Genomic DNA, 57,671 nt, shown 5'->3' with positions numbered 1-57,671 from the left:
CCCAATGGCCGCACACTCCTGCTCCGTCCGATCCGTCCCGAGGACGGTCCGCCGCTGCAGGGTGCTTTCAGCCTGTTGGGGCCGGAGGAAATCCGCGCGCGCTTCGTGCGTTCCTCCGCCGAAATCACCCCGGAGATGGTGCAGCGCCTGACCCATCCCAACCCCAAGAGCGAAATCGTGCTGGTGGCCGCCGAACAGCTGCCCCCGGGCGAAGCCCTGGTAGGTGCGGTGGCGCGCGCGGCGCTGGTGCCGGGCACCCGCCAGGCCGAGTACACCATCCTGGTCAGCAGCTTCGTCGCCGGCCAGGGCCTGGGACGGCAGCTGATGCGCAAGCTGGTCAAGTGGGCACGGCGCAAATACCTGGATTGCCTGTTCGGCGACGTGCTGCAAAGCAATGTGCCGATGCTGCAGCTGGCCGAGTCGCTGGGCTTCAAGCCACAGCCGCATCCGGAGTCGCCGGAGTTGGTGCGGATGGTTCTCGAGCTGGATGCCTGAGGGGCTGGGATTCGGGATTCGGGATTGGGAGGGCCGCCGCGCCCTTGACTCACCTGGCTTTGGTTGTTGATCTGTCGCTTGGCTGCAGGGCCCTTGCCCGCCCACCATCGCAGGACACGCCGCAAGTACGTCCTTGTAGGCTCTGGCGCGGCATCCATGCCGCTCAAGGTCCCGCGACGGTGAGCGGGCAAGGACCTGTCGCGATGGTCGGTCCGCATAGTGCAAGCAGCACGGTCTCAGGCAAGAACGCGTCCGCTCGTTTTCGCAAGAAAGCCAGTGCAGCGGACCAGCTTTTCAAACAACCGACCAACTGTCTGGGGCGGTGTCCTCGCCGATTGCGGGACCGTGTGGCGGCATGGATGCTGCCACCGAGCCTCCACGGACGGATTCACGGCGTGTCCCGCGAGCGGTGAGGGCGCCGCACCCCCGACTCACCTGGCTTTGGTTGTTGATCTGTCGGGATGGTCGGTATGTAGATGCCGAGAGCGCCGCACGTCCGACCAAGGCGGCGCAGGTGGCCCGACGCCGGCTTTCACGCCGGATGGACCGGCCGTGGTGGGTGCTCTGATAAAATTGCCGGCTGATGCCGTCGCCAACCACCTTCCCCTCTCCGCCGCTGCCCAAGTCCGGCCAGCTCCGCGCATATTGGCGCGCTCCGTCTTCGCCGACTGCGCTGGCCTGGTCGATCGCCCGCGCCGCCGAGGCGCATGCCGGCCCGCTGCTGGTGATCGCCCGCGACAACCAGAGTGCGCATCAGATCGAGGCGGATCTGCATGCCTTGCTCGGCGAGCATGCGACGCTGCCGGTGGTGCCGTTTCCCGATTGGGAAACCCTGCCCTACGACCAGTTCAGCCCGCACCCGGAGATCATCAGCCAACGCCTGGCCGCACTGCATCGGCTGCCCGCACTGACCCGTGGCGTGGTGATCGTGCCGGTGCAGACGCTGATGCAGCAGCTGGCACCGCTGAGCTACATCGTCGGCGGTAGTTTCGATCTCAAGGTCGGCCAGCGGCTGGATCTAGATGCGGAAAAACGCCGTCTGGAAAGCGCCGGCTACCGCAACGTGCCGCAGGTGATGGACCCGGGCGATTTTGCAGTGCGCGGCGGCCTGCTCGACGTGTTCCCGATGGGCGAAGCCACGCCGTTGCGGATCGAGTTGCTGGACGAGGATATCGACTCGATCCGCGCCTTCGACCCGGAATCGCAGCGCTCGCTGGACAAGGTCGAGGCCGTCAAGCTGCTGCCCGGCCGCGAAGTGCCGATGGACGATGCTAGCGTCGAACGTGTGCTGGCCTGCCTGCGCGAGCGTTTCGACGTGGATACCCGGCGCAGCGCGCTGTACCAGGATCTGAAGTCGGGGCTGGCGCCGTCGGGGGTGGAGTATTACCTACCGATGTTCTTCAGCAAGACCGCCACCTTGTTCGATTATCTGGACAAGCGCGTGCTGCCGCTGGTCGCCACCGGCGTTTCCAATGCGGCGGACACGTTCTGGGCGCAGGCGCAGGACCGCTACGAGCAACGCCGCCACGATGTGGAGCGCCCGCTGCTGACACCGGACGAGTTGTATCAGTCGCCGGATGCACTGCGCGAGCGGCTCAACAAGCTGGCGCGCATCGAAGTCTGGGCCAGCGACCATCCGCGCATCGACGAGGCCGCCGCCCTGGGCGACCAGCCGTTGCCGCCGCTGCCGGTGGCGGCAAAAGACGCCCCGGCCGGTCAGGCGCTGGCCTCGTTCCTGAGCCATTACCCCGGCCGCGTGCTGGTGGCCGCCGATACCGCGGGCCGGCGCGAAGCCTTGATGGAAGTGCTGGCCGCCGCGCAGCTGAAGCCGGAGGTGGTCGCCGACCTGCCCGCCTTCCTGGCCGCGCCCAAGCTGCGCTTCGGTATCACCGTGGCGCCGCTGGAAGACGGCTTTGCGCTGGACGCCCCGCAGATTGCGGTGCTGACCGAGCGCCAGCTGTTTCCCGAGCGCGCCAACCAGCCGCGCCGCAGCCGCCGGGTCGGGCGTGAGCCGGAAGCGATCATCCGCGATCTGGGCGAGCTGTCCGAAGGCGCGCCGATCGTGCACGAGGACCACGGTGTGGGCCGCTACCGCGGTCTGATCGTGCTCGACGCCGGCGGCATGCCCGGCGAGTTCCTGGAAATCGAATATGCCAAGGGCGACCGGCTGTATGTGCCGGTGGCGCAGTTGCATCTGATCAGCCGCTATTCCGGCGCCTCGGCCGAGACCGCGCCGCTGCATTCGCTGGGCGGCGAGCAATGGACCAAGGCCAAGCGCAAGGCGGCCGAAAAGGTCCGCGACGTGGCGGCCGAACTGCTGGAAATCCAGGCCCGCCGACGTGCGCGTGCCGGCCTGGCGCTGCAGGTGGACCGGGCGATGTACGAACCGTTCGCGGCCGGCTTTCCGTTCGAGGAAACCGGCGACCAGCTGGCGGCCATCGATGCGACGCTGCGCGATCTGGGCAGCAGCCAGCCGATGGATCGCGTGGTCTGCGGCGACGTCGGCTTCGGCAAGACCGAGGTGGCCGTGCGCGCCGCATTTGCCGCCGCCAGCGCCGGCAAGCAGGTCGCCGTGCTGGTGCCGACCACGCTGCTGGCCGAGCAGCATTACCGCAACTTCCGCGACCGCTTCGCCGATTACCCGATGAAGGTGGAAGTGCTGTCGCGCTTCAAGAGCACCAAGGAGATCAAGGCCGAGCTGGAGAAGGTCGCCAGCGGCGAGATCGACGTCATCATCGGCACGCACCGGCTGCTGCAGCCGGACGTCAAGTTCAAGGACCTGGGCCTGGTCGTGGTCGACGAAGAGCAGCGCTTCGGCGTGCGGCAGAAGGAAGCGCTCAAGGCGATGCGCGCCAACGTGCATCTGCTCACGCTCACCGCGACCCCCATCCCGCGCACGCTCAACATGGCCATGGCCGGGCTGCGCGACCTGTCGATCATCGCCACCCCGCCGCCGAACCGGCTGGCGGTGCAGACCTTCATCACCGCCTGGGACAACGCGCTGCTGCGCGAGGCCTTCCAGCGCGAGCTCAGTCGCGGCGGGCAGCTGTACTTCCTGCACAACGATGTGGAAAGCATCGTGCGCATGCAGCGCGAGCTGTCCGAACTGGTGCCGGAGGCGCGCATCGGTATCGCGCATGGGCAGATGCCCGAGCGCGAGCTGGAGCGGGTGATGCTCGACTTCCAGAAGCAGCGCTTCAATGTGCTGCTGTCGACCACGATCATCGAATCGGGCATCGACATCCCCAATGCCAACACCATCATCATCAACCGCGCCGACCGCTTCGGCCTGGCGCAGTTGCACCAGCTGCGCGGCCGCGTCGGCCGCTCGCATCACCGCGCCTATGCGTACCTGGTGGTGCCGGATCGTCGCTCGATGACCGCCGATGCGGAAAAGCGCCTGGAGGCGATCGCCTCCATGGACGAGCTCGGCGCCGGCTTCACCCTGGCCACCCACGATCTGGAAATCCGCGGTGCCGGCGAGCTGCTGGGCGAAGACCAGAGCGGGCAGATGGCCGAGGTCGGTTTCAGCCTGTATACCGAGCTGCTGGAACGCGCGGTGCGCAGCATCCGCCAGGGCAAGCTGCCGGACCTGGATGCCGGCGAGGAGGTCCGCGGCGCCGAGGTCGAGCTGCATGTGGCCGCGCTGATTCCCGAGGATTACCTGCCCGACGTGCACACGCGCCTGACGCTGTACAAGCGCATCTCCAGCGCACGCGATGCCGATGCGCTGCGCGAATTGCAGGTGGAGATGATCGACCGCTTCGGCCTGCTGCCGGACCCGGTCAAGCACCTGTTCGCGATTGCCGAGCTCAAGCTGCAGGCCAACGCGCTGGGTGTGCGCAAGCTGGACCTGGGCGAGAACGGCGGCCGGCTGGTCTTCGAGGCAAAACCGGCGATCGACCCGGTCGCGGTGATCCAGATGATCCAGAAGCAGCCCAAGATCTACACCATGGACGGCCCGGACAAACTGCGCATCAAGCTGCCGCTGCCGGAAGGCGCGGACCGTTTCAACGCCGCACGCGGCCTGCTGACGATGCTCGCACCCAGGTAGAAACGCGCGCCGGGCGGTTGCGCCTGCTTTACGCAGCGTGCTGGACCGTGCAGGACGCAAGGATGCGTCGAGCGCGTCGCAGGCAGGGGCCGCTGCGAATCCAAGCCGATGCGGCATTTTCACTAACGCCCAACGCCGCAGACGATGCCGGCGCGGTCCCATGTTGCCTGTTTCATGCGTGTTCCCCGCTGCGGTCACGCACATGCGCCCGACGCAGCGAGTGAAGAAGTCGGCTGAAAGGTAGCGCGGTGTCCTGCACGATTGTCCGGGACACCGGCTTCCTGAGTCTGCTTGCGACAAAGCTGAGCAGTTAATACGCGGGAAGTGATGGATTTCGCAAATCCGTCACCGCGGTGAATTTGGCCTAAATATTCCTGCCGCGCGCCGATACCTGCATGGACCGACGTGATCGCCGTGTGCAGAGCTGCCCATGCGACCCCGCGCCGGAGCGACCTTTTCCGCGTCAGGCACGCATCCGTGCGCCACCGCATCGCTTGAGGCATCCATGAACACGCCACTGTCCGATCTACCCGCGCCGCTGACGCTCGCCCTGGAAGGCGAGATGACCATCCGTCGCGCTGCCGAACTCAAGCCGCTGCTGCAGCCGGCCTTGCTGCATCCGGGCGGGTTGCACCTGGACCTGGGCGCGGTCAGCGAGATCGACACCACCGGCCTGCAGTTGCTGCTGGCGACCAAGCAGGCGATCCAGGCCGACGGCCGGCCGTTTTCGCTGACCGATTCCAGCCGCGCGGTGGTCGATGTGATCGAACTGCTCGGCCTGCTCGAAGCCTTGTACCCACATGCGGTTGCGGGTATCGGCGAACGCATTCACTAAGGGACCGGCAACGCGTATGGATATGAACCAGCTGATGCAGACCTTCCTGGCCGAGAGCCGGGACCTGCTCGAAGACATGGAACGTCACCTGCTCGAAGCCGAGCGTGGCGAGTCCTCGCCGGATGCGGTCAACGCGATCTTCCGTGCGGCGCACACCATCAAGGGCTCGGGCGGCCTGTTCGATCTGCCGCAGCTGGTCGGCTTCACCCATGTCGTGGAAAGCGTGCTGGACCTGGTGCGCGACGACGCGCTGACGCTGAGTTCGGAACTGATCGCGCTGCTGCTGGTGTGCTGCGACCATATCCATGCCCTGGTGGAAACCGCCGCCGACCCCGCTCACGCCGATGCCGACGCACTGGCGGCAGAGGCCGCCCCCCTGCTGGCACAACTGCAGACCTACCTGCAGGCCAGCGCATGCGGTGTCACCGCCTCCGCCATCCAGCACAGCACCCCGGAAAAACAGAGCGGTTACTGGCGCATCACGCTGAAACTGTTCGCCGACGCGCTGCGCTACGGCAACTCGCCGCTCAAGCTGATCCGCAACCTGCGCGGGCTGGGCTCGGTCGAGTCGATCAGCACCGACGTCAGCCAGCTGCCGAGCTTCGAAGCGCTCGATCCGGAAGCCAATTACCTGGGCTTCCAGATCCTGCTGCGCAGCGATGCCGACCGTGCCGCGATCGAGGACGTGTTCGAGTTCGTGCGCGAAGACTGCGACCTGGAGATCCTTTCGGTGCCGGCACCGATGGACGCCAGCGCCGTGCCTGCCAGCGAGCCGGTCGTGGCTGCCGCGCCGGTCGTCGGCGCGCTGGCTGCCGTGCCGGCCGCAACGCCGGCACGCGCGCCGCAGGACACCGGCGCACGCAACCCCGACGCGCGCTCGATCCGCGTCGACGCCGACAAGCTCGATCGCATGATCGATCTGGTCGGCGAACTCATCATCGCGGTGGCCGGCACCAATGCCAACGCACAGCGCACCGGCGACGCGCAGTTGCTGGAATCGGCCTCGATCCTGGCCGGCCTGGTGGAAGAGGTGCGTGAAAGCGCTCTGCAACTGCGTATGGTCAAGATCGGCGGCACCTTCAGCCGCTTCCAGCGCGTGGTGCACGATGTGGCGCGCGAACTCGGTAAGGACATCGCGCTGGTGGTGGCCGGCGAGGACACCGAGCTGGACAAGTCGGTGGTGGAAAAGATCGGCGACCCGCTCACCCATCTGGTGCGCAACGCCATGGACCACGGCATCGAGCCGGCGGACGTGCGCGTGGCGCGCGGCAAGCCCGCACGCGGCACCGTTGGCCTCAATGCGTATCACGACTCCGGCAGCATCGTCATCCAGATCACCGACGACGGCGGCGGCCTGAACCGCGACCGCATCCTGGCCAAGGCGCTGGAACGCGGTCTGATCGAGCCGGGCCGCCAGCTCAGCGACCGCGAGGTGTTCGCGATGATCTTCGAGCCGGGGTTCTCCACCGCCGAAAAGGTCACCAACCTGTCCGGGCGCGGCGTCGGCATGGATGTGGTCAAGCGCAACATCACCGCGCTGCGCGGCACCGTGGAAATCGACAGCAGCGCCGGCGTGGGTACCACCATCTCGGTGCGGCTGCCGCTGACGCTGGCCATCATCAACGGCTTCCAGGTCGGCGTCGGCAAGTCGGTGTTCGTGGTGCCGCTGGACGTGGTGGAGGAATGCGTGGAATTCACCCCTGACTACGCCAGCGACTACATCGACCTACGTGGCAGCGTGCTGCCGTATGTGCGCCTGCGCGAACTGTTCGCGCTTGGCGGCAGGACGCCGGCGCGCGAAAGCATCGTGGTGATCCGCCAGGGCGCCCAGCGCTTCGGCCTGGTCGTGGACACCTTGCTGGGCGAATGGCAGACCGTGATCAAGCCGTTGTCCAAGGTCTTCGCGCAGGTCAAGGGCATCAGTGGCTCGAGCATCCTGGGCAGCGGCGATGTCGCGCTGATTCTCGATGTGCCCAGCCTGCTGCAGCAATTGCATCCAAATCAGGACGCCCTGGCGGCCTGAGTCACCACACCAGCACTCCCCACATCACCGCGTCATTCGTTGTTCCCTGAGCCCAGGAAGCTGCCGCCATGTCACACCGTCTCCCGATCGCCACGCAGTTGTGGTTCACCGCCGCCCTCGCCCTCGCCTTGCCCGTCGCGGTGGTGGTCGCCGGCTTTGCGCTGACGCTGTCGCACGGCGCCCTGCTCGCCGCCAGCGTCCTGGCCGCGCTCGTCAGCGGCGCGTTGCTGTTCCATGCGATCCGCAGCGCGACCGGCTCGCTGCAGCTTGCCACCACTACGCTGGATGCCTTCGCGCGCGGCAACTTCGCCGTCGCCTTGCCGCAGCTGCGCGATGAGCAGGCCTGCGAGGTGCTGCGTGCGCTGCGCAAGGTGCAAGGCAACATCGCCCACGTCAATGAGGAGATCAATCGCGTCTCGCAGGAACACGATGCCGGCGAGATCGATGCACGCATCGACGTGGCGCGTTTCGACGGCGACTTCCGCACCATGGGCGAAGGCATCAACCGCATGGTCGCCAGCCACATCGCGGTCAAGAAGCAGGCAATGGCGTGCGTGGCCGAGTTCGGCCGCGGCAACTTCTCCGCCGAGCTGGAACGCCTGCCGGGCAAGAAGGCCTTCATCAACGAGATCGTCGAGCAGATCCGCGGCAACCTCACCGGCATGGTCGCCGAGGTCAACCGCATGGCGGCCGAGCACGACGCCGGCGATATCGACGTGGTCATCGACACCCAGCGTTTCAGCGGCGATTTCCGCCGCATGGCCGAAGGCATCAATGCGATGGTGGCCAGCCACATCGCGGTCAAGAAGCAGGCCATCGCCTGCGTGGCCGAATTCGGCCGCGGCAACTTCACCGCGCAGCTGCCGTTGCTGCCGGGCAAGAAGCGCTTCATCAACGAAACCCTGGAACAGGTGCGCGGCAACCTCACCGGCCTGATCGCCGAGATCAACCACATGTCGGCCGAGCACGAGGCCGGCGACATCGACGTGGTGATCGACAGCAGTCGCTTCGACGGCGATTTCCGCAGCATGGCCACCGGCATCAACCAGATGGTGGGCGCGCATATCGCAGTCAAGAAACTGGCGATGGGCGTGGTGGCCGAGTTCGGCCGCGGCAACTTCGAGGCACCGCTGGCGCAGCTGCCGGGCAAGAAGGCCTTCATCAACGACACCGTGGAGCGTGCGCGCGGCAACCTGCGCAGCATTTCCGAAGTGATCCAGGTGATGGGCGCAATGGCCGACGGCGACCTCACCCACACCGTGGAAGGCCGCTACGAAGGCGCGTTCGCCGACATGCAGCGCTACGTCAACACCACCATGAGCCGGCTGACCGAGATCGTCGATGAGGTCAACCGCAACGCCGAGAACCTGGCCAGCGCCTCCGAACAGGTCAGCGCTACCGCGCAGGCGCTGGCCCAGGCCGCCAGCGAACAGGCTGCCGGCGTGGAAGAGACCAGCGCCTCGCTGGAACAGATGACCGCCTCCATCGCGCAGAACACCGAGAACGCGCGCGTCACCGACAGCATGGCCGCCAAGGCCGCCAGCGAAGCCGCCGACGGCGGCGACACCGTGCGCGCCACCGTGGTGGCGATGAAGGACATCGCCAAGAAGATCGGCATCATCGACGACATCGCCTACCAGACCAATCTGCTGGCGCTCAATGCCGCCATCGAGGCCGCGCGTGCCGGCGAACACGGCAAGGGCTTTGCGGTGGTGGCGGCGGAAGTGCGCAAGCTGGCCGAGCGCAGCCAGATCGCCGCGCAGGAGATCGGCGAGGTGGCCGGCTCCAGCGTGGACCTGGCCGAAAGCGCCGGCCGCGTGCTCGGCGAGATGGTGCCCTCGATCCGCCGCACCTCCGACCTGGTGCAGGAAATCGCCGCCGCCTCCGAGGAACAGACCGCCGGCGTCAGCCAGATCAACACCGCCGTCGGCCAGTTGAACCAGACCACGCAGTCGGCCGCGGCCAATGCCGAAGAGCTGGCCGCCACCTCGGAGGAAATGAGCGCACAGGCCGAACAGCTGCAGCAGTTGATGGGCTTCTTCCGGCTCGGCAACGGCTCGCGTGCGGCGGCGTCGACCAGCAGCAAGCCTGGCCCGCGCCGGATCGCAACGCATGGCAGCAGCACCGCGGTCAGCGCACCGCCGCGTCGCAGCAACGTGCGCCAGATCAGCGCGGTGGCGACCACCGCCGATGCGATCGACGAATCGCAGTTCGCCAGCTTCTGAGGAAACGACGATGCAACCGCACAGCGCAGCCATCACCACCACACGCACCGTTGCGCCGTCATCGACGGCTCCGCAGCAATACCTGACCTTTCTGCTGGGCACGGAGATGTTCGGCCTGGGCATCCTCGGCATCAAGGAAATCATCGAATACCGCGCGCCCACCGATGTGCCGATGATGCCGCCGGCCCTGCGCGGCGTGATCAACCTGCGCGGCGCGGTGGTGCCGGTGGTGGATCTGCAGCAACGCTTCGGCCGCAATGCCAGCGCGATCACCAAGCGCAGTTGCATCGTGATCGTGGAGATTGCCCATGGCCAGACGCATCAGGTGCTCGGCCTGCTGGTGGACGCGGTGAGCGAAGTGCTGGAGATCGCGCCCGACGCCATCGCCGGCGCCCCCAGTTTTGGCGCCGGCATCGCACGCGACTGCATCCATGCGATGGCCAGGATCGGCGAGCGCTTCGTGATCCTGCTCGACGCCGACGCGGTGCTGGCCGACGACGCACTCGCCCAGCTGCCTGTCGCCGAGCTGGCAGCCTGACATGTCCAGCATGCACGCAAGGACTCCCATGCGCCCCACCCTTCTCTCCTGCAGCTGCGCGCTGGACGGCCCCGTGTTGGTCGTCGACGACAGCGTGGTCCAGCGCGAACACGCGATGGCGCTGTGCCGCCAGCTCGGCGCCGTCGCGGTCGACGGCGCGGTCGACGGCCACGCCGCGCTGGCCTGGCTGGGCAGTGCGATTTCACCATCGCTGCTGCTGATCGATCTGGAAATGCCGGGCATGGACGGCGTGCAGCTGCTCGATGCACTGGCACGCGGCAAGTACAGCGTGCCGGTGGTGGTGGTCTCGCAGCGCGGCGGCGCCCTGATCGATGCGGTGATGCAGCTCAGCCGCAGCGCCGGGGTGCGCGTGCTCGGCGGCATCGAAAAGCCGATGCATCTGCAGGACCTGGCCAATGTGCTGGAGTGCGAACCGGGGCTGGCCACGAACGCGCCTGCGTTTGCACAGCCGGCGATATCGCCGCTGATGTCCAGCGGTGGCGCGGCGGCATCGCGGCTGGACCGGGCCATGCGCCGCGGCGAAATCCGCGTGGCCTACCAACCCAAACTCGATCTCAGGGATGGCCGCCTGCGCGGTGTGGAAGCACTCGCGCGCTGGCGCCGCCCGCAAGGCGACATGATCGGGCCGGAGCGCTTCATTCCGCTGGCCGAACGCGAAGGCCTGATCCATGCCTTGACCCAGCAGGTGATCGACCTGGCGGTTGCGCAACTGGTGGACTGGCGCGCAGAAGGCTTCGAGCTGAGCCTGGCCTTGAACCTGTCGCCCAACCTGCTCAGCGAGCAGGGCTTTCTCGAACAGCTATGCGGCAAGCTGAGCGACAACGGCCTGAGCCCTGCCGATCTGGTGCTGGAACTCACCGAAAGCGCCATCGTCGAGCCAGCCAATGCCCTGAGCATGCTGGCGCGCCTGCGCCTGCATGGTTTCGGCCTGTCGATCGACGACTACGGCACGGGGTTTTCCTCGCTGCAGCGCCTGGCCAGCATTCCCTTCACCGAACTCAAGCTCGATCGCAGCTTCGTGCATGCCGCCCATCGCAGCCGCAGCCAGCGCACCGTGCTCGAATCCACGCTGGAACTGGCGCACCGGCTCGACCTCACCGCCGTGGCCGAAGGGGTGGAGACCCCGGACGACTGGCGCCTGCTGCGCGAGCTGGGCTGCGACCTGGCGCAAGGCTATCTGATGGGCTCGCCGATGCCCGGGCCGATGCTGTCGGAATGGTGGCGCGAACACGCCGTGCGCATCGCCCGCCTGTGCGGCAACGCACTGCCCAGCGATGCGGATGTCGCCTGACATGAGCACGGCCACCGCCATCACCGAACAGGAATTCGGCCGCTTCCAGCGCTTCATCTTCGAAGCGGCCGGCATCAGCATTTCCTCCGGCAAGAAGGCCATGTTGTGCGGCCGCCTGGGCAAGCGCCTGCGCGAACACCAGTTCAGCAATTACACGCAGTACCTGCAGTTGCTGGAAAGCCGCCAGGACCGCGCCGAGATCCAGACCGCGATCGATCTGCTGACCACCAACGAGACCTACTTCTTCCGCGAGCCCAAGCACTTCGAGCTGCTGCGCAAGCTGGCCGGCGAACATCGCGGCGGCCTGCCGTTCCGCTGCTGGAGCGCGGCCAGCTCCAGCGGCGAAGAGGCCTACAGCATGGCAATGGTGCTGGACGACGCCTTGCAGGGGCGGCCGTTCGAAGTGGTCGGCAGCGACATCAGTACCCGCGTGCTGGCCAAGGCGCGCACCGGGCACTACGCGCTGCAACGTATCGACGGCATTCCGCAGGCGTATCTGAAGCGCTATTGCCTGCGTGGTCAGGGCGAGTACGACGGTACCTTGCTGGTGGAGCGCCGCCTGCGCGACCGGGTCAAGTTCGTGCATGCCAACCTCAACACGGCCCTGCCGATGCTGGGCAGCTTCGATGCGATCTTCCTGCGCAATGTGATGATCTATTTCAACGGTCAGACCAAGCGCGAGGTCATCCTGCGCGTGCTGTCCAACCTCAAGTCGGGCGGATATTTCTGCATCGGTCATTCGGAAAGCCTGAGCGAACTCGACATCGATCTGGTCCAGGTGGCACCCTCGATCTTCCGCAAGGCCTGAGCCAAGGATCCGCCGTGTCGATAGCCCTCAACCGCCCTGCCGCCAGCCCCAGTCCCATCAAGGCCATGGTCGTCGACGACTCGGCGGTGGTGCGCCAGGTGCTGGTGGGCGTGCTCAACGACGCGGCCGACATCGAGGTCATCGCCACCGCGGCCGACCCGTTGCTGGCGATCGAGAAGATGCGCAAGCAATGGCCGGACGTGATCGTGCTGGATGTGGAAATGCCGCGCATGGACGGCATCACCTTCCTGCGCAAGATCATGAGCGAGCGCCCCACCCCGGTGGTGATCTGTTCGACGCTCACCGAAAAAGGCGCACGCGTCACCATGGATGCCCTGGCCGCCGGCGCGGTGGCCGTGGTGACCAAGCCGCGGCTGGGGCTCAAGCAGTTCCTCACCGACTCGGCCGAGGAACTGGTCAATACGGTGCGCAGCGCCGCACGCGCCAACGTCAAACGGCTGGCCGCGCGGGTTGCCGCAGCGCCGCTGGAAGCGGAGGTCAAGCACACCGCCGATGTGATCCTGCCGGCGCAAAGCGGGCGCGCGCTGGCGCAGACCACCGAGCGCATTGTCGCCATCGGCACCTCCACCGGCGGTACCCAGGCGCTGGAAGAAGTGCTGACCGCCTTGCCGCGCGTCTGCCCCGGCATCGTGATCGTGCAGCACATGCCGGAGAAATTCACCGCCGCCTTCGCCGCGCGCCTCAACGGCCTGTGCCAGATCGCAGTGAAGGAAGCGGCCAACAACGACCGGGTGATGCCGGGCCGCGCACTGATCGCGCCCGGCGGCAAGCATCTGCTGCTGCGCCGCAGTGGCGCGCAGTACTTTGTCGAAGTGATGGAAGGCCCGCCGGTCAACCGGCATCGTCCGTCGGTGGATGTGCTGTTCCGCTCGGCCGCACGTGCGGCCGGCAGCAATGCGCTGGGCATCATCATGACCGGCATGGGCGACGACGGTGCCGCCGGGCTGCTGGAAATGCGTCAGGCCGGCGCGCGCACGGTGGCGCAGGACGAGCACACCAGCATCGTATTCGGCATGCCCAAGGAAGCGATCAAACGCGGCGGCGCCGACCGCATCCTGCCGCTGGGCGCGATGGCGCGCGAGATCGTGACACAGCTGCAGTAGCGCGCTGCACGCGCGCGCAGCGGAACTACAACTGCGACTCCAGCGGCAACCAGCCCATCACCGTCGCCGCGCCACGCCGCCACACGCTGGCTGCCGGCTCCTGCGACCACACCTCGGGCGGTTGCGCCGCATCGTCGTGCCAGCGCAACTCGCCCTGCTCCAGGGTCACGCGGTAACTCACCGGCGCACCGATCTTGCGGTTGTAGACCTGTTCCAGTTGCGCGGCCACTGCGCGATCGTTGAACAGCAGGCCCATCTCGGTATTGAGGTTCATCGAGCGCGGATCCAGATTGAACGAGCCGATGAAGCCGCTGCTGTCGTCCACCACGAAGGCCTTGGTGTGCAGGCTGGCCCCGCTGGACCCGAACAGGCTGCCGTCCGGCTTGCCCATCGGCTTGAGCTCGTACAGGCGCACGCCCTGGGTGAGCAAGGGCACGCGGTAACCGGCGTAGCCGCTGTGGACGGCAACCACGTCGTTTGCCGCCAGCGAATTGGTCAACACGCTGACGCGCACATTGCGCCGGCGCAACTGGCCGATCCAGCGCATGCCTTCCTCGCCCGGCACGAAGTACGGCGAGATCACCTTCAGCTCGCGCTGCGCACGCGCCATCTCGCCGATCAGGATTGGCGTCATCCAGTCCGCCTGCGGTGGTGCGCCTTCGGCCTTTTCCGGCGGGTCGGAGACGATGCGCGCCTGCTCCAGCCAGTGCACCTGGCGCTGGCCCTGCGTCAGGGCCTGCACGCTCGGCGACTGGCGCAGCCGCTCCACGTAGGGATGCGCGCGTGCCGATGCCAGGCCGGCGTCCAGACTGCCGCGCAACGCATCCAGTGCCTGCGGCCGTGCGGTCACCAGCGCGTCCAGCGGCAAGGCGTTGGGGCTGTTCCAGTACGCATCGAAGACCTGCTCGGCCTGGCCCACGGCCGGCCCCATCAATGCCGCATCCATGTCCATGAAGTTGGTGTCGCGCGCCGCATCGAAATACTCGTCGCCGACATTGCGGCCACCCACCACCGCCATCCGGCCATCGGCAATCCAGGCCTTGTTGTGCATGCGCCGATTGATGCTGAACATGCGCAGCACCATCTCCACGCCGCGCATCAGCGTGCCTTCGCGCGCACGGGTGGGATTGAACAGCCGGATCTCGATCAGCGGGTGGCTGTCCAGCGCCGCCAGCACCGAATCGCTGCCGTGGATGTTCATGTCGTCCAGCAGCAGGCGCACGCGTACGCCGCGATCGGCCGCATGCAGCAGCTCGTTGTGCAGCAGGTTGCCGGTGAAGTCCGCATGCCAGATGTAGTACTGCAGATCCAGGCTACGCCCGGCCGCACGCGCGGTCAGCGCGCGCACCGCAAACGCGTCGACGTTGTCGGGCAGGATCACCATGCCGGTCTGGCCGGCATGTGCCTGCTGCAGCGGCGCGACGACCCGATCGATCGGCGTGGCGATCGCCGTGGCAGGCAGCGCATGGCTCACCGCACCGCGCTGACGATCGGCAAAGCGCCCGTAGCCGTACAACGACAGCACGCTGCCCAGCACCAGGATCAGCACACCGATCCCGATCGCCTTGAAGATCTTTCGCCTTGTCACTGCCGCTCCCCGCCGGTCGAAGCGCGGCAGTCTAGACGTTACGCAGGCAGCCCGATGTGCAGACGCAGCCGCAAGCAGGCTCTACAAAGCCGCCAAAACAAGGCATTTGCAGCACGCGCGGTCGCAACCGCACGTGCTGCAGTTGCGCCGATCACCAGATCGCAACGCGTTGCTTGTCCCCACGCACCATCGCATCGCCGGGCTTGCACTGGAATGCCTGCGCGAATGCCGGCATGTTCGACGGCGCGCCATTGGCGCGGAAATTGGCCGGCGCATGCGGATCGGTGTTCAGGCGCACGCGCAGTTCGCCGTCGGTGAAGTTGCGGCGCCACACCGTGGCCCAGTTCATGAAGAAGCGCTGGTCCTGGGTATAACCGTCGATATCCTTGCCGGCGTCGGGTTGTTCCTGCAACGCCATCTGCAGCGCGTCGTAGGCCACGGTGAGACCGCCCAGGTCGCCGATGTTCTCGCCCAGGGTCAGCTTGCCTTTGACATGTACGCCGGGAATCGCCTCATAGCCGTCGAACTGCGCCACCAGCTGATCGGTGCGCTGGGTGAACAGCTTGCGGTCCGCATCGGTCCACCAGGTATCGAAGTTGCCCTTGGCATCGAACTGGCTGCCCGAGTCATCGTAGCCATGCATCATCTCGTGCCCGATCACCGCGCCGATACCGCCGTAGTTCAACGCCGGGTCGGCCTTGGGATCGAAGAATGGCGGCTGCAGGATCGCCGCCGGAAACACGATCTCGTTGCGCGTGGCGTTGTAGTACGCATTGACCGTCTGCGGGGTCATATGCCACTCGCGCTTGTCGACCGGCTTGCCGATCTTGTCCAGCATGTAGCGGTAGTTGAACGCCTGCGCGGCCTGCATGTTGGCCAGGAAGCCATCGCCACGGGTTTCCAGGCCCGACCAGTCGCGCCATTGATCCGGGTAGCCGATCTTGGGCGTGAAGCTGGCCCACTTCTCCAGCGCGCGCTGCCTGGTTTCCGCGCTCATCCAGTCGAGTTTTTCCAGCCGCGCCTTGAGCGCCGCCGAGAGGTTCTGCACCAGTTGCTGCATCTGCTGCTTGGACTCGGCCGGGAACGCGGACTGCACGTACAACTGGCCCAGGGCCTCGCCCATCGCCTCGTTGACCGCGTTCAAGGTGCGCTTCCAGCGCGGCAGCATGTCCTGCTGGCCACGCAGCGTCTTGGCATAGAAATCGAAATTGGCCTGCTCGAACGGTTTGGCCAGATACGGCGCTGCCTCATCCACGCTGTGGAAACGCAGGTAGGCCTTCCAGGTGTCCACCGGCGTGTCGGCCAGCATCGCATCGAGCTCGGCGAAGTAACCCGGCTGGCTCAGCGAGAAGGTCCCGGCCGGCACCTTGAGCGCGCTGAAGAACGCCTGCCAGTCGAAATGCGGCGTGACCGCATTGGCGCCGGCCACATCGACCGGGTTGTAGCGCTTGGCCGGGTCGCGCAGTTCGATGCGCGACAGCGAGGCATTGGCCAGGCGCGTTTCGAACGCCATCACCGCCTTGGCCTGGGTTGCCGCCTGCGCTGGCGCGACGCCGGACAATTCCAGCACGCGCGCGATGTAGGCCACGTACTGCTCACGGATCTTGGCCTGCGCCGGATCGGTGTAATAGCCCTTTTCCGGCAGTCCCAGACCGCCCTGGCCCGCGTAGGCGATCATCTGTTCGGAATTCTTGTAGTCGGCATTGGCGCCGAACGAGAACACGAAGCCCTGGCCCTTGGCATAGCTGTCGCGCAACCACGCGGCGATGGACGGCGCATCGGTCAGCGCATCGATCGCCTTCAGCTGCGGCTGCAGCGGCGTGATGCCGGCCTTGTCGATCGCCGCTTCGTCCGAGCCGGTGCGCCACAGGTCGGCGATCTTGGCATCCACCGAGCCGGCCGACAGGTTGCCGCGCGCCAGTTGCTCCACCAGCGCGTGCTGGATGGTCAGCGAACGCTCGGCCAGCACTTCGAAACTGCCCCAGCTGGTGCGGTCCGATGGCACCGGATTGGCCTTGAGCCACTTGGCGTTGACGAAGCCGTTGAGGTCCTGGCACGCGTTGATGGCCGGATCCAGATCGTTGATGCCGAAGGCCACGATCGGTGCATCGAGCTTGGACACATCCACCCTGGTCGGTGCGGCCGGCGTTGCGGCCGGTGCCGGCTTGGCGCTGTCGTCGGAACTGCCACACGCCGAGAGCGTCACCGCGATGGCCACCGCAAGCGACAGTGGCGCGAATTTGCTCAACATCTTTCCATTCTCCAAGGCAGACGACCGCGTCGGACGCAGTCAAAAAGTAGGCAATCAGCGCAGACACACCAACCACACCATCATCGCAACGGCACCGCAACGCCCTGACGTCCGGTGCCGCGCCTTATCGAAGAACGCACAACGACCGACAAGACACTGCGCGTCAGCTGGGCACGCGCGTGCCAGCGCCATCTACCGCCGCGGAAACCACCCAGCAGTCCGGCGCAGCAGCGCGCCATCGACTGCCATCATTTGCGTGCGTACACCGGCGCCATCAACAGATACACCGGATACGCCAGCGCCATCAGCACCAGCGCGACCTCATGCCCGGACGCTGCCTCCGCCCAGGATTCCATCTGCCGCGACGGCCCCAGGAAACCGAACATCAGCAGCGCCACACCCATGACGCAGATCAGCAGCGCCACGCCGATCGCCGAAGCGGACACGCTGCCCCAGGCCAGCACCGCGAACGCAGCGCTGCCACCGGCCAACCCAACGTGACCAAATATGCGCGGCAGTAGGTGGCACTCATCTGTTGCCTATTACGCTTGCTGGACATCATGTCTCCCCTGCAAGAACACACGCATGCTGCCCTGCGGTACCCGTTCGATCCGCGAACAGGCGCCGCCTGCGTGTCAAACCCGCACGCCTCGTTCAAACGCGCGTTGCGAAACCCACGCCACGCTGCGCGCCATGCACGCAGCGCAGCCGGCGGATGCGGCGATTACTTCGCCTTGCCCTGGTTGGCCACCGCTTCGGCGGCACGTTTGGCCGCTTCCGGGTCGCCCAGATAGCGGAAGCTTTGCACCTGCAGGTTGTCGTCCAGCTCGAACAGCAACGGGATGCCGGTCGGGATGTTGAGCTCCAGGATCTGCTCGTTGGAGACATCGTTGAGGTATTTGTACAGCGCACGCAGCGAGTTGCCGTGCGCAGTCACCAGCACGGTCTGCCCGGCCTTCAACTGCGGTGCGATCGCGTCGTGCCAGTACGGCAGCACGCGCACCAGCGTGGTCGCCAGCGACTCGGTACCCGGCAACGCATTGCGGTCCAGCGTGGCGTAGCGACGGTCGTGACACGGATGCCCCGGATCGTTGACGTCCATCGCCGGCGGCGGGATGTCGTAGGAACGGCGCCAGATCTTGACCTGTTCTTCGCCGTGCTTGGCTGCCGTCTCGGCCTTGTCCAGCCCCTGCAGGCCGCCGTAGTGGCGCTCGTTGAGGCGCCAGCTCTTGGACACCGGCAACCAGTCCTGGTCGAGTTCCTTCAACGCGCCCTGTAGCGTGTGGATGGCGCGCTTGAGCACCGAGGTGTGCGCCACATCGAACTGCAGGCCTTCGTCCTTCATCAGCTTGCCGGCCGCAGCGGCTTCCTGGCGGCCTTGCTCGGTGAGTTCCACATCCACCCAGCCGGTGAAACGGTTGTCCAGGTTCCATTGGCTCTGGCCATGGCGCAGCAGTACGAGTTTGCGGGTCACTACGGTTCTCCGATTGGGGGCCGATCAGCCTGCGATTGTAACGGCAGCCAGCGCATCGCAGGCGTGCACGACACCGCCACGCCCGGCGCGCGATGCTGCAGCCATGCAAACGATCGATCCCGTCTTTGCCGGTTGGGATGGCAGCGTCATCCAGGCGCGACAGTTGCAACAGCAACTGGCACACCGCGTGGTGCTGCAGGACCAGGCCGGCGCAACACCGCAGCTGCTCGCCGGCTTCGACGTCGGCTTCGAAGACGACGGCCAGACCACGCGTGCGGCCGCGGTGCTGCTGGATGCAGACACGCTGCTGCCGCTGGAAACGCATGTCGCGCGCGTGCCCACCTCGATGCCGTACGTACCGGGGCTGCTCAGCTTTCGCGAGCTGCCGGCCTTGCTGCAGGCGCTGGCACTGCTCTCGCGCCCGCCCGATCTGGTCTTCATCGACGGCCAGGGCATCGCGCATCCGCGCAAGCTCGGCATCGCTGCGCACTTTGGCGTGGTGACCGGCTTGCCCAGCATCGGCGTGGCCAAGCAACGCCTGGCAGGCAGCTTCGTCGAGCCGGGACCCGAGCGCGGCGACCACAGCCCGATCCTGCTGGGCGGCACGCAGATCGGCTGGGCGCTGCGCAGCAAGCTGCGCTGCAATCCGCTGATCGTCTCGCCGGGCCATCGCGTCTCGATGCAGGGCGCGCTTGACTGGACGCTGCGTACCCTGCGCGCCTATCGCCTGCCCGAGCCCACGCGCCTGGCCGATCGGCTGGCCTCGCGGCGCGGCGAGATCGCCCTGGACACCACGGCGCCCGCACAACTGTTCTAGCGCGCGACGGTCAATCGCGATCGACCTGCTGCGTGCCTGCAGCCGTCGTCCGCGACGAACGAGCTCGGCGCGCCCGCGCTGGCCGCCAGCGCGCCATGCAACGACGTTCCAACGCGCGGCATTCAGGCACGGCGCGCATCGGCGCTAGCGATACCGGCGCGAACTCTTTCGCAATCGAGCGATGATGCTTGCTGCGACAAGGCACGTCATCGTCGCGAAAGATTTCATTCCTCCCATCAATGCAGCACATCGCTGCACGCGGCTCGACTGCCATCGCGCGGCATGCGCCGCTCGCCCTTGAAAACACGTCGCCCGCCTCGTACGTGACACTGCCTCCGGGACGATCTGTCTTGGTGGAGCGCTCGCCCGGCCACGTGCGCGCATGCAAAGCTGGCGACCACTCCAGCCACCGCGAGCCGCCGCCATGACCACCTTGATCGCTCCCCGCGTGCACGACATCGGCGGGCTGGAAGTCCGCCGCGCCGTGCCCACGCTGCAGGCGCGCAGCGTCGGCCCGTTCGTGTTCGTCGACCATATGGGCCCGGCGGTGCTGGAGCCGGATCACGGCATCGACGTGCGTCCGCATCCGCATATCGGCCTGGCCACGGTCACCTTCCTGTGGTCCGGCGAGATCGGCCACCGCGACACCTTGGGCTCGGACCAGGTGATCCGCCCCGGCGACGTCAACTGGATGACTGCCGGCCGCGGTATCGCCCACTCCGAACGCACGCCCGGCCCCGAGCGCGCCCGCACGCATGCGCTGCACGGCATGCAGACCTGGATCGCACTGCCGCGCTCGGCCGAAGAAACTGCGCCCGCCTTCCATCACCACGCCGCCGCCAGCCTGCCGCAGCAACGCCGCGATGGCGTCTGGCTACGCGTGATCGCCGGCCGTGCGTACGGCGAGGAATCGCCGGTGCAGGTGTTCAGCGGCACGCTCAATGTCGCGCTGGATCTGCAGCCGGATGCGGAGATCGACCTGGACACCGGCCATGCCGAACGTGCGCTCTACATCCTGGAAGGCGAGGCGCAGCTGGATGGCGCCGACGTGCCCGCGCGCCACCTGATCGTGCCCTCGCCCGGCAGCCGCGGACGCCTGCGCGCCAGGACGCCGCTCAAGGCGATGCTGCTCGGCGGCGAGCCGCTGGATGGCCCGCGCCACCTGTGGTGGAACTTCGTCTCCAGCTCCAAGGAGCGCATCGAGCAGGCCAAGGACGACTGGCAGGCCGGTCGCTTCGGCAGCATTCCCGGCGACGACAAGGAATTCATTCCGCTGCCGGAAACCCCGGCCCCCAAACCGGTCAACTACCCCTGACCGCAGGCTGTCGCGCGAGCGCCGCGCAACCCACCCAGGTCTCGAAACGGAAGTGCCGGTGTGCACGACCGATTGCAGCCCAGCCTGCGAATTGCGCTTGAGCTTGCAGCCACACCTGTGGTAGTGATGTCCCCATAGGTTGGGGACAGGTTGCGTGCGGGCACAGCCGGGCGGGGAGCGCACGGGGCTGATGCGGCGACACGCGCGACGACGCTGTCCCTGCGCAGACATCCAACGCCGGGGAACACTTGAATGAAGTCCGCATCCTGCCTTGTCGGCCTGAGCCTGTTGCTGGCCGCCGCCACCGTTCACGCCCAAACCTCACCGGTCTGCCCGCCGCTACCGCCAGCCTCCGGGCTGCAGTGGAGCGAGCTTGCAGGCGCGGACTATCTGGTCTGCAAGGCCATGACTGCCGACGGTCGCCAGGTGGTCGGGGTGATGCTGACCACCCGCGACCCGGCGATGACGCTGGCGCGCGACCGACGCGCGGAGAAAGGCCAGATCCAGCAGGAGGAGTTCTACTGGTACAAGCTCGACCTGGGCGGCCGCGAGCTGCCGGGCATGGAGTCGCGCCGCGTCACCGTGGTCGAGCTGGGCAAGAAGCGCTACGCGCAGCTATGGATCGACGGCGCCAACAGCGAGGAACTGGCCTCGATGCAGTCGCTGGTGCAGAACATGGACCTGCAGCCGGCCAGCCTGGCACTGCAGCGCTGAGGCAAGCGGTCGTGACGCGCCAGGGCCGGCTCGCCTGACGCGGTCTTTCAGGCGAGCCGGCGGAGCACCCGCATGCGGCTCGCCTGCGCTTCAGACGCCTGCCGCCGCAGCTGACGCGTCGCCGTCGCCGTCGCCCTGCAATGCTGTCTCGATCCGCACCTCGCCGGTGAGCAGGCGATGGATCGGGCACTTGTCGGCCACCTCCAGCAGGCGCGCACGCTGCGCATCGTCCAGCGTGCCTTCCAGCTCGACCTGCCGCGTGATCCGCGTGCCCGCAGCGCCGCGCTGGGTGTAATGCAGATGCACATGCACCGCCGTCAACGGCCACTGCTTGCGCGCGGCCACCATCGACACCGTGATCGCGGTGCAGGCACCCAGGGCGCCCAGCACCTGCGACTCCGGATCCGGCCCGGCGTCGGCGCCGCCATTGGCCGGCTGGGTGTCGCCGCTCCAGCTATGCCGACCATCATGGATGCTCACGGTGTACGGCACCGCGCCGGTGCTGACACTGACGGGCCGGTCACTCATGCCGCTAACCCCGCGGTGGCTGTAGCGCGCCGGCTCAAAACCGGCCTTCCTGGAAATCGACGAAGGCCTGCATCAGTTCCTGCTTGGTGTTCATCACGAACGGGCCGTGCCGCATCACCGGCTCGTTGAGCGGGCGGCCCGCCACCAGGATCAGCTGCGCACCGTCTGCACCGGCCCGCAGCGTCAGGCGCTCGCCGCCACCGAGCACCGCCAGTTGCTGCGCCGGCAGCACACGCGCGGCATTGCCCTCGCCCACCGTCACCGCGCCTTCGAATGCGTAGGCAAACGCGTTGTGGCCGCTGGGCATTACATAGTCCCAGGCCGCATCTGGTGCCAGTGCGATATCCAGGTACACCGGTTCGGTGGCCGGTTGCACGATCGGGCCACGCACCTCGCCCACCGCGCCGGCGATCACCTTGACCGTGACGCCAGGCGCCGGCTGGGCGACCGGAATGCGTTCCGGGGCGTACTCCTGGTATTTGGGCTCGGTCATCTTGTCGCGCGCCGGCAGGTTCACCCACAGCTGGAAGCCGCGCATGCGCCCGGATTCCTGCTCGGGCATTTCCGAATGGATCAGCCCGCGCCCGGCGGTCATCCACTGCACGCTGCCCGGGGTCAGCAGCCCCTCGTTGCCGTGGTTGTCCTTGTGGCGCATGCGCCCGTCCAGCATGTAGGTCACCGTCTCGAAGCCGCGGTGCGGATGGCTGGGAAACCCGGCCAGATAGTCTTCGGCCTTGTCGGTGCCGAACTCGTCCAGCATCAGGAACGGGTCCAGGTCCGGCAGCTGCTGGGTGCCGATCACGCGGGTCAGCTTGACTCCGGCACCGTCGGAGGCGGGCATGCCACGGATGGTGCGCAGCACGTGCGCCGCTGCGGTGGTGGTGGTGCTCATCGACCTCTCCCTGCGTGAATGACTGGCTCGAATAATGGATGCAGCCGGCACGCGGCCCAACCGCGACCGGCGCAACCGATCGTTCCAAAACCCGCCGGCACCGCCGCGCGATCCGGCAGGCGGCGCCACGACGCTCTACAACTAAAGTTTTACCCCGGCCCGGAACGGCGCCATTGACCCCGGGCGGGCAGAGGGTGACCCTTGGGTGAATCGTTCCTGAGGGGCATGCATGAAAGGGTTCTCGAAGCTGGCCTGGGGCGCGCTGGCGCTGCTGGCCGCGTTCTGTCTGGGCACCGTGGCGCTACGCCGCGGCGAACACATCAACGCGTTGTGGATCGTGGTGGCGGCGGTGTCGATCTATCTGATCGCCTACCGGTTCTACAGCCTGTTCATCGCCGACAAGGTGATGCAGCTGGACGTCACCCGCGCCACGCCCGCGGTGGCCAACAACGACGGCCTGGACTACGTGCCCACCAACAAGCACGTGCTGTTCGGCCATCATTTCGCCGCGATCGCCGGTGCCGGGCCCCTGGTCGGCCCGGTGCTTGCCGCACAGATGGGCTACCTGCCCGGCCTGCTGTGGCTGGTGGTCGGCGTGGTGTTCGCCGGCGCGGTGCAGGACTTCGTGGTGCTGTTCCTGTCCAGCCGCCGCAACGGCCGTTCGCTGGGCGATCTGGTGCGCGAGGAAATGGGCCAGGTGCCCGGCACCATCGCCTTGTTCGGCGCCTTCCTGATCATGATCATCATCCTGGCGGTGCTGGCGATGGTGGTGGTCAAGGCGCTGGCGGAAAGCCCGTGGGGCATGTTCACCGTCATCGCCACGATGCCGATCGCGCTGATGATGGGCGTGTACATGCGCTACATCCGGGTCGGCAAGATTGGCGAGATCTCGGTGGTCGGCCTGATCCTGCTGCTGGGCGCGATCTGGCTGGGCGGCAAGGTCGCGGCGGATCCGAGCTGGGGCCCGGCATTCACCTTCACCGCCAAGCAGATCACCTGGATGCTGATCGGCTACGGTTTCGTGGCGTCGGTGTTGCCGGTATGGCTGCTGCTGGCGCCGCGCGATTACCTGTCCACCTTCCTCAAGATCGGCACGATCCTGGCGCTGGCGATCGGCATCCTGGTGGTCATGCCGGATCTGAAGATGCCGGCACTGACCCAGTTCGCTTCCACCGGCGACGGTCCGGTCTGGAAGGGCGGCATCTTCCCGTTCCTGTTCATCACCATCGCCTGCGGCGCGGTTTCCGGTTTCCATGCGCTGATTGCTTCGGGCACCACCCCCAAGCTGCTCGCCAATGAAGGCCACATGCGCTACATCGGCTACGGCGGCATGTTGATGGAATCGTTCGTGGCGGTGATGGCGCTGGTAGCCGCATCGATCATCGAGCCGGGCATCTACTTCGCCATGAACAGCCCCGCTTCGCTGGTCGGCAGCGACACGGTGGCGGTGGCGGCCAAGGTGTCCGAATGGGGCTTTGCGATCACGCCGGAGGTGCTGGAAGCCACGGCGCGCGACATCGGCGAGCACAGCATCCTGGCACGCGCCGGTGGTGCGCCCACCCTGGCGGTGGGCATCGCGCAGATCCTGCACCAGCTGCTGCCGGGCGAAGACACCATGGCATTCTGGTACCACTTCGCGATCCTGTTCGAAGCGCTGTTCATCCTGACCGCCGTGGACGCCGGGACGCGTGCGGGCCGCTTCATGCTGCAGGACCTGCTGGGCAACTTCATCCCGGCGCTGAAGAAGACCGAATCGTGGGCCGCCAACATCATCGCCACCGCCGGTTGCGTGGCGTTGTGGGGCTACCTGCTGTACACCGGCGTGATCGATCCGTTCGGTGGCATCCAGACCCTGTGGCCGTTGTTCGGCATCTCCAACCAGATGCTGGCCGGGATCGCACTGATGCTGGGCACGGTGGTGCTGTTCAAGATGAAGCGCGACCGCTACGCCTGGGTCACCCTGGTGCCGGCGGTGTGGCTGCTGATCTGCACCACCTATGCGGGGCTGATCAAGATCTTCGACAGCAACCCGGCGCAGGGCTTCCTGGCGCAGGCGCACAAGTACCAGGACGCCATCGCCAGCAACACCATCACCGCGCCGGCCAAGACGGTGGCGCAGATGCAGCAGATCGTCACCAATGCCTACGTCAATACCGGGCTGACCGTGCTGTTCCTGTTCGTGGTGGGTTCGATCCTGATCTACGCGATCAAGACCATCGTGATTGCGCGCCGCAATCCGCAGCGTAGCGACCGCGAAACCCCGTACGTGGCCTTGCAGCCACACCAGATGGCGGATCTGTAATGGGCACCCAACTCGTTCTCGCCAGCCAATACCAGGTGCATCGCCGCATCTGGCGGCGCCTGATCCAGACCGCACGTCTGTGCTGCGGCATTCCCGATTACGACAACTACGTGCGCCACATGCTGGAAAAACACCCCGACAAACCGGTGATGGACTACCCCACCTTCTTCCGCGAGCGCCAGGACGCGCGTTACGGCGGCAAGAGCGGGTTTCGCTGCTGCTGACCGGATGATCGGATAGGTGGCGAGTCGGAACGCAACAGGGCGCGATGCGAATCGCGCCCTGTTGCGTTGATGGCTTGGGGTTGGTGGCAGGATTCTTGCCCGCTCACCATCGCGGGACATGTCGCAAGGTAGAGCGGCTGATATACGGCTTTGCGCATGGATCAGTTGTAGAGCGTGTGTCTGTGGCTTGGCTGCAGGGCCCTTGCCCGCCCACCCTCGCGGGACACGCCGCAAGTACGTCCTTGTAGGCTCTTACGCGGCATCCATGCCGCGTAAGGTCCCGCGACGGTGGGCGGGCAAGGCCCCGTCGAGAGAGTCGGTGTGCGTGGTTGCAAGCAGTGCATGAGGTGCGTTGGTCGGATCGGTGTGCGTCGACCAGCGTCTCACCACCCCTCTGTCATTGCAGGTCGACTGCACGGTCTGGCCCGGTCGGTTGCAGAATGAGAGGGCTGCGATTTCGCCACCATCGACACTGCATCCAAGACGTACTGCCGGCAGCTCTCAGCCAGCGCGTTTTTGCGCCAGCCGCTCGAACAACGCAGGCAGCTCGCGCATATCGTCGAACACCGCCAGCACACCGATGCGACGCAAGGTATCGGCGTGCCCCTGCGGAATATGGCTGGCGCCGGTAAACCCCAGCACCTGCATGCCGGCCGCCAATGCGGCAGTGGCACCGGTGGGGCTGTCTTCGATCACCAGGCAGCGCTCCGGCGCAACGCCCAGGGTGCGTGCGGCCAACAGATAGACATCCGGCGCCGGCTTGGGCCGCTCCACCATGTCGGCACTGAAGATGTGCCCCGCCGCGCGTGCGGTGAGCCCTACCCGCTCGACCGAGGCGATCACATTGTGGCGGCGGCTGTTGGAAGCCACCGCCAGCGGCAACGGAATCTGCTCCAACGCGTCACGCACGCCGGCAATCGGCTGTACCTCGGCCTTGATCAAGGCTTCGCTGCGCGCCTGGATCTGTGCCAGCAAGGTCTCCGGCAGCCTTACTGCGAAGTGTTCCTGCACGCGTAGCAATACCTCGCGCGTGGTCTGCCCGAACGTTGTGCCGAGCAACTGCTCCAACGCCTCGGCCGGCACGAAGGCCGCCAGCGCCTCGCGCATCACCCGGTCGGCCAATATTTCGCTGTCGACAAGCACGCCATCGCAATCGCTGATCAGTAATTCGTAGACCATTGCACCCATCTGCTCGCAAAACACCATTATGCCGGCCGCGTTGTGACCGTTGGCTGTGGCGGAGTGCATGCGCGCGTGAGGCCCATCGTGATGCATCGGCACCATGCCGACACCACGACGACAAACGGCCTCGACCAGCGAAACCTGCGGCGCCGGCATGTCACAAAATCTTACCGCGCGTCGTCCAGGCAGCTGGTAGGATCGGCCCGGCTGCGGAAGGACACACCGCAGTGCCACCAGGAATGCGATCAGGAGAAGGAGATTTCGATGCAGACGCGATTCCCCACCCTGCTCGTTCTTGCGACCTCGTTTTTCGCGGTCTCATGCACCGCCTCGCCCGGTGCCAAGGAGCAAACCACCATGTCAGCTACGCTGCAGGACCACACCGTCGCCTTCCGCGACCCCGGCCTGACCGATATCGCCAACGCCATCGCGCACGGTGATGTCGCCCGAATCCGCACACTCGCACCGACAGTCGATCTCGCCGCACACGGCGACCAGAACGTCACCTTGCTCGAGTGGGCGATCTGGAACGAACAACCCCGTGCCCTTGCGGCATTGCTCGATGCCGGCGCAGATCCGTCGTTGCCGGGCATGGACCAGGAAACGGTCGTGCATATGGCGGCCATGGCGAAGGATGCGGAATATCTGAACATCCTGTTGCAGCACAAGGCGCCGGTCGATGTGGTCAGCGCGCGCGCCGGGTGGACGCCATTGTTCCGCGCCGTGCAGAGCAAGCGCGATGCGCAGACCGCGTTGTTGATCGAAGCAGGCGCCGATGTACAGCGCGTCGACAATACCGGCAACAGCGTGCTGCACCTGGCCGCACAAAGCGGCGCGGCAAGCCCGGCAGTGCTGCAATTGCTCGAGGCCGGGGTGGATCCCACGCTGCGCAACGCGCAACAGAAGACCTTCCAGGCGTATTTCTTCACCACCCCGGACCGCCTGCTCAATGCCGCCGGCCAGAAGACCAGGTCGGACGTGCGCGCATGGTTGAGCGCCCACAACATTCCCGTGGAAAGCAGCCGCTAAGCGGGCTTTTCGCACGACGAACGCAAGGAGCCGCGCATGAGCCCGTCAAATTCCTCGTCCACCCCATTCGCTGAGTCGATGCGTGGACAGCAACCGCAGTCGGAAGACCGCCAGTTCCCCGCGCTGCTGCAAGACCTCTATGCCACTGCCTCGCAGCGACGCGAAGGCGGCGCCGAAACCTTTGCGCCGCTGCCCAACGGCTGGACGCGCATGGACGACAGCACGCTGCAACGGGCGGGCATCGACCCCGGCCTGCTGCACGATGCCAAGAGCGGCTTCGATGCCGCGTTCTACCGCAACGAACAGGGCCAGGTGGTACTCGGCTTCTGCGGCACCGACGAAGGCAAGGACTGGAAGCACAATCTTGGCCAGGGCCTGGGCTTCGACGACGCGCAATACGCGTCTGCCATCCAGCTCGGCAGCCAGGCCAAGCAGGCGTTCGGCGACCAGGTGGTGATCTCGGGGCATTCGCTCGGCGGCGGCCTGGCGGCCGCGTCGGCGATGGTCAACGACATCCCCGCCGTGACCTACAACGCCGCCGGCGTCAACGACCGCACGCTGGAACGCCAGGGCCTGGATGCCTCGGCAGCCAAGGACTACGCCAGCAGCGAGTTGATCCGCGGTTACCACGTCAAGAACGAGATCCTCACCCATCTGCAGGAAGACAGCATCCCGCTGAAATGGGCGATGCCCAATGCGGCCGGGCATCAGATCGAGCTGCCGGAGCCGGACCCATTGTCGTTCGGGAGACGCCTGGTGCCGGGCATGATGTTGAAGCATCGCCTGGACCTGCACGGCATGGACTCGGTGATGAAGGCACAGGAGATGCAATCGCCCGGGCAGGCGCAAGGTGCAGGCAGCCAGTTGTTCAACGACGCGGTGGTGCGCCTGGACGGCCAGCGCGAACGCCTGGGCCTGCGTGACGGCACCGCGTTTCTCAACACCGCCGCCAGCGTGGCCGCGCGTGCGAGCAGCGACGGCCTGCAGCGGATCGACCACCTGGTGCCCAACCGCGACGGCGACAGCCTGATTGCGGTGCAAGGCCGGATGGACGACCCGGCGCATCTGCGTAGCCATGTGCAGACTGCCTCGGCGGCCAACGAGCCGGCGCACGGCAATGTCGATCAGCTGCAGCAGCACAACCAGCAGCAGTCGCAGCAAAGCACGCAGCAGGAAGCGCAGCGGCGCGGCCTTCAGCAGTAATCATGACCGGGCACTGGCGCTGGCCAGTGCCCGCCTCGAGGTGGCTGACGACAGCTCCAAGTGCTCGTCGAAGGGATACAGCCGGCACTGCGGCAATGCGTGATACCGCGCCCCCGGCACGTCCTGCCACACCTTCCCGACGACGACGCCCCCCGACCGTGCGACGGTCGGTCAGCCCGCTCCCGCCATCGCGCGCAAGGTGATGCCGACCAGATAGGCGAGGTACGTGCCGGTGGCGTAGCCCATCGTGCCCAGCAGCACGCCAACCGGCGCCAGGGCCGGGTGGAACGCGGCGGCCACCACCGGCGCCGAGGCCGGCCCACCGATATTGGATTGCGAGCCGATCGCGAAATAGAAGAATGGCACCCGCAACAGGCGGCCCAGGCCCCACAGCAACCCGATATGCACCGCGATCCAGATCAGCCCGAGCAGGAACAGCCAGGGCCGATCCAGCAACGCCAGCAGATCCATCTGCATGCCGATGCAGGCGATCAGGAAATACAGCAGCAGTGAACCGACCTTGGAGGCCCCGGCCCCTTCCAGCGTGCGCGCACGGGTGAAGCTCAGCAGCAGGCCGATACTGGTCGCCAGCACCACCACCCACACGAACGGCGTGTCCAGGCTGAACTGGCTGGACCAGCGCAGATTGGCCTTGCACCATGCGGCCAGCGGATTGGCCAGCGCGTGCGCCAGCCCGACCCCGCCGAACGCCACCGCCACGATCACCATCAGGTCGGCCAGGCTGGGAATGCGCGCGTGTTCGGCCTGGAACCGCGCCATGCGCTCCTGCAGCGCATCCAGCGCGCGGGTATCGGCGCCGCTGCGCGCATCGATGCTGCGCGCGCGCCCGGCCAGGAAGATCAGCGCCGCCATCCACACATAACCGACGCCCACATCCACCACTGCAAACTGCCCGAAGGTGGTGGCATCCACATCGAACACCTCGCGCATCGCCAGCATGTTGGCCCCACCGCCGATCCAGCTTCCCGCCAGCGCAGCCATGCCGGCCCAGGTATCGCCGGCCACCGTGGCCGGATGCACCCAGCCCATCACCCAAAACGCCACCACCGCGCCCAGCATGATGCTCAGTGACGCACCCAGGTACATGGCGACCAGCTTGGGCCCCAGCCCCAGGATGGCGCGCAGGTCGATGCTCAGCGTGAGCAGGATCAGCGCGGCCGGCAACAGCACGTCGCGCGCGATAGGGTTATACAGGCGGGTAGTGGCACCGTCGATCAGGCCGATGGTGTTGTAGATGCCCGGCAGCAGGTAACACAGCAGCAGCGCCGGCACCACGGCGTAGAAGCGTCGCCACATCCCCTGCTCGCGCGAGGAGGTCCAGAACACTGCTCCCAGCGTGGCGGCGATCAGGCCGAAGACCACGATATCGTTTTGGATCAAGGCAGAACCGGCGGCATTCACTAGGGGCGACATTCTCGACAGGGGCCGCCAAGGTGCGGATCGCAGCAAGAATGGCCGATCGGTCGTGTCCAGTCGACTGGATCCGCAGGCGACTCCCGGCGTGACTGCAAGGCCGCCGGCTGGCGCACTGCGCTAGGATTGCCGGGTGCATGTGGTCGGCCACCCTGCCCGGGCAGGATCGTCAGCGTCTTCCTTGCGCTTCCTGCAAGCGGCCGGCTCGGTCAGCCGTAGCGACGCACCACGCGTTCGCCTTCGGCGGTCTTCAACACCACGCCGCTGGGCTGACCGGTGGTCATGCAATGCAGCTTGGCCATCAATTCGGCATTTTCCAGCGCGCCCTGCTCGCGCAGATAACGCAGCGGCGACCACTGCGGCCGGGTCACCCACCAACCGCCCTGTTCGGGATGAATACGCACAACATAACGGGACTCGTCCATCAGGGCCTCCGGCCGGCAGATGCAGCGGTGCAACGACGGAAGTGGGCAGCGCGCAATGGCGCAGCCCACCAGCGATGGGAGTGCCGGGGTCCCGTTCGGGATGCCGGCGCGCCCTTACTCAAGGGGCCGCGGGAGAGTGGCCTAGGGCCCCGCGTCCGGCATAGCCAGCATGTCTTTTTGCTAATGCCAACGCCGTCGGGCGGACACTGGCATGAAGGTAGGAAAATTCTTACGTGACACCGATCGAAGCTGGCGCTAAATTCGCGCTCGAGCGGCGACCAGACGTCGCGGCTGGCCGTCAACGGGCGCAGACGGCGCGGGGGAATTCGTCGCTCTTGAAGATGCCTCGGGGGAGGGGTCGCATGCATCTGCTCAGGAAGTTCCAGTTTCCGGTCAAGACCGCGATGGTGGTGGGCTATGTCCTGGTGATCAGGGAAGCGCTCGTGCTGTGGTCGTGAGACAACCTAGCCCCCAGGCTGCCGGATAGCGCGTCAAGCACCCGTCACGGTGTCTCAATCCGCATCCACCCAGCCACGCTGTTGCGCTGCGGCCAGGTCGGCGGGCGTGTCCACGTCCAGCGCGAGCGCCGGAGCGCTGACGCAACCCAAGCTCTGCACGTCCAGGCCGGCGAACAATCCGCGCAGGCCGCTGTCGCCGTGGAGCGGCACGTCGGCCCAGGCCGCATGGGTGACCACCGCCGGGATACCACGCACACCGGCGTACCCGCTGGTGGCGCATCCGGATGCGGCCCGGTCCGCTTCTTCCAGCAAGGCGCGCAGATGCGGCGTATCCAGCGCGGGCTGGTCGCAGCCCAGGATCAGGCTGCGCCTCAGCGACGTATCGTCCTGCACATGCTGGCGCAGCGCCGCCAGGCTGGAGCCCATGCCGGCGGCCCAGTCGGCATGACGTAGCACTTCCACCTCCAGGCCTTGCAGGACGTCGCTCAACGCATCGGCATCGGCGCCCAGCACCACCACGCAGCGGCGCGGCGCCGTCTGTAGCGCGATGCGTGCGAAACGCCGCAACAACGGTTCGCCGTCGCGCAACAGCAATTGTTTGGAACGCCCTAGCCGACGTCCTGCACCCGCGGCGAGCAGCAGCGCAACGTGATCGCTGCTCATGCGTCCGATGCCAGGGCGCGCGGCGAACGATGGCGCGACGTACGCAAGATCGGGCACACATCGACGAGCGCACTGCTCCGGACCTGGCCGAGATGACCGGCAACAAAAGGCGACGGCAATCGAGCTGCGTCGCCAGAGACGTCGTCGTAGTGATCAAGTAATTCGGTCATGGCGACGTGGTGTGCATATTGGGGATGCGCCAGCCTAAAGAGGTAACTGTGCGCGCGGAGTGACTAACTGCAACGCATTCTCCGATCCAGGGAATGACGCTTTCCGACGTCTACCACCCGACCGTTGCGCATTGCACTGCTGCGGCAGCATGACGAAGAAATGTGCGGAGCTGCAGTAGCGCTGCGATCACGACGGCAGCGACTGATTGCCAGCGTTGAATGGCACAGTTACCGGCAGAAGCGCGGATCACAAAAGCATGCCTTAAAAGGCATATCAAAAATTACTTACCTTCCAGACGGATACTTTTCAGCATCAGAAACTTTATCGACAACCACGCATCCACCATCTGGCGACTGCGCATTGAAATTCGTATCGAAGTTAATGCAAATGCGCGATTGCAGTGCCCTTCCGACCTCACAGCGACACGGCTCGGAGTGGCTAACGGAACGTAGCGAGCGGTCGTCAAGCCGATGCGGATGGCGCCGAGCAATCGCAGTATGAGTGGCACCTACGACTACTGTCCGCGCTCTGCATGGCGGTGAGCGCAGCCGTCTTGGTGGCCGTTCCTAGCCAGCCAACGCAGCAGCAGCTTCCCCATCGGCGACGGCCTGGGTGGCTTCGGCAATGATGCCCAGTGCAATCGTATGCGGGGAGGAGCGCCCCATGCGCCAGCCCGCCGGCAAGCGCAATCTGGCCAGCGCGGCATCGTCATAGCCGAGCGCACGCAGTGCCTGCAGGCGTGCTTCCCGCTTCTGGCGGCTGCCCAGGATGCCGATGCAGGCAGCCCTGGAGGCAAGCCCGCGGCAGGCGACCTGCAGGTCACTGTCGCCGTCATGTGCGAGGCTGTAGAGCGCCGTGTCCGCATCCAGATGCAGGTCCTGCAGCGCGTCGCCCAATGCACGGCGATCGTAATGGTCGGCGGCCAAGCCGGGCGGTGGTTCGCTGGGACCATGCGGCCGCAGCACGCGTACCTCGATACCCATCTGGCTGGCCAGCGACACCAGCACCAGCAGCGCAGGATCGGCACCGACCAGCACCAGCCGCAGCGGCGGCCGGTGCGTACGCAGGAATTCATCGGGACGCAGGTCCTGCGGGCTGACCGGGTAACGGACGGCGCCGGTGCTCCGATCCAGCGCGACATGGAACGGGCGACGGTGCTGGCGCGCATTGCGCCAGCGTGCCAGATGCTCGCCCAGGTCCTGGACCGGCCAGACCAGCACGCCGATACGGCCGCCGCAGCTGAGCTGGATGTCCAGCACCTGGCTGCCCTCGCCGTAGTCCAGCCAGCGCGGCATGCCGTCGCGCAAGGCGGCGCTGGCCTCGTGCGCCACTGCCGCTTCCACGCAGCCGCCGGAGACGTAGCCAGCCACCCGGCCATCGGCGCTGATGGCCATCTCGCTTCCCAATGGGCGCGGCGACGAGCCTTGCACGTCGATCAGCGTGGCGATGGCCACGCGCTGCCCCGCCCGATGCCAGGCGGTCAGCGTGGGCAGCAGGTCATCGTGCAGGGCATAGCTCGGCCATGCCGGCCACGCCGGCTCGGCCGGCGCTGCATGCGTGACCGGGGCCACCACCGCACTCACGCGCGCAGCAACTCGGGCAGATGCGGCAGCAGCTTGTCCAGCGTCACCGGGTAATCGCGGACGCGCACGCCGGTGGCGTTGTAGACCGCATTGGCGATCGCCGCTGCCACGCCGCAGATGCCTAGCTCGCCGACCCCCTTGGCCTTCATCGGCGACGACATCGGGTCGCTTTCTTCCAGGAAAACCACTTCCTGATGCGGGATGTCCGCATGCACCGGCACTTCGTAACCGGCCAGGTCGTGATTGACGAAGAAGCCCAGCCGCTTGTCCACCGCCAGCTCTTCCATCAGCGCTGCACCCGCGCCCATGGTCATGCCGCCGATGACCTGGCTGCGCGCAGACTTGGGGTTGAGGATGCGTCCGGCCGCGCACACCGCCAGCATGCGGCGGATGCGCACCTCGGCGGTGGCGACATCCACGCCGACTTCGACAAAGTGCGCGCCGAAGGTCGACAGCTGATGCGTCTTGGAAAGCTCGCCGAACTCGATCTTGTCCTCCACCACCAGGGCGCCATTGGCCGCGGCATCACCGAGCGCGATGCGCTTGCCGCCGGCACGCACATGGCTATCGGCGAATTCGGCCTTGGCCGGGTCCAGCCCCAGCTGCTTGGCGACGGCTTCGCGCAGTTTCACTGCCGCGGCATACACACCGGCTGTTGAACTGTTCGCACCCCACTGTCCACCGGAACCGGCCGAGGCGGGAAAGCTGGAATCGCCCAGGCGCACGTCCACCCAATCCAGCGGCACGCCCATCATCTCCGCAGCGGTCTGCGCAATGATGGTGTAGGAGCCGGTACCGATATCGGTCATGTCGGTTTCCACTACCACCCGGCCGCCCTGCTCTAGCCGCATGCGTGCACCGGAGGTCATCACCGGCGCGTTGCGGAACGCGGCCGCCACGCCCATGCCGACCAACCAACGCCCATCGCGGTTGCTGGCCGGCTTGGCCTTGCGCTTGGACCAGTCGAAACGCTTTGCGCCGTCTTCCAGGCACTTGACCAACTGACGCTGCGAGAACGGACGCTGCGGGTTTTCCGGATCCACCTGGGTGTCGTTGACGATGCGGAACTTGACTGGATCCATGTCCAGCTTCTCGGCCATCTCGTCCATGGCCACTTCCAGCGCCATCAGACCCGGCGCTTCGCCCGGCGCACGCATCGCGTTGCCTTCGGGCAGATCGAGCACCGCCAGGCGCGTGGAAATCAACCGATTGGCGCCGGCATACAGCAACTGGGTCTGCGCGGCCGCGATTTCCGGGCCGCCCTCGGGCAGGTCGCCGGACCAGCTCTCGTGCGCGATCGCGGTGATCTTGCCATCGCGCTGTGCACCGATACGGATGCGCTGCACGGTGGCCGGGCGATGCGTGGTGTTGTTGAAGATCAGCGGCCGCGGCAGCATCACCTTGACCGGGCGTCCGACCTGGCGCGCGGCCAGTGAGGCGAGCACCGCATCGGCACGCAGGAACAATTTGCCGCCGAAGCCGCCACCGATGTACGGCGACATCAGACGCACGTTTTCGCGCGGGATCCCCAGCGTCTTGGCCAGATCGCCCGCGCTCCAGTCGATCATCTGGTTGGAGGTCCACACGCTCAGCTTGTCGCCTTCCCACATGGCGATCGATGCGTGCGGCTCCATCATCGCGTGCGAATGATCGGGCGTGGTGTACTCGGCATCCAGCTGCACCGGCGCTGCCACGAAGGCGCTATCGAAATTGCCGACCACACTATTCGGCGCCCCGCCCTCCTTGGTGACCTTGGCGCCATCGCGGGCCTTTTCCAGATCGTAGGCGCCGACGTGGCGACCGTAGTCGACCTTGATCAGCTGGCCTGCGGCACGTGCCTGCTCGAAGGTCTCGGCCACCACCACCGCAATGGCCTGGTGGTAATGCTGGATCTCCGGGCCGCCGAGCAGTTTGGCCGTGTTGTACTTGCCTTTCTGCAACTTGCCTGCATTCTGCGCAGTCACGATGCCGAGCACGCCCGGTGCATTGCGCGCGGCGCTCAGATCGATGCTGCGAATGCTGCCCTTGGAGATGCCGGCGCCAACGATATGGCCATAGGCGGCATGGCCAGGCAGATCGTGATGCTCGTACGCATACGGCGCCTGCCCGGTGGTCTTGAGCGGACCGTCGATACGATCGACCGGCTTGCCGACCACCTTGAGCTGGTCGATGGGATTGGTACTGGCGGGAGTGTCGAATTTCATATCAGGCCCTCGTGTCGGCCAGGATCGCGGTCAAGGTGCGCTCAACCAGCGGCAGCTTGAAGGCGTTGTGTTCGGTGGGTTGTGCGCCGTCGAGCAGCACGGAGGCAATCGCACGCGCGCCCTGGCGCGACTGTGCTTCGGCCGCCTCGCTGCGCCACGGCTTGTGGGCGACACCGCCGACGCCGACACGCACGCTGCCATCGCGTTGCACGACCGCCGCAACCGACACCAGGGCGAATGCGTAGGAGGCGCGATCGCGCACCTTGCGGTAGACATGCGTGCCGCCGAGCGGCTTGGGCAGGCTCACCGCGGTGATCAGCTCGCCGCGTTCCAGCACGGTTTCCAGATGCGGCGTCTTGCCAGGCGCACGGTAGAACTCGGACAACGGCACCGCACGCGTCTGTCCATCCGGACGCACCGTTTCGACCACCGCATCCAGCACGCGCATGGCGATGGCCATATCGCTGGGATGGGTGGCGATGCACTCTTCGCTCACGCCGATCACCGCCAGCTGCCGGTTGAAGCCACCGATCGCCGCGCAACCGCTGCCCGGCAGGCGCTTGTTGCATGGCTGGTTGGTGTCGTAGAAATACGGGCAACGCGTACGTTGCAGCAGATTGCCTGCGGTGGTGGCGCGGTTGCGCAGTTGCCCCGACGCACCTGCCAGCAATGCACGCGACAGCACGGCGTAATCGCGACGCACACGGGCATCCGCTGCCAGCTCGGTATTGCGCACCAGGGCGCCAATGCGCAGGCCGCCATCGGGTGTTTCCTCGATGGTATCCAGGCTCAACCCGTTGACATCGATCAGGTGCGAGGGCGTCTCGATCTGCAGTTTCATCAGATCGAGCAGGTTTGTGCCGCCGGCGATGAACTTGGCACCCGGCTGGCGCGCCGCCTTGGCCGCAGCGTCGGCGGGCGAAGTCGCACGCTCGTAGCTAAACGCCTTCATGCGCGCTCTCCCGCGACATCATTGATCGCATCGACGATGTTGGAATACGCACCGCAGCGGCAGATGTTGCCACTCATGCGCTCCTGCAATTCCGGCGTGGTGAGCCTGGTCTTGGCAGTCAGATCGTCGGTGACATGGCTGGGAATGCCGCGCTTGACTTCGTCCAGCACCGCCACCGCCGAACAGATCTGCCCGGGCGTGCAATAGCCGCACTGATATCCATCGTGCTTGACGAAGGCCGCCTGCATCGGATGCAGCTTGTCCGGCGTGCCCAGGCCTTCGATGGTGGTGATCTTGCCGCCCTGATGCATCACCGCCAGCGACAGGCAGGAATTCATCCGCTGCCCATCGACGATCACGGTGCAGGCACCGCATTGGCCATGATCGCAGCCTTTCTTGGTACCGGTCAGATGCAGGTGTTCGCGCAGTGCATCCAGCAAGGTGGTGCGATTGTCCAGGGTCAGCGTCACCGGCTTGCCGTTGACTTCGAATGCGACCTGGCTCGATGCGTTGGCAGGCTCGACTGCCTGCCGCTGCGACATCGCATTGGCTGCAGTGGCGGCCATCGACTGGGTTGCGGCAACGCTGGCTGCCGACGCCGTGCCAGCGATCAGTACCTCGCGACGGGTCATCTTGATATCTCTCATGGCTGGCATCTCCAACAATGCTGGCTTATACAGTTCTTAAATAATGTGCAGCGCGGCCGGTCACAATCGCGTGAGCATGCGGCGAGTGCGTGCGGGCGCGAATCGGCGGTATGGCCCGATTCTAGAGGCGCTGCAGGCGGGCATTGACGGCATGGACTGCATGCGCCTATGAAACGCGCTCATCATTGTTGGAGTGGGTTGCGTACTCGCTGCACGACACTCGTGTGTGCTGCTGGCAGCTCGCGTTTTGCAGCGCGCCCCAGGTTCTTGAAATGGTTCGGGACCTTTCCATGTGCTGACAACGACGATGTCATCTGCGTCTGCGCGCGTGCTTCCATCTACACGCCGCGGTGCTCCATTGCATCCGGATACGCTGCATTGAGAACATCCGGACACGAACGACCGCTCTTGAGCGGCGGCCAGCGCGTGGCGATCGGCCGTCAGGCGAGTGTGGATAGCGTGGAATTGCAGTGTGTGTGGGTGATCCATTCCGATCCCACACAGCGGCCGCGCCCGCCTGACGGCAAGCGCGGCACGTCTTCAACCGCTCCTAGAATTCCAGCACGATCTTGCCCAGATGGCCGCCTGCCTGCTGCAGCGCGAAGGCGTCGGCGATATCGTCGAGCGCGAAGGCGCGATCGATCACCGGCCGCAGCGGCAAGGCATCCAGTGCACGCACCAGCTGCTGTTGATGCGTGCGACTGCCGACCACCAGCCCCTGGAGGCGCTGCTGCCGGCCCATCATTTCCGCGGTCGGCACCGGGCCTGCGGCACCGGTCAACACGCCGATCAAGGCGATATGCCCGCCGACCCGTGCAGCGCGGATCGATTGCGCCAACGTGCCCGGCCCACCGACCTCGACCACGTGATCCACGCCACGGCCGTTGGTGATCTCCAGCACCTGCGCCGACCACTCGGCATGCTGCCGATAATTGATGACATGGTCTGCGCCCAACGCGCGCGCCTTGGCCAGTTTCTCGTCGGACGACGATGTCGCGATGACGGTGGCACCCATCGCCTTGGCGAACTGCAATGCAAAGATCGACACACCGCCGGTGCCGAGCACCAGCACGCTGTCGCCGGCCTTGAGTCCGCCGTTGACCACCAGAGCGCGCCATGCGGTAACGCCGGCCGTGGTCAGGGTCGCCGCTTCGGCATGGCTGTAGCCGGCCGGGGCGTGTGTGAACGCATGGGCGGCGGCCACCACCGCAGAGCGTGCATAGCCATCGACGCCATCGCCGGGCGTGGTGGCAAAGCCGGCATGCAGCGGCTCGCCATCCAGCCACTCGGGGAAGAAGGTGGACACCACCTGATCGCCAACGGCGAACTCATCCACTTCCGGCCCGATGGCCTCGACCACGCCGGCACCGTCGGACATGGGGATACGGCCGTCAGCGGTCGGCATCTGCCCTGACACCACGCCAAGGTCATGGAAATTCAACGAGCTTGCATGCAGCCGCACCCTGATCTGACCGCGTGCCGGCTGCCCGGGGTCGGGCAAGGCAACACCATGTAATGCATTCAGGCCTGCAGGCTGAGCTAAACGAATCGCGCGCATGGGGCGCTCCTTGCTGTGATCGATCTTCGGGATAACACGCCGGGCGTTATCCGCATGCAGTCGAGCTGGCTTTGGAATCTGTTCTGGGCTCGCGATTTCGTAGCAGCATCGAGCGCGTAACGACAGCAGGCTGGACAGCAACGCAGTCGCATACCGGGCGAGCTGCCGTGCAACGCATGAGGCATCAATCACAGATCGGCATTGCGCCTCACGATGCAAACGATTCCACCCAGCGCCCACGGCTAAGCTGGCACGGCGGTTGCAACGTTCTGATGTCCAGACAGGTAACTCCCGTGACATCACCCGGCAAGCGGCGACGGCAACGAGCACAACGCATCGCTCTGCACTTCGTGCTGGGCATTTCGTGCCTGTTGCTGCTTGGTTCGGAATACTGGTCCATCCACGACGAGCGCGCGAGTGCGCTGCATACCGCCGAAGCGCAATCGTTGAACCTCGCCAATTCGCTGGCGCAGCATGCCAGCGATACCCTGACGATCGCCGATGCCGTGCTGTCGGGACTGGTGTCGCGGGTGGAGCACGACCAGGGCTCGGCCAGTGCGGGACCGGTTATGCATGACTTCCTGGTGCATGAAGCGCGTCGCTCGGACCGGCTGCATGGCATTTTCATCTATGCGGCCGACGGCAGCTGGGTAAGTTCGTCACTGGACAGCACGCCCAGGAAGCACAACAACGCCGATCGCGCCTATTTCAAATATCACCGCGACCATCGCGACGCCTTGTCGCTGGTCGGGCCGCCGGTGCAGAGTCGCTCCGATGGCAGTTGGGTGCTCACCTTGAGCCGGCGCCTCAATACCCCCCGCGGCGAATTTGCCGGCGTGGTCCTGGTCACGCTGCAACTGAAGTATTTCCAGAACTACTACAGCACCTTCGAGGTCGGTCCGAACGGCACCATCGGCATGACCAATGACGACGGCATCGTGCTGGTGCGCCGGCCCGACAAACCGGGCGTGATCGGCACCTCGATCGCAGGCACTTCGATCTACGTCACCATGCGTGCGCGCAGGCATGGCACGGCCACCTATCGTTCGCCGATCGACGGCGTGGAGCGCATTTCCAGCTTTGCGCCAGCGCAGGCCTATCCATTGACCGTATTGACCGGGGTCGCCGTCGATGACGCGTTGGCCAACTGGCGGCAATCCGCACGCCAGCGAATCCTGATCGCCGCCCTGGGATGCGTATTGTTGTTGGGCGTCGGTATCTGGCTGGATCTGCAACTGCGCCGCATGCATCGCAACGAGGACAAACTCAGCTCCGAAGCCTGGATGGATGCACTCACCGGCATTGCCAACCGCCGTGCGTTCGACCACCGGCTCTCGCGTGCCTTGCAGCAGGCTGTGCATCGACAGGCGCCGCTGTCGGTGCTGATGATCGATGTCGATCATTTCAAGCTCTATAACGACACCTATGGCCACGTCAACGGTGACGCCTGCCTGCGCCTGGTCGCGCGCGCGATTGCCGGTTGCTCACGGCGCAGCGAAGACATTGCCGCGCGCTACGGCGGCGAAGAGTTCGGCATGATCCTGCCGCAGACAGATGCCGCCGGCGCACTGCGGCTGGCCGACGCAATTCGCAGCGCCGTCGCCGGGCTCGGGCTGATGCACCTGTCCAGCCCGACCAGCGCACACGTCACCGTCAGCGTCGGCGTAGCGACGTTCGAACCGGGCGAAACGCCACGCACCCCGGATGCCTTCGTGCACGACGCCGACTCGGCGTTATATCGCGCCAAGCAGAACGGCCGCGACCGGACGTCGGCGTAGCGCACCTGGCAGTAAAAACTGCGCGCAACGCCAGGTGGGCGCGGCCCATGTCCGGAATCGGCATGTGTCAGGCAGACATTCCATGGGTGTTGGGTGTGCGGCGTTCTCAGCCACCTGGCGATTGCGCGCGAGGTGCTGTTAGCCACGCTTGGTGGACAGGTCAGTGGCGCCGTCGTACTGGTCGGGCAACCTGCGCGTCCAGGGCGCTTCGGATCGGAACAGCACGGCCCGCGTCGATGCAACAGCGGCCAGCAAGCAAAAGGCCCGCACGATGCGGGCCTTTTGAATGACAACCAAGGCTGGCTACCGATCAGAACGGGATATCGTCGTCGGCAAAATCGTCCATCGGCGGTGCCGACTGCTGCTGGGCCGGCTGCTGACGACGCGGGGCATAATCCTGACCGCCGCCCTGACCACCACCGCCACCACCTTGCTGCTGGCGCGGCGCCTGGCTGCGCTGCGGGCGATCGCCGCCCATGCCACCACCACCGCCTTCGCCACGGCCGCCGAGCATCTGCATCTCATTGGCGACGATGTCGGTGCTGTACTTCTCCACGCCGTCCTGGCCGGTGTACTTGTCGTAACGCAGCTCGCCTTCGACATACACCTGCGAGCCCTTGCGCAGGTACTCGCCGGCGATCTCGCCCAGCTTGCCGAAGAACACCACGCGGTGCCACTCGGTGCGCTCCTGGTTGTTGCCATCGCGGTCCTTGCGCATGCTGGTGGTGGCCAGACTCACGCGCGTGATCGCCATGCCGGCCTGGGTGTACTTGGTGTCGGGATCGTTGCCGAGGTTGCCGACGAGGATGACTTTGTTGATGCCGCGGGCCATAGATGCTTCCGAGATGATGCGCCGGCGCCAGTGGGCGCGGCGGTGAATGTCTTGGTGCTAATGTTACCGCACCTGCCGGCCACGGTCCCGGCGGATCGCCGCAGCGCCGGGCCGGGAAATGCCGCGCCGGCAGGTCGGAATCCGGACGCTCCCGGACAGGCCCGACGCTGGCGCCGCAAGGGTTTGCGGCCACGCTGGAGGCCGTCGGACACGGCCAGCGGGACGGATCTGGCCCAGACACCTATAATCGGCGCACATCACGAACGCCTGCGCATGACCATCGCCGAAGACCTCCCCACCGTCCTGGGCCTGCCCCAGATCCAGTCCCTCGCCGCGCCCGACATGGCCGCGGTCGATGCGCTGATCCGCCGCCGTCTGGCCTCGGATGTCGTGCTGATCAACCAGATCGCCGATCACATCATCTCCGCCGGCGGCAAACGCCTGCGTCCGATGCTGGTGATGCTGGCCGGCCACGCCGCTGGCGGCTCCGGCCCGGAGCACCATCAACTGGCGGCGATCATCGAGTTCATCCACACCTCCACATTGCTGCACGACGACGTGGTGGACGAATCGGACCTGCGCCGCGGGCGCAGCACCGCCAATGCGCTGTGGGGCAACGCGCCCAGCGTGCTGGTCGGCGATTTCCTGTATTCGCGCAGCTTCCAGTTGATGGTGGAGCTGGATCGCATGGAAGTCATGCAGATCCTGGCCGACACCACCAACCGCATCGCCGAAGGCGAGGTGCTGCAGCTGCTGCACGTGCACAACCCCGACACCGACGAAGCCGCCTACCTGCGCGTGATCGAGCGCAAGACCGCGGTGCTGTTTGCCGCCGGCACCCGCCTGGGCGCGCTGGCCTCGGGCGCGGATGCGCAGGTGCAGCAGCGCCTGTACGACTACGGCATGCAGTTGGGCTTTGCCTTCCAGATTGCCGATGACGTGCTCGACTACGCTGCCGACGCCGCGGACCTGGGTAAGAACCTGGGCGACGACCTGGCCGAAGGCAAGGCGACCCTGCCGCTGATCCACGCCATGGCGCACTCGGATGCGGGCACCCGGGAGCGCCTGCGCCAGATCGTCGAACAAGGCGATGCGAGCGCAATGCCCGAAGTGCTGGCGGCGATTCATGCCACCGGCGGCCTGGATTACAGCCGCCAGCGTGCCGCCGAATATGCCGCCGCTGCCGAACAGGCGCTGGACACGTTGCCGCCCAGCCCCGCAGTTGCGGCATTGCGCGGCCTGGCGCGGTATGCGGTGCAACGCACGCATTGAGCCGGGCGGCGGCAGGTTCGCCTGCCGCGCTCACTGAACGGGCTGACAGCCGACGGTCACCCTCGCCTTTCCGGCGGAAACGCTGCCGCAACCCATGCCAGGGTTGCGGCGCCTTGTCACACGGCCTCTGAACGCGTCACACACCGATGCTGCGTGCGCCATCCGATCCATGTCCGGGATCGGCACCCCACTCCGGCACCGCATGTCTGCGCGCCATCTGCCACACCCGACGACCGCCAGTGCGGCGGTCAGCCGCCTCTGGCCACCTTGTCAATCGCCAAAGCGTTCGGCGAAGAAATCGCCGAGCATGCGGTAGGCACGTTTCGCCGCACGCGGGTTGTACAGGCAGCCTGGCGGGCTGTTGGCATCGGCTTCGGCAAAGCAATGCACCGCGCCGCTGAAATTGACGAACTGCCAGTCCGCGCCGGCCGCATTCATCTCGGTTTCGAAGGCGGCGATGTCCGCCTTGCTCACGCTCTTGTCGTCGGCGCCATTGAGCACCAGCAGCGGCGTCCTGGCCGAGCCGGCCGCCGCCGGGCTGGGGGTGGCGATGCCACCGTGCAGGCTGACCACACCGGCCAGTTGCGCACCGGCGCGCACCAGCTCCAGCACCGTGGTGCCGCCGAAGCAGAACCCCACCGCACCGATGCGCGATGCATCCAGCGGCGCCTTGCCGGCCTGCGCCTTGAGCACATCCACTGCTTTCAGCGCGCGGGCGCGCAGCGTCGGCGGGTCCTTCTTCAGCGCACCGGCAAACTGCCCGGCCTCACTGTCGTTGGCCGGACGCTTGCCCTTGCCGTAGACGTCGGCAACCAGCACCACATAGTCGTCGCCGGCCAGTTGCTTGGCCTTGGTGACCGCCGAATCGTTGACCCCGCGCCAGTTCGGCACCATCACCAGCCCTGGGCGCTTGGCGGCACCGGCGTCGTCGTAGACCAGCACGCCGCTGAAGGTGTCCTTGCCGACCGTCCATTCCAGCGGTTTGGCCTGCATCGCTGCGGCGGCGGGCAACGCCAGCGACGCCAAGACACCGAACAACCCAACGCCACGCCATCTCCATTGCTTGTGCATGTGCCTGCTCCCGGGAAGGTCCGGCGAGTGTAGGCGCTGCCGCCGTGCACACCGGGTCAGCGTGGACGCCGACGGACCGATCGCGTCGGCGTTCTGCCACGGCCGTCGAAAAACCCGGGGCGGATGGCGCCGTCGCTCCGCGTGCGAGCAACGCAGCGCTACTGCACGCCCAAGCCGGGAATCGCGCTGATCGCCGCCGGATCGAACCCGGCCAGCTGGGCGAAATGGCGGCCGCGCGCGACGTAGTCGCTATAGGCGCCGAAGCTGGGCGCACCCGGCGACAGCAGCACCACGCCGCCCTGCTCGCCCAGCGCCTGGCGCGCCAGCCGCACCGCGTGCTCCAGGTCGTCGGCAGCATGCAGGCCGAAGCGGCCGCTTACGGCCAGCGGCGCCAGCAACGCATGGATCCGCGGCCCGTTCGCGCCCATGGTGACGATTTCCAGCGGCGCCTGCTGCGCCATCTGCGCGGCAAAATCCTGCCAGTCCAACCCGCGATCGTGGCCACCGACCAGCAAGGCCACACGACGTTGCGCAAAGCAGGCCAGCGCCGCCAGTGAGGCATGCGGGGTGGTGCTGATGGAGTCGTTGACGTAGCTGATGCCGCCCACGCTGCCGAGCAACTGCAGGCGGTTCGGCAGCGGGCGGAAGCTCGCTGCGGCCGGTGCCAGCGCCGCCGCATCCAGCCCCAGGGCTTCCAGCGCTGCCAGCACCGCGCACAGGTTGCGCCGATTGTGTTCGCCGGGCAGCGGCACGTTGGCGGTGTCGAACACCGGCTGCTCGCCGCGATACACCACATCGCCGCGCAGGTGCCAGCCATCGGGATGGTTGAACCAGCGCACCTCGCTGTCGGGCAACTGCAGTTGGGTCAGATGCGGATCGGCAGCATTGAGCAAGGCAATGCGCGGGCGGCCTTCGGTGACCAGCGCCAGCTTGTCGCGCACGTAGCGCGCCTCGTCGCCATGCCAGTCCAGATGCTCGGGAAACAGGTTCAGCACCAGCGCCAATTCCGGACGCGCGCCGCTGCGCCCCACTTCGCCGGTCTGATAGCTGGACAGCTCGATCGCCCAATAGCCCGGCGCCGGTTGCGGCGCCTGCACTTCCAGCAAGGGTTGGCCGATATTGCCGACCAGGGCGGTGCGATGGCCGGCCGCGCGCAGCAGATGCGCCAGCAGCGCGGTGGTGGTGCTCTTGCCCTTGGTGCCGGTGACGCAGATGGCGCCAGGCACATAGCCGTCAGGCTGCGCATGCTCGGCAAACCACAACGCAGTGCCGCCGATGAATTGCGTGCCGTTCTCGGTTGCGGCGGTGTGCGCCTCGGGACGATACGGGCTGATGCCGGGCGATTTCACCACCACATCGAACCGGCCCAGCGCCTGCGCGCTGGCGTCGGTTTCCACATGCAACGCAGCATCGGCCAGCGTCTCGAGCTCGCGCGCTTCGTCGGCGTTGCAGAACACCGTCAGCGATTGGCCGGGCAACGCGGCGCGCAGTGCGCGGTACGCGGCGCGTCCTTCGCGCCCCCAGCCCCATAACGCAACCGCCTTGCCCTCAAGCTGCGAAATTCGCACGCACGCGCTCCCACAGCGCCGACGGAATCCGGTGTTCGCCGTCGATCGCCAGCAACGGCTCCAGCTGCAGCGCCTGCTGGTCCAGCTGCGGCTGGATCTCGCGGATGAAACGCAGCACCAGCGCGTCTTCCTTCCATTCGGCACGGCTGGCCAGCACCGCCATCGCCGCGCGCGATTCGCGGCCTTCACCGACGCATTCGAACGGCTTGTGGTCCTGGAATTCCAGCAGCGCATCGTAGCCGCCGGCCTGGGTTGCGTCGTCGAGCAGATTGCGTCCGAAGATCTTGACCAGCCGCGTCTTGGGCATGAACGGTGCCAATGCCAGGAACACGAAATGGCACTTCGGGCAGACCCCGCACCAGCGATGCACCGGGCGCTCGCCCATGATGTGGAAGTTGCGGTTGCAGCTGGAAAAATGCGCGTCGTAGTGATCGGTCTTGGCGAACTGGCGCGCCACCGCCAGCTCCGACAACGGCCGCAGCAACGAGTAGTACCGTAGGTCGGCCGCCACGTGCCGCTGCACGTAATCGCCGAACGCCTGCTCGAACGCCCAGCCCTTGGACCATTGGTGATTGACCTCGCCGGTGCCGGGAATCTGGCTGCCGTAACTGGCCGAACGCTCGTTGGAAAACACCACCTGGTCCACGCCATTGAGCAAGGCCGACAACACCAGGATGGCCGAGTTCACCGCAGTGACCGGGATATGCCCGTTCCAGGCGCCCTGGCGATTGAGCTCGAACAATTCCGTCGCCAGCACGCGGCCGATATTGAGCACCGGCAGACCGGTGCGCTCGGCGCAGGCCCGGATCAGCTGCGAGCCGCCGATCCAGCTGACGGTCTGGTCGACACCGGCATGCCGCAGCGCTTCGATGCTGACCAGCGAATCCTTGCCGCCACCGATCGCAACCAGGGCGTGCTCGCGCAGGCCCAGCGCCGGCGCATCGCCGGCAGCCGGTGCCGTTACCGGCAAGTGGATCTTGCCGTGCAGGTTCAAGCCATTGCGATAGGCGAACTCGCCCAGGCCGTGCAGGTAGACGCTCTCCACCAGCGCAGCGGTATCGGCATCGATGCTGTAGCTGTCAATGGCAATGGTCGGCGGCACTGCGGCCTTGTAGTAACTCACGCCCGCAATGAGGTGCAGCAACTGCAAGGCCTGTTGCACGGCGGCGGCACGCGCGCCGTCCAGCACGAATGGCGCGCCGGGCACGGCAACGGTTTCCACAAGTTCCGGCCCCTGATCGAAGGCATACACCAGCGTCGCCACGCCGGTCTGCGCGTCGAGTGCGCAACGCACGAAACGGAAGGTGGAAATCTGGTGTTTGTCGAAAGCGCTCATGGACTACCTGCAGGAACACGTACGCGACGCAGATAACGCCGGCACAGGACATATTCAATCATGGAAAACGGCACCGCAGCCCACAGCAGCGGCAGGCAACCGAACAGCACCGCCAGCAACAGCACATCTGGACGTGCAGCCGTGGCATCGCCGGACACCGCGAAGGCGATGGCGAGATACAGCGCCACCACCGGCACATAACTCAGCGCGCTCAACAGCACCGTGCGCACCGCCATCCCGCCACTGCGACGCGTGGGACCCCGCGCATCGCGCCGACGTTGCCAACGCCCGGCCAACCAAGCGCCGATACCGGCGGCGACCAGCGCGGGCAGCGCCCATTTGAAGGTGTCGCTCCATGGCATGCCCAGGCTCAGTTGCTGCAGCGCGGTGGCGAACACGATCGCAGCACCACCGGCCAGCGTACTGAGTGCAATGAACTCAGCCTGCGGGCGCATCGATCACCTCTTCGCGCGGCAATTCACGCTGGTTGTAAGTGCTGGCCATCGAGTAGCCGTAGGCACCGGCATCGGCCAGCAGCATCACATCGCCCGGCGCGGTGGCGGCAGGCAGACGACGGCGCTTGCCGAACACATCGGAGGATTCGCAGATCGGCCCGACGATATCGAAGCTGCCATCGGCCGGCGCATCGAGCTGGCTGAGGTTTTCGATGTCGTGCCAAGCGTCGTACAGCGCGGGGCGGATCAGCGTGTTCATGCCTGCATCCAGGCCCACGCGCTGCACGCCGTCCTTCTCGATCACCTGGGTCACCTGCGCCAGCAGCACGCCGGCTTCGGCCACCAAGTAGCGGCCCGGCTCGATCGCCAGCCGGTAGCCCGGATGCACCGCCTTGACCTCGGCCAGGCCCTTGGCCCACAGCTCCAGATCGAACGGTTCGTCTTCGGCGCTGTACGGAATCGGCAGGCCGCCACCGATATCGATGGTCTCCACCGTGCCGATGCGGCGCGCGAAGCCGGCCAGTTCGTCGTACATCATGCGCCAGTGTTCGCCGGTCTCCACGCCACTGCCCAGGTGCGCATGCACGCCGGTGATGGTGACCTCCAGCGTGCGCGCCACTTCCACGAACTCATCCACGCGCGTGGACGACAAGCCGAACTTGGACGCCTTGCCGCCGGTGTTGACCTTCTCGTGATGGCCATCGCCATGCCCCAGGTCGATGCGCAGCCACACGTTGCGGCCACGGAACACCTCCGGCCAGCGCCGCAATGCTTCGACGTTGTCCACGGTGACGGTCACGCCCAGCGCAAATCCCGCTTCGTATTCGGCCTTGGGCGCGAAACTCGGGGTGAACAGCACGCGCCGCGGCGACAGCTCGGGCAAGGTATCGAACACGCGGCGCAGCTCGCCGTGCGAAACGCATTCCAACCCGAACCCGGCCTGTTCCAGCGCCATCAGGATCGCCGGATGCGCATTGGCCTTGATCGCGTAATAGCGCTGATCCACCGCCGCGATCTGCGCCAGCGCCTGCGCCCGCGCACGCACCGTGGGCAGGTGATAGACGTAACGCGGCGTGCCGGCCTTGGACAGTGTCAGCAGGTGCGCGCGCTCGGCATGCCACCACGGCGTGGGCCGCGGGCGCACCGAGCCGATGATCTCGCGCCAGCGCGGCCCGAACACCTCGCCTTCGCTCACCGGCATCGCACCGCTGTCGATCAATTCCGCATGCAGGATCGGCAGCAGGCCATCGGCATCGGCTTCGTCGATGACGAAGGTCAGATTCAAGTCGTTGGACGACTGCGAGATCATGTGCACGCGCTCCTGCCCGAACGTGGCCCACACGTCGGAGAGCTTGTGCAGCAGCGAGCGCATGCCGCGCCCGACCAGGGTGATCGCCGCACACGGCACGATGATCTTGACCTTGCAGATCTGCGACAGATCGGCCGACAACGCCGCCAGCACATCGGTGTTGACCAGGTTCTCGGACGGGTCCAGCGACACGGTGACATTGGTCTCGGCCGAACCGATCAGGTCCACCGACAGGCCATGTTTCTTGAACAGGGTAAATACATCGGCCAGGAAGCCCACCTGCTGCCACATGCCGATGCCTTCCATCGACACCAGCACGATGCCGTTGCGCCGGCTGATCGCCTTGACGCCCGGCACCGGCTCGGCATTGCCGTCGATGCTGGTGCCGGGCAGATCGGGGCGCTCGGTATCCAGGATCGCCATCGGCACGCCGGAATCACGGCATGGCTTGATCGACCGCGGATGCAGCACCTTGGCACCGGTGGTGGCGATTTCCTGCGCCTCGTAATAGTCCAGGCGGGTCAGCAGCCGCGCGTCCGGCACGTCCTTGGGATTGGCGCTGAACATGCCGGGCACATCGGTCCAGATTTCCACCCGGCTGGCGCCGAGCAGCGCACCGAAATACGCCGCCGAGGTATCCGAACCGCCCCGCCCCAGGATCGCGGTGCCGCCATCGGCGTGCCGCGAAATGAAGCCCTGGGTGATCAACAGGCGCGTGGGCTGCGCATCGAAACGCACGCGCCAGTCGGCGTCGGACTGCCACTGGCAGGACACCGACAGACGCTTGGACCATTCGCTCTGATTGGGCTGCGGCGGCAGCGCCGACAGCCACTGGCGCGCATCCAGCCAGCCCATGTCCAGGCCGCTGGCATGCAGATACGCCGCACCGATGGTGGAAGACAGCAACTCGCCCTGCCCCAGCACCTCGGCCTGCCAGTCCAGCGTGCGGGTTGCCGCGCGCGCGTCGCCGATCAATGCATGCAGCGCGGCAAGGCGCTCGCCCAGCACTGCATCGGCATCCAGTTCCAGCTCGGCCAGGAACTCGCGATGACGCTGCTCCAGCGCCGCCACGCGCTGCGCGCTGTCGGCGGCGCCATCGGCAATCGCGGTGAGTTCGTTGGTCACGCCCGACAGTGCGGACACCACCACCAGCACGCGGCCGCCGGTCTCGTTGGCCCGTTTGCTCGCCAGTTTTCCAATCGTGTCCCAGCGATGACGACGCGACACCGAGGTGCCGCCGAACTTGAGGACGATCCAACGATCGGTAGAGTGGGGAGCTGACATGGAGATAGGCGTTTAGGATGAGGGGGAAGACGCCCGGTACGCCGGGCGGAACCTCCGATTCTACTGCCAATGCCGCCCGCATGACCCCGTGTACGGTCACAGCCTGCCGGCAGCCACGGCCATCACCGCAACGGTTTGCGCTGCAACCATCGACGCGCCTTCCATCAACCGAGATCCATGCCCCATGAGCAAGCACCGCTACCTGCAACTGGATGTGTTCGGCGGCCAGGACGGCCACGGCAATCCGTTGGGCGTGGTCCTCAACGCGCAGACGTTGTCGTCGGAGCAGATGCAGCAGATGGCCGCCTGGCTGAACCTGTCGGAGACGATCTTTTTCCTGCCGGTCAGCGCGCCCGATGCGGACTACCACATCCGTATCTTCACGCCACGCGCCGAGCTGCCGTTCGCCGGCCATCCCAGCGTCGGCGCTGCGTGGGCGGCGGCAACGCACGGGCTGGTGGCGTTCAAGCCCGACGGCCGGATGCGCCAGCAATGCGCAGCGGGCGTGCTGCCCGTAGAGGTAATCGACCGGCATGGCGCCCTGCTGGTGCGGCTGCGGGCACCGCGTGCGCAAGCAGTCGAAACCGGCGATGCGCATGTTGCGGCATTGCACGAGGCCTGCGCCGGCCTGCGCATGGCCGAACGCCCGGCCGCATTGTGGAACAACGGCCCCGGCTGGTGGCTGCTGGAACTGGCCGACGCGCAGGCGGTACGCCAGGCGCTGCCCGATCTGGCGGCGATCAGCCGCCTGACCCAGGCCAGCGCAGCCACCGGCCTGGCCATCTACGCCCCGCAGGCCAATGGCGATGCGGACCTGGTGGTACGCGCCTTCTGCCCCGCCGACGGCATCCCGGAAGATCCGGTCACCGGCAGCGCCAACGCCTGCATCGCCGCGCGCCTGCACGGCGAAGGCCGCGTGCCCGGTCAGGCGTCGCGCTATGTCGCCAGCCAGGGGCGCGAAGTCGGCCGCGACGGCCGTGTGCACGTGGAAGTGGATCACGAAGGCGAAGTCTGGATCGGCGGAACGACCAGGCAAGTGATCGAAGGCCGCATCGATTGGTAAGCTGCCGCGCCCTGTTCGCCGAGCTGCCACCATGACCACTCGCCGTTTTCTACAACTGGATGTGTTCTCCGCCCGCCCCGGCAGCGGCAACCCGCTGGCGGTGGTGCTGGATGCCCAAGGCCTGGACGATGCCGCGATGCAGGCCATCGCACGCTGGACCAAGCTGCCGGAAACCACCTTCGTGTTTGCGGCGCCGGATGCGCACAGCAGCTATCGGCTGCGGATGTTTTCCCCGCAAAAGGAAGTGCCGTTTGCCGGCCACCCTAGCGTCGGCACCGCCCACGCGGTGCTGGAAGCCGGCCTGGCCGCACCGGACGACGGCGTGCTGATCCAGGACGGCATCGCCGGCCAGCTGCCGCTGCGCGTGGAGCAGATCGCAGGCCACCGCAGCATCGCCATCCGCACCCCGCGCGCGCGCGCGGCCGAGCAGGTGGAGGCCGACGACCCGCGCCTGCGCGATGCGGTGCGCGGCTGGCCACTCGGCAGCCTGCCGCCCGCCTTGATGGACGGCGGCCGCACCTGGTGGGTGGTGGAACTGGTCAGCGAAGCGGCGCTGCGCGGCCTGCAGCCGGACTGGGACGCGATCGCCGCGCTGGCCGAATCCACCGGCAGCATGGGCGTGTTCGCCTATGCCCGCGCCGCAGCGCCCGGTGCCTACGATCTGGCGGTACGCGCCTTCGTCGGCAATGGCCGGCGCTTCGAAGATGCCGCCTCCGGCGCGGCCAATGCAGTGCTCGCCGCCTGGCTGGACAGCCGCCAGGCATTGCCGGGCAAGGAACGTCGCTACGTGGTCAGCCAGGGCCGCGAGATCGGCTTCGACGCCTTGCTGGAATTGCGCATCGATGCCAATGGCGATGTATGGTCTGGCGGCCAGGTGCAGACGGTGATCCGCGGCACGCTGGATTGGGCGTGATCGCGCCTGATCCCGCAGGCTGAAGAGTGCCTGCGCGGAAACAAGAAACGCTGCGGTCGCCCGCAGCGTTTTTTCATTCAACCGGCCGATGTCGATCGCCTGACCGCAGCGTGCGGCAGCGCGGCGGTCAGTCTGGGCGCACGTCCACGCGCACGCGGATGCGGTCGCCCGGGTTGTAGTCGCTACGCGTGTGATAGGTGCGGCCGGCGTATTCGTAGGTCACGTCGTAGCCATCGACACGATCGCGTTCGCGCCGGTAGGACACCGGCTCGCAGACGCTGACGTTGCCCTGATAGTTGCGATTATTGGCTTCGTAGATCGAGCGGCCCGCCGCGACGCCGGCCATGGTGCCGACCGCGGTGCCGACCAGGCGGCCATTGCCGCCACCGACCTGGCTACCAAGCACCGCACCGGCGATACCACCGATCACGCTGGCCACGCCACGGTTGGACACACCAGCCTGGCCATAGCTGCCGCCATCGCGGTAGTAGCCGTCGTTGCGGGTGTAGTAGCCATCGGCCGGGCGGTTGTAGCAGCGCTCGCTGCTGCGCTCGTTATACGAATCGGTCACGATGATCGGGTCCACGCGCACTACCCGCGCATATTCGTAGCGACCATCCTCATCGCTGCCACGTCCGTAGTAGCCGCTGTCATAGCGCTGCGCCGTTGCATTGCCTGCAACTGCCAGACCCATCACCAGAGCACCAAGCACAAGAGTTTTCATTGCGGCAGCTTCACAGGGAGGACACGCTGCCGATGCTCGGCCTGCGCCAGTGAAACCGCCCTGAACCAAACCGCCCTTGCAACGCCCTATTCAGGTCGCCGCCAGCTGCGTGCGCCGGCAGCCATCGCCGGCGCACGCAGGGAATCACGCCTGGTTGGAAAACTCGCTTTCCAGACTGATCGGCACAGCGCTCAGCGCCTTGGACACCGGGCAGTTCTTCTTCGCGGTGTCGGCCAGTTCGCGGAACTTGGCTTCGTCGATCCCCGGCACCACGGCCTTGAGCTTGAGACGGATCTGCGACAGCTGCGGGCCGCCTTCCATCGACAGATCCACGTCTGCGCGCGTCTCCAGCGAGGTCGGCGGAAAACCGGCTTCGCTCAGCTGTGCCGACAGTGCCATGGTGAAGCAGCCGGCGTGCGCGGCGGCAATCAGCTCTTCCGGGTTGGTGCCCTTCTCGTCGCCGAAGCGGCTGCTGAAGGCGTAGCGGGTCTTGTCCATCAGCCCGCTTTGCGGCGTGCTGAGCTGGCCCTTGCCGGTCTTGAGGTCGCCTTCCCAGTGAGCGGTGGCGTGACGCGAAATACCCATTGCGATCTCCTGCGATGAAAGGAGCGGCCACGATAGGCGAGTGGATGTTATGGCGTGGTGCCTGGATTCGGGATTCGGGATTCGGGATTCGGGGATTCGGGAATCGGGAATCGGGAATCGGGAATCGGGAATCGTAAGAGCAGGACGCGCGCGTCCTGATGGCAAGGGCTTTGCGAGCGTCTGCGCGAAGACGCTCGGCCGGCGGCGGCCGCGACCGCAGTGTGGGTGCGCGGTCGCGTCGCTGGGCTGGCTCAACCCAGCAGGGTTTCCAGTACGGCCATGCGCACCGCCACGCCGTTGGCGACCTGGCGCAGCACGCACGATTGCGCGCCGTCGGCGACTTCGTCGGTGATTTCCACGCCGCGGTTGATCGGGCCCGGATGCAGCACGGCAGCGTTGCGGCCGGCGCGTGCCAGGCGCTCGCGGGTCAGCCCATAGACGGCGTGGTATTGCTCCAGCGACGGCACCAGGCCTTCTTCCATGCGCTCGCGCTGCAGGCGCAGCATCATCAAGGCGTCGGCACCTTCCAGCATGGCGTCGAAGTCCTGGCCGACCACGCAACCATCCAGCATGTCGTCGTCGGGCAGCAGGCTGGCCGGACCGCAGACGCGGATCTCGCCGGCGCCCAGCGTGCGCAGTGCATGCAGGTCCGAGCGCGCAACGCGTGAGTGCTTCACGTCGCCGACAATCACCACCTTGAGCTTGGAGAAATCGGTGCCCTTGGCCTGGCGCAGGGTGAGCATGTCGAGCAGGCCCTGGGTGGGATGCGAACTGCGTCCGTCACCGGCGTTGATCAAGGCGGTGCCCTCGCCTGCGGCCGCGGCCAGCGCTTCCACCGCACCGTCGTCGGGATGGCGCACCACGAAGCCGCGTACGCCCATCGCCTCGAGATTCTTCAGCGTGTCGCGCGCGGTCTCGCCCTTGCGCGTGGACGAGGTGGAGGCATCGAAGTTGAGCACGTCCGCGCCCAGCCGCTGCGCAGCCAGATGAAACGAGCTGCGCGTGCGCGTGGACGGTTCAAAGAACAGCGTGCACACCGCGGTGCCGGCGAGCACGCTGCGCTTGCCCACGCGCCCCACCGCCGCATCGCGGATCTGGCCGGCACGATCGAGCAGCTGCAGCAGCGTGGTGCGCGGCAGTCCTTCCAGGGTGAGCAGGTGGCGCAGGCGTCCGTCCGAATCGAGTTGCATGGTGGTCATCGCAGGTCGGGAGTGTCAGGGAAGAAGAGTGGCTTGGTCGGGCGCGGCCAACCAGCGTTCGACGATCACCGCCGCCGCCATCGCGTCCAGTGCCTCGGCATCGCGGCGGCGCTTGCGCCCGTCGGCGCGCTCGCGCGCGAAGCGCTGCGCGGCTTCGACCGAACTGGAGCGCTCGTCGATCAGCACCACCGGCAGCGCATAGCGCTCGCGCAGTTGGCGGGCGAAGGCATGCGCGCGCTTGCGTGCGGGCTGGTCCTTGTCGTCCAGGGTCAGCGGGTCACCGACCACCAGGCCGTCGGGGCGCCATTGCTTGTGCACGCGATCCAGCGCGACCCAGTCCGGGCCATTGGCATGCACATTGATGACGGCCACCGCACGCGCACCGGCGCCGAGCGCAGTGCCGATGGCCACGCCGATGCGGCGCGATCCCACGTCGAAGCCCAGCACCGTGCCATCCGGGCGGATCGCGCCCGCCTCAGGCATGCCCGGAATAATCCGTCAGCCGGAACAGATCCACGCCGATACGCCCGGCAGCGGTCTGCCAGCGATCTTCCAGCGCGGTGGCGAACAGCACATTGGCATCCGACGGCGCGGTCAGCCAGCTGTTCTCGCCCAGTTCGAACTCCAGTTGCCCCGCGCCCCAGCCGGCACAGCCCAGCGCCACCAGCGCATTGCGCGGCCCTTCGCCGGCCGCCATCGCTTCGAGAATGTCGCGCGAGGTGGTCAGGTAGACACCCTGCCCCACTTCCAGGCTGGAATCCCAGTCGCGCGCATCGTCGTGGATGACGAAACCGCGCTCCGGGTGCACCGGCCCGCCGCTGAGCACGATCTGCTCGCGCAGGTGCTCGTCGACGGTGTCGATGCCCATCTGCGACAGGACCTCGCCCAGCGTGTATTCGGAGGGCCGGTTGACCAGCACGCCCATGGCGCCGTTCTCGTCGTGCTGGCAGATCAGCGCGACGCTGCGCGAAAAGGTGGGATCGGACAGCGCCGGAAGCGCGATCAGCAGTTGGTTGGCCAGAGGCGTGGGCAAAACAGACATGGCCGCATTCTAGCCGTTCGTTCTGCCGCGCGCAGAGCCGATGCGATACTTGGGGGCAGACTAACGCCAAGGACCGACGATGCAGACCACACCAGAATCCGTCACCGCGGTCGCCGATGCGCCATTGCCCCGCCGGATCCGCACATTCATCGTGCTGATCGCACTGCTGCAGGGCGGCCTGCTGTATCTGGCCGCACTGGGCCAGCAACACGGCGTGTGGCCCTTCACCGACTTGGGCGCGCGGATCTGCTGGTACACCGTGGTGCTGACGGTGCCTGGCCTGGTGCTGCTGAGCGTGCAGGATCTTCGCGATTGGCGGTTGTGGCAGCACGTGGCGGCAAGCACGCTGGTATTGGCCGCCCTGGGCAGCTGGGCGGCGTGGAGCGCCACCGGCGCGCCGACCCTGCAGATCGCCACGGTGCTGTGGTCGTTCGGCTTCACCGTCACGGTCGGCTGGTTCGTCGCCCTGCCCTGGCTGCAGCACCGGCAACTGCACGGTCATTGGCGGGCGGGCTACCACGCCCTGTTCGAATACGCCTGGCAGAACGCGCTGACGCTGGCGCTGGCACTGCTGTTCGTGGGGGTGTGCTGGATGGTGCTGGGGCTGTGGGCCAGCCTGTTCGCGCTGGTCAAGATCAGCTTCTTTGCCGAACTGTTCCGCGAACAGGCGTTTGTCTACCTGGCGACCGGCGTCATCACCGGGCTGGGCATCCTGATCGGGCGCACCCAACACCGCGCGGTGCAGGTGTTGCGGCAGATCCTGTTCGCCCTGTGCACCGGTCTGCTGCCGCTGCTGGCCGGCATTGCGCTGCTGTTCCTGCTGGTGCTGCCGTTCACCGGGCTGCAGGCGCTCTGGCAGACCCGTTCGGCCGCCACGATCCTTATCAGCCTGGTGTTCGGGCTGGTGCTGTTCACCAACGCGGTGTACCAGGATGGCAGCGGGCTGCCGCCGTATCCGCGCTGGTTGCGTCGGATGATCGAGGCCGGCCTGCTCAGCCTGCCACTACACGCAGCGCTGGCCGCATACGCGGTGGGCCTGCGCATTGCGCAGCACGGCTGGACCAGCGACCGCGTCTGCGCCGCATTGCTGGCCGCACTGGCGCTGGCCTATGCGGTGGCCTACGCGTTGGCGGTGTTGCGACCACGCGCCGATCGTTGGCTGCCGCAGCTGGCCGGCGGCAACAAGGTGCTGTCGTGGGTGGTGATCGGCCTGGCCGTGCTGGTCAACACTCCCGTGCTCGACCCCTACCGCATCACCGTGCAGAGCCAGATGCAGCGCCTGGCCAGCGGCACGCAAGAGAGCGTGGACAAGAACCTGGAATTCCTGCGCTTCGAAAATGGCCGCCGCGGCTATCTGGCGGTGCAGTCGCTGCGCCAAACCACCGCCTTTGCCGGCAACCCCGCACGCAAGCAGAAGCTGGAACAGCTGCTGGCGCGCACCAGCCGCTGGGGCGGCAATGACAGCGTGGAAGATCAGAAGGACAAGCAGCTGACCGACCTGGCCAAGATCCGCCAGCATGTGACCGTGGCAGCCGGCCAGGCAGACCCGCCGGCGGACTGGTGGCAGTACCTGATGAGCTCCAAGCCGCTCTCGGGCGCTTGCACCCAGGGCAACAGCAACTGCGTGGTCAGCAGCAGCGACATCGATGGCGACGGCCAGCTCGATCTGCTGCTGTGCAATCTCAACAGCGACTATGCGGTCGCCTGCGAGCTGCAGACCCGCAACCGGCATGGCTGGTATCAGGCCGGTACGGCACAGCTCTATTCGCTCGACGACGAGGCCATGAGTGAAGTGAGCCAGGCGCTGCGCAAAGCTCAGATCCAGACACGGCCCACCCGCTGGCCGGACCTGGCGCTGCCGGGAGACCGACGCATCCACATCCGACCCAGCGAAGAAGGCATCCGTCCGGAGTCCCGGCCATGAGCGGCTATTGCGCCATCGCACCGGGCCACCCGATTCATGGCCATTACCACGACCACGAATACGGCTTCCCGCAGCGCGACGAGCGCGAGCTGTTCGAGCGCCTGGTGCTGGAGATCAATCAGGCCGGGCTGAGTTGGGAAACCATCCTGCGCAAGCGCAGCAACTTCCAGCGCGCCTACGACGGCTTCGACGTGGACACGGTGGCCGCCTATGGCGAGAGCGACATTGCGCGGCTGCTCGGCGATGCCGGCATCATCCGCAACCGGTTGAAGGTGCTGGCGGCCATCC

48 protein-coding genes and 1 pseudogene (2 of these 49 cut by a window edge) are annotated in these 57,671 nt (G+C 66.6%); 22 read left to right on the top strand and 27 right to left on the bottom strand.

Going from position 1 to position 57,671, the window contains the following annotated elements:
* The 9 genes from DYQ94_RS06095 to DYQ94_RS06055 form a co-directional block, all read left to right on the top strand.
* On the top strand, positions 1–495 hold the 3' portion of the coding sequence (locus tag DYQ94_RS06095; RefSeq protein ID WP_039526258.1) for a GNAT family N-acetyltransferase. It extends 48 nt beyond the left edge of the window; the window shows 495 of its 543 coding nt (coding positions 49–543); the start codon falls outside the window, past its left edge; it ends in the stop codon at positions 493–495.
* A gap of 583 nt (positions 496–1,078) precedes the next feature.
* Entirely contained in the window at positions 1,079–4,549 is a 3,471-nt protein-coding gene (gene mfd, locus DYQ94_RS06090; RefSeq protein WP_126965896.1) for a transcription-repair coupling factor, read from the top strand.
* A 505-nt stretch (positions 4,550–5,054) separates the two neighbouring features.
* Positions 5,055–5,384: an STAS domain-containing protein gene (locus tag DYQ94_RS06085; protein WP_016905011.1), complete on the top strand. Its 330-nt coding sequence runs from the start codon at positions 5,055–5,057 to the stop codon at positions 5,382–5,384.
* Between the two features lie 16 nt (positions 5,385–5,400).
* Positions 5,401–7,407, top strand: a complete 2,007-nt coding sequence (locus DYQ94_RS06080) for a chemotaxis protein CheA (protein ID WP_126965895.1) — start codon at positions 5,401–5,403, stop codon at positions 7,405–7,407.
* Positions 7,408–7,475: 68 nt separating this feature from the next.
* Complete coding sequence (locus DYQ94_RS06075; protein ID WP_160954506.1) at positions 7,476–9,632, top strand: methyl-accepting chemotaxis protein; 2,157 nt, start codon at positions 7,476–7,478, stop codon at positions 9,630–9,632.
* Positions 9,633–9,642: 10 nt separating this feature from the next.
* Positions 9,643–10,170 (top strand): chemotaxis protein CheW, encoded by a 528-nt coding sequence (locus DYQ94_RS06070; RefSeq protein ID WP_126965893.1) that lies wholly within the window; start codon positions 9,643–9,645, stop codon positions 10,168–10,170.
* A 28-nt stretch (positions 10,171–10,198) separates the two neighbouring features.
* Complete coding sequence (locus tag DYQ94_RS06065) at positions 10,199–11,482, top strand: EAL domain-containing response regulator (protein ID WP_039519918.1); 1,284 nt, start codon at positions 10,199–10,201, stop codon at positions 11,480–11,482.
* A 1-nt stretch (position 11,483) separates the two neighbouring features.
* Entirely contained in the window at positions 11,484–12,290 is an 807-nt protein-coding gene (locus tag DYQ94_RS06060; protein WP_016904063.1) for a CheR family methyltransferase, read from the top strand.
* A complete protein-coding gene (locus DYQ94_RS06055) occupies positions 12,287–13,414 on the top strand; it encodes a protein-glutamate methylesterase/protein-glutamine glutaminase (protein WP_026064711.1) in 1,128 nt (375 codons plus the stop codon). The genes DYQ94_RS06060 and DYQ94_RS06055 overlap by 4 nt, the downstream gene beginning before the upstream one ends.
* 25 nt (positions 13,415–13,439) lie before the next feature.
* Here the strand turns inward: DYQ94_RS06055 and DYQ94_RS06050 are convergent, their stop codons facing one another.
* The 4 genes and pseudogenes from DYQ94_RS06050 to gpmA all read right to left on the bottom strand — a co-directional run bounded on the left by DYQ94_RS06050 (position 13,440) and on the right by gpmA (position 18,727).
* On the bottom strand, positions 13,440–15,002 hold the full coding sequence (locus DYQ94_RS06050; RefSeq protein ID WP_126965892.1) for a phospholipase D family protein: 1,563 nt from the start codon (positions 15,000–15,002) through the stop codon (positions 13,440–13,442).
* A gap of 151 nt (positions 15,003–15,153) precedes the next feature.
* Positions 15,154–17,253, bottom strand: coding sequence for a M13 family metallopeptidase (locus DYQ94_RS06045; RefSeq protein ID WP_104553973.1), 2,100 nt, complete (start codon positions 17,251–17,253; stop codon positions 15,154–15,156).
* A gap of 248 nt (positions 17,254–17,501) precedes the next feature.
* Positions 17,502–17,812: pseudogene (locus DYQ94_RS06040) on the bottom strand (hypothetical protein).
* A gap of 165 nt (positions 17,813–17,977) precedes the next feature.
* The gene (gene gpmA, locus DYQ94_RS06035) at positions 17,978–18,727 is read right to left on the bottom strand and encodes a 2,3-diphosphoglycerate-dependent phosphoglycerate mutase (RefSeq protein WP_016904068.1); all 750 of its coding nucleotides are present in this window, start codon (positions 18,725–18,727) and stop codon (positions 17,978–17,980) included.
* Between the two features lie 103 nt (positions 18,728–18,830).
* On the opposite strand from gpmA, the gene nfi reads away from it, so the two are divergent.
* The 3 genes from nfi to DYQ94_RS06020 all read left to right on the top strand — a co-directional run bounded on the left by nfi (position 18,831) and on the right by DYQ94_RS06020 (position 21,573).
* Positions 18,831–19,544, top strand: a complete 714-nt coding sequence (gene nfi / locus DYQ94_RS06030) for a deoxyribonuclease V (protein ID WP_126965891.1) — start codon at positions 18,831–18,833, stop codon at positions 19,542–19,544.
* A gap of 424 nt (positions 19,545–19,968) precedes the next feature.
* Positions 19,969–20,859, top strand: a complete 891-nt coding sequence (locus DYQ94_RS06025) for a pirin family protein (RefSeq protein ID WP_039519908.1) — start codon at positions 19,969–19,971, stop codon at positions 20,857–20,859.
* 252 nt (positions 20,860–21,111) lie between these two features.
* Positions 21,112–21,573 carry a hypothetical protein gene (locus DYQ94_RS06020; RefSeq protein WP_054592994.1) on the top strand — a complete coding sequence of 154 codons (462 nt, stop codon included), beginning with the start codon at positions 21,112–21,114 and terminating at the stop codon, positions 21,571–21,573.
* Positions 21,574–21,663: 90 nt separating this feature from the next.
* Here DYQ94_RS06020 and DYQ94_RS06015 read toward each other — a convergent pair whose 3' ends face one another.
* Both DYQ94_RS06015 and DYQ94_RS06010 read right to left on the bottom strand, forming a co-directional pair.
* Positions 21,664–22,101: an OsmC family protein gene (locus DYQ94_RS06015; protein ID WP_104609055.1), complete on the bottom strand. Its 438-nt coding sequence runs from the start codon at positions 22,099–22,101 to the stop codon at positions 21,664–21,666.
* Between the two features lie 34 nt (positions 22,102–22,135).
* The gene (locus tag DYQ94_RS06010; protein WP_126965890.1) at positions 22,136–22,993 is read right to left on the bottom strand and encodes a pirin family protein; all 858 of its coding nucleotides are present in this window, start codon (positions 22,991–22,993) and stop codon (positions 22,136–22,138) included.
* A 229-nt stretch (positions 22,994–23,222) separates the two neighbouring features.
* Here DYQ94_RS06010 and DYQ94_RS06005 point away from each other — a divergent pair, with 229 nt between their 5' ends.
* Together DYQ94_RS06005 and DYQ94_RS06000 are read left to right on the top strand one after the other, a co-directional pair.
* Positions 23,223–25,295 (top strand): carbon starvation CstA family protein, encoded by a 2,073-nt coding sequence (locus tag DYQ94_RS06005; RefSeq protein WP_054592997.1) that lies wholly within the window; start codon positions 23,223–23,225, stop codon positions 25,293–25,295.
* Complete coding sequence (locus DYQ94_RS06000; protein ID WP_016904074.1) at positions 25,295–25,519, top strand: YbdD/YjiX family protein; 225 nt, start codon at positions 25,295–25,297, stop codon at positions 25,517–25,519. The genes DYQ94_RS06005 and DYQ94_RS06000 overlap by 1 nt, the downstream gene beginning before the upstream one ends.
* Before the next feature lie 501 nt (positions 25,520–26,020).
* Here the strand turns inward: DYQ94_RS06000 and DYQ94_RS05995 are convergent.
* Positions 26,021–26,725 carry an HAD family hydrolase gene (locus tag DYQ94_RS05995; protein ID WP_160954521.1) on the bottom strand — a complete coding sequence of 235 codons (705 nt, stop codon included), beginning with the start codon at positions 26,723–26,725 and terminating at the stop codon, positions 26,021–26,023.
* Positions 26,726–26,965: 240 nt separating this feature from the next.
* On the opposite strand from DYQ94_RS05995, the gene DYQ94_RS05990 reads away from it, so the two are divergent.
* Positions 26,966–27,730: an ankyrin repeat domain-containing protein gene (locus DYQ94_RS05990; protein ID WP_160954507.1), complete on the top strand. Its 765-nt coding sequence runs from the start codon at positions 26,966–26,968 to the stop codon at positions 27,728–27,730.
* Between the two features lie 36 nt (positions 27,731–27,766).
* Positions 27,767–28,933 carry a Tle-like phospholipase domain-containing protein gene (locus tag DYQ94_RS05985; protein WP_160954508.1) on the top strand — a complete coding sequence of 389 codons (1,167 nt, stop codon included), beginning with the start codon at positions 27,767–27,769 and terminating at the stop codon, positions 28,931–28,933.
* Positions 28,934–29,104: 171 nt separating this feature from the next.
* On the opposite strand, the gene DYQ94_RS05980 is transcribed toward DYQ94_RS05985, so the two are convergent.
* The 9 genes from DYQ94_RS05980 to DYQ94_RS05940 all read right to left on the bottom strand — a co-directional run bounded on the left by DYQ94_RS05980 (position 29,105) and on the right by DYQ94_RS05940 (position 39,028).
* Entirely contained in the window at positions 29,105–30,355 is a 1,251-nt protein-coding gene (locus DYQ94_RS05980; RefSeq protein WP_160954522.1) for a DUF819 family protein, read from the bottom strand.
* A 221-nt stretch (positions 30,356–30,576) separates the two neighbouring features.
* Positions 30,577–30,792 carry a hypothetical protein gene (locus tag DYQ94_RS05975; protein ID WP_024939372.1) on the bottom strand — a complete coding sequence of 72 codons (216 nt, stop codon included), beginning with the start codon at positions 30,790–30,792 and terminating at the stop codon, positions 30,577–30,579.
* Positions 30,793–31,304: 512 nt separating this feature from the next.
* Positions 31,305–31,913: a nucleotidyltransferase family protein gene (locus tag DYQ94_RS05970; protein WP_126965888.1), complete on the bottom strand. Its 609-nt coding sequence runs from the start codon at positions 31,911–31,913 to the stop codon at positions 31,305–31,307.
* Entirely contained in the window at positions 31,910–32,083 is a 174-nt protein-coding gene (locus DYQ94_RS05965; protein WP_164738895.1) for a hypothetical protein, read from the bottom strand. Before DYQ94_RS05965 ends, DYQ94_RS05970 begins: the two co-directional genes overlap by 4 nt.
* 567 nt (positions 32,084–32,650) lie before the next feature.
* Positions 32,651–33,667: an XdhC family protein gene (locus tag DYQ94_RS05960; RefSeq protein ID WP_126965887.1), complete on the bottom strand. Its 1,017-nt coding sequence runs from the start codon at positions 33,665–33,667 to the stop codon at positions 32,651–32,653.
* Positions 33,664–35,871, bottom strand: coding sequence for an aldehyde oxidoreductase molybdenum-binding subunit PaoC (gene paoC, locus DYQ94_RS05955; RefSeq protein ID WP_126965886.1), 2,208 nt, complete (start codon positions 35,869–35,871; stop codon positions 33,664–33,666). The genes DYQ94_RS05960 and paoC overlap by 4 nt, the downstream gene beginning before the upstream one ends.
* A gap of 1 nt (position 35,872) precedes the next feature.
* A complete protein-coding gene (locus DYQ94_RS05950; RefSeq protein WP_104583108.1) occupies positions 35,873–36,823 on the bottom strand; it encodes an FAD binding domain-containing protein in 951 nt (316 codons plus the stop codon).
* The gene (paoA, locus tag DYQ94_RS05945; protein ID WP_024939376.1) at positions 36,820–37,470 is read right to left on the bottom strand and encodes an aldehyde dehydrogenase iron-sulfur subunit PaoA; all 651 of its coding nucleotides are present in this window, start codon (positions 37,468–37,470) and stop codon (positions 36,820–36,822) included. Before paoA ends, DYQ94_RS05950 begins: the two co-directional genes overlap by 4 nt.
* 550 nt (positions 37,471–38,020) lie before the next feature.
* Complete coding sequence (locus DYQ94_RS05940; RefSeq protein WP_126965885.1) at positions 38,021–39,028, bottom strand: zinc-dependent alcohol dehydrogenase family protein; 1,008 nt, start codon at positions 39,026–39,028, stop codon at positions 38,021–38,023.
* 272 nt (positions 39,029–39,300) lie between these two features.
* Between DYQ94_RS05940 and DYQ94_RS05935 the strand changes: the two genes are divergently transcribed.
* Positions 39,301–40,806, top strand: coding sequence for a sensor domain-containing diguanylate cyclase (locus DYQ94_RS05935; protein ID WP_184429062.1), 1,506 nt, complete (start codon positions 39,301–39,303; stop codon positions 40,804–40,806).
* 310 nt (positions 40,807–41,116) lie between these two features.
* On the opposite strand, the gene DYQ94_RS05930 is transcribed toward DYQ94_RS05935, so the two are convergent.
* On the bottom strand, positions 41,117–41,638 hold the full coding sequence (locus DYQ94_RS05930; RefSeq protein ID WP_024939378.1) for a single-stranded DNA-binding protein: 522 nt from the start codon (positions 41,636–41,638) through the stop codon (positions 41,117–41,119).
* A 273-nt stretch (positions 41,639–41,911) separates the two neighbouring features.
* Between DYQ94_RS05930 and DYQ94_RS05925 the strand changes: the two genes are divergently transcribed.
* Positions 41,912–42,910 carry a polyprenyl synthetase family protein gene (locus DYQ94_RS05925; RefSeq protein ID WP_016902370.1) on the top strand — a complete coding sequence of 333 codons (999 nt, stop codon included), beginning with the start codon at positions 41,912–41,914 and terminating at the stop codon, positions 42,908–42,910.
* 270 nt (positions 42,911–43,180) lie between these two features.
* Here DYQ94_RS05925 and DYQ94_RS05920 read toward each other — a convergent pair whose 3' ends face one another.
* From DYQ94_RS05920 to DYQ94_RS05900, 5 genes are all read right to left on the bottom strand, one after another.
* Positions 43,181–43,981, bottom strand: a complete 801-nt coding sequence (locus tag DYQ94_RS05920; RefSeq protein ID WP_160954509.1) for a dienelactone hydrolase family protein — start codon at positions 43,979–43,981, stop codon at positions 43,181–43,183.
* A 158-nt stretch (positions 43,982–44,139) separates the two neighbouring features.
* The gene (murD, locus tag DYQ94_RS05915; RefSeq protein WP_126965883.1) at positions 44,140–45,549 is read right to left on the bottom strand and encodes a UDP-N-acetylmuramoyl-L-alanine--D-glutamate ligase; all 1,410 of its coding nucleotides are present in this window, start codon (positions 45,547–45,549) and stop codon (positions 44,140–44,142) included.
* Complete coding sequence (gene murL, locus DYQ94_RS05910; RefSeq protein WP_126965882.1) at positions 45,530–46,885, bottom strand: UDP-N-acetyl-alpha-D-muramoyl-L-alanyl-L-glutamate epimerase; 1,356 nt, start codon at positions 46,883–46,885, stop codon at positions 45,530–45,532. Before murL ends, murD begins: the two co-directional genes overlap by 20 nt.
* Positions 46,882–47,340 carry a membrane protein gene (locus DYQ94_RS05905; RefSeq protein ID WP_039813229.1) on the bottom strand — a complete coding sequence of 153 codons (459 nt, stop codon included), beginning with the start codon at positions 47,338–47,340 and terminating at the stop codon, positions 46,882–46,884. The genes murL and DYQ94_RS05905 overlap by 4 nt, the downstream gene beginning before the upstream one ends.
* Complete coding sequence (locus tag DYQ94_RS05900) at positions 47,324–49,933, bottom strand: bifunctional aspartate kinase/diaminopimelate decarboxylase (RefSeq protein ID WP_126965880.1); 2,610 nt, start codon at positions 49,931–49,933, stop codon at positions 47,324–47,326. The genes DYQ94_RS05905 and DYQ94_RS05900 overlap by 17 nt, the downstream gene beginning before the upstream one ends.
* A 184-nt stretch (positions 49,934–50,117) precedes the next feature.
* Here DYQ94_RS05900 and DYQ94_RS05895 point away from each other — a divergent pair, with 184 nt between their 5' ends.
* Entirely contained in the window at positions 50,118–50,996 is an 879-nt protein-coding gene (locus DYQ94_RS05895) for a PhzF family protein (RefSeq protein ID WP_016902364.1), read from the top strand.
* Between the two features lie 31 nt (positions 50,997–51,027).
* On the top strand, positions 51,028–51,909 hold the full coding sequence (locus tag DYQ94_RS05890) for a PhzF family protein (RefSeq protein ID WP_126965879.1): 882 nt from the start codon (positions 51,028–51,030) through the stop codon (positions 51,907–51,909).
* A gap of 127 nt (positions 51,910–52,036) precedes the next feature.
* Here the strand turns inward: DYQ94_RS05890 and DYQ94_RS05885 are convergent, their stop codons facing one another.
* The 5 genes from DYQ94_RS05885 to DYQ94_RS05865 form a co-directional block, all read right to left on the bottom strand.
* On the bottom strand, positions 52,037–52,633 hold the full coding sequence (locus DYQ94_RS05885) for a glycine zipper 2TM domain-containing protein (protein WP_024939386.1): 597 nt from the start codon (positions 52,631–52,633) through the stop codon (positions 52,037–52,039).
* A gap of 144 nt (positions 52,634–52,777) precedes the next feature.
* Positions 52,778–53,218, bottom strand: a complete 441-nt coding sequence (locus DYQ94_RS05880) for an OsmC family protein (RefSeq protein ID WP_126965878.1) — start codon at positions 53,216–53,218, stop codon at positions 52,778–52,780.
* Positions 53,219–53,469: 251 nt separating this feature from the next.
* Positions 53,470–54,417: an aspartate carbamoyltransferase catalytic subunit gene (locus tag DYQ94_RS05875; RefSeq protein WP_126965877.1), complete on the bottom strand. Its 948-nt coding sequence runs from the start codon at positions 54,415–54,417 to the stop codon at positions 53,470–53,472.
* A gap of 15 nt (positions 54,418–54,432) precedes the next feature.
* Positions 54,433–54,900, bottom strand: coding sequence for a Holliday junction resolvase RuvX (ruvX, locus tag DYQ94_RS05870; protein ID WP_024939388.1), 468 nt, complete (start codon positions 54,898–54,900; stop codon positions 54,433–54,435).
* Positions 54,893–55,459 (bottom strand): YqgE/AlgH family protein, encoded by a 567-nt coding sequence (locus DYQ94_RS05865; RefSeq protein ID WP_011051924.1) that lies wholly within the window; start codon positions 55,457–55,459, stop codon positions 54,893–54,895. Before DYQ94_RS05865 ends, ruvX begins: the two co-directional genes overlap by 8 nt.
* Before the next feature lie 79 nt (positions 55,460–55,538).
* Between DYQ94_RS05865 and DYQ94_RS05860 the strand changes: the two genes are divergently transcribed.
* Positions 55,539–57,383: a DUF4153 domain-containing protein gene (locus DYQ94_RS05860; RefSeq protein WP_126965876.1), complete on the top strand. Its 1,845-nt coding sequence runs from the start codon at positions 55,539–55,541 to the stop codon at positions 57,381–57,383.
* On the top strand, positions 57,380–57,671 hold the 5' portion of the coding sequence (locus DYQ94_RS05855) for a DNA-3-methyladenine glycosylase I (RefSeq protein WP_126965875.1). It continues 254 nt past the right edge of the window; the window shows 292 of its 546 coding nt (coding positions 1–292); its start codon is at positions 57,380–57,382; the stop codon falls past the right edge of the window. The genes DYQ94_RS05860 and DYQ94_RS05855 overlap by 4 nt, the downstream gene beginning before the upstream one ends.

This window comes from Xanthomonas sp. LMG 8993, assembly GCF_009835065.2.
GTDB classification, from domain to species: Bacteria; Pseudomonadota; Gammaproteobacteria; order Xanthomonadales; family Xanthomonadaceae; genus Xanthomonas; species Xanthomonas arboricola.
This window is presented reverse-complemented; position numbering and strand designations above follow the sequence as displayed.

Bases quoted from the DNA above. Each gene is read 5' to 3' on its own strand.
- DYQ94_RS05885 (WP_024939386.1), bottom strand. From the start codon at position 52,633: ATGAAAACTCTTGTGCTTGGTGCTCTGGTGATGGGTCTGGCAGTTGCA.
- DYQ94_RS05940 (WP_126965885.1), bottom strand. From the start codon at position 39,028: ATGCGCGCGATTCGTTTAGCTCAGCCTGCAGGCCTGAATGCATTACAT.
- DYQ94_RS06000 (WP_016904074.1), top strand. From the start codon at position 25,295: ATGGGCACCCAACTCGTTCTCGCCAGCCAATACCAGGTGCATCGCCGC.
- DYQ94_RS05935 (WP_184429062.1), top strand. From the start codon at position 39,301: ATGTCCAGACAGGTAACTCCCGTGACATCACCCGGCAAGCGGCGACGG.
- DYQ94_RS05905 (WP_039813229.1), bottom strand. From the start codon at position 47,340: ATGCGCCCGCAGGCTGAGTTCATTGCACTCAGTACGCTGGCCGGTGGT.
- DYQ94_RS05900 (WP_126965880.1), bottom strand. From the start codon at position 49,933: ATGTCAGCTCCCCACTCTACCGATCGTTGGATCGTCCTCAAGTTCGGC.
- DYQ94_RS05995 (WP_160954521.1), bottom strand. From the start codon at position 26,725: ATGGTGTTTTGCGAGCAGATGGGTGCAATGGTCTACGAATTACTGATC.
- DYQ94_RS06075 (WP_160954506.1), top strand. From the start codon at position 7,476: ATGTCACACCGTCTCCCGATCGCCACGCAGTTGTGGTTCACCGCCGCC.
- DYQ94_RS06045 (WP_104553973.1), bottom strand. From the start codon at position 17,253: ATGTTGAGCAAATTCGCGCCACTGTCGCTTGCGGTGGCCATCGCGGTG.
- DYQ94_RS05890 (WP_126965879.1), top strand. From the start codon at position 51,028: ATGACCACTCGCCGTTTTCTACAACTGGATGTGTTCTCCGCCCGCCCC.
- DYQ94_RS05925 (WP_016902370.1), top strand. From the start codon at position 41,912: ATGACCATCGCCGAAGACCTCCCCACCGTCCTGGGCCTGCCCCAGATC.
- DYQ94_RS06010 (WP_126965890.1), bottom strand. From the start codon at position 22,993: ATGAGCACCACCACCACCGCAGCGGCGCACGTGCTGCGCACCATCCGT.
- DYQ94_RS06070 (WP_126965893.1), top strand. From the start codon at position 9,643: ATGCAACCGCACAGCGCAGCCATCACCACCACACGCACCGTTGCGCCG.
- nfi (WP_126965891.1), top strand. From the start codon at position 18,831: ATGCAAACGATCGATCCCGTCTTTGCCGGTTGGGATGGCAGCGTCATC.
- DYQ94_RS05880 (WP_126965878.1), bottom strand. From the start codon at position 53,218: ATGGGTATTTCGCGTCACGCCACCGCTCACTGGGAAGGCGACCTCAAG.
- paoA (WP_024939376.1), bottom strand. From the start codon at position 37,470: ATGAGAGATATCAAGATGACCCGTCGCGAGGTACTGATCGCTGGCACG.
- DYQ94_RS05985 (WP_160954508.1), top strand. From the start codon at position 27,767: ATGAGCCCGTCAAATTCCTCGTCCACCCCATTCGCTGAGTCGATGCGT.
- DYQ94_RS06080 (WP_126965895.1), top strand. From the start codon at position 5,401: ATGGATATGAACCAGCTGATGCAGACCTTCCTGGCCGAGAGCCGGGAC.
- DYQ94_RS05895 (WP_016902364.1), top strand. From the start codon at position 50,118: ATGAGCAAGCACCGCTACCTGCAACTGGATGTGTTCGGCGGCCAGGAC.
- DYQ94_RS05865 (WP_011051924.1), bottom strand. From the start codon at position 55,459: ATGTCTGTTTTGCCCACGCCTCTGGCCAACCAACTGCTGATCGCGCTT.
- DYQ94_RS05970 (WP_126965888.1), bottom strand. From the start codon at position 31,913: ATGAGCAGCGATCACGTTGCGCTGCTGCTCGCCGCGGGTGCAGGACGT.
- ruvX (WP_024939388.1), bottom strand. From the start codon at position 54,900: ATGCCTGAGGCGGGCGCGATCCGCCCGGATGGCACGGTGCTGGGCTTC.
- murL (WP_126965882.1), bottom strand. From the start codon at position 46,885: ATGAGCGCTTTCGACAAACACCAGATTTCCACCTTCCGTTTCGTGCGT.
- DYQ94_RS06060 (WP_016904063.1), top strand. From the start codon at position 11,484: ATGAGCACGGCCACCGCCATCACCGAACAGGAATTCGGCCGCTTCCAG.
- mfd (WP_126965896.1), top strand. From the start codon at position 1,079: ATGCCGTCGCCAACCACCTTCCCCTCTCCGCCGCTGCCCAAGTCCGGC.
- DYQ94_RS05965 (WP_164738895.1), bottom strand. From the start codon at position 32,083: ATGACCGAATTACTTGATCACTACGACGACGTCTCTGGCGACGCAGCT.
- DYQ94_RS05990 (WP_160954507.1), top strand. From the start codon at position 26,966: ATGCAGACGCGATTCCCCACCCTGCTCGTTCTTGCGACCTCGTTTTTC.
- DYQ94_RS06020 (WP_054592994.1), top strand. From the start codon at position 21,112: ATGAAGTCCGCATCCTGCCTTGTCGGCCTGAGCCTGTTGCTGGCCGCC.
- DYQ94_RS05875 (WP_126965877.1), bottom strand. From the start codon at position 54,417: ATGACCACCATGCAACTCGATTCGGACGGACGCCTGCGCCACCTGCTC.
- DYQ94_RS06085 (WP_016905011.1), top strand. From the start codon at position 5,055: ATGAACACGCCACTGTCCGATCTACCCGCGCCGCTGACGCTCGCCCTG.
- DYQ94_RS06065 (WP_039519918.1), top strand. From the start codon at position 10,199: ATGCGCCCCACCCTTCTCTCCTGCAGCTGCGCGCTGGACGGCCCCGTG.
- DYQ94_RS06015 (WP_104609055.1), bottom strand. From the start codon at position 22,101: ATGAGTGACCGGCCCGTCAGTGTCAGCACCGGCGCGGTGCCGTACACC.
- DYQ94_RS06025 (WP_039519908.1), top strand. From the start codon at position 19,969: ATGACCACCTTGATCGCTCCCCGCGTGCACGACATCGGCGGGCTGGAA.
- DYQ94_RS05920 (WP_160954509.1), bottom strand. From the start codon at position 43,981: ATGCACAAGCAATGGAGATGGCGTGGCGTTGGGTTGTTCGGTGTCTTG.
- DYQ94_RS05930 (WP_024939378.1), bottom strand. From the start codon at position 41,638: ATGGCCCGCGGCATCAACAAAGTCATCCTCGTCGGCAACCTCGGCAAC.
- DYQ94_RS05975 (WP_024939372.1), bottom strand. From the start codon at position 30,792: ATGGACGAGTCCCGTTATGTTGTGCGTATTCATCCCGAACAGGGCGGT.
- DYQ94_RS05860 (WP_126965876.1), top strand. From the start codon at position 55,539: ATGCAGACCACACCAGAATCCGTCACCGCGGTCGCCGATGCGCCATTG.
- DYQ94_RS06005 (WP_054592997.1), top strand. From the start codon at position 23,223: ATGAAAGGGTTCTCGAAGCTGGCCTGGGGCGCGCTGGCGCTGCTGGCC.
- DYQ94_RS05950 (WP_104583108.1), bottom strand. From the start codon at position 36,823: ATGAAGGCGTTTAGCTACGAGCGTGCGACTTCGCCCGCCGACGCTGCG.
- paoC (WP_126965886.1), bottom strand. From the start codon at position 35,871: ATGAAATTCGACACTCCCGCCAGTACCAATCCCATCGACCAGCTCAAG.